Below are 57671 nucleotides of genomic sequence, written 5' to 3' on the forward strand. Positions count from 1 at the left end.
ACGATTAGCCCGCACCGACAACTCACCATACGACAACGACTCGCCACCGAACCGCACCGCAACCCGATCACCAAACCGCGCAGCAGCATCATCGAACCACGCCGACAACGTCGAATCCACACCACGATCGATCTGGCCGGCACTGAAGCGGGACAGCAGGTTTCGTTCTCCATCGACCAAGATGTCAACGTCACCCACCGCTACGGTGGGATCAGCAGTCACCGCACGGAAGGTCCTTACCAGCCGATCACCGAATTCCACAACGGTCGACTCGTCGAACAGATCCGTCGCATACGTCAAAGAGGCGGACATTCCGGCGGGTGCGCCGGCCTCGTCGGTTCGTTCGGTCAGGGTCAACTGGAGGTCGAATTTCGCCAGCGCGAGATCGGCACTTTCGATCGACACTTCGAGGTCGCCCAGTTCGAGCGTTGTCTGTTCGTGGTTCTGGAACGTCAATGCCACCTGGAACAGCGGATGACGAGCCTGCGAACGAACCGGATCGAGAACCTCCACCACACGCTCGAACGGAACATCCGCATGCGCGAACGCCTGTAGATCCACTTCACGCGCCGACGCCAACAGATCCGTGAACGACATCGACGGATCAACCTCGGTACGCAACACCAAAGTGTTGACGAACATACCGATCAGATCGTCGAGCTGCGCCTCACCGCGACCCGCGATCGGTGTACCGATCGCGATGTCGGTCGTTGCGGACAAACGAGAAAGTACGACGGCGAGCGCTGCGTGAACAACCATGAATGGTGTCGAGTTACTGCTGTGCGCAATCGAATTGACAGCTTCGTGCAGGGTGGCGTCGATATCGAACTCGACCTCGGCTCCGCGCCCTGAAGCGACCTCGGGACGAGGACGATCGGCAGGCAGATCCAACTGCTCCGGAAGATCAGCCAACGCATCCGACCAGAACGCAATCTGCTTCGCGATCACGGACCGCGGATCGTCCTCGGACCCGAGAACCTCACGCTGCCACAACGAGTAATCGGCGTACTGCACCGGCAACGGCGCCCAAGCCGGCACCGACGCTCGTGTACGTGCTTCGTAGGCAACCATCACGTCACGGGTCAACGGACCCATCGAGAAACCGTCGGTCGAGATGTGATGCACGACGAACACCAGAACGTATTCGCTGTCGCCGACTTTGAAGAGCTTGGCGCGCAACGGGACTTCGGACGTCACGTCGAAGCCGACTGTCGCCAGCTCGGCGACGCCCGCAGCCAGGCGATCTTCCGTGATCGACACGGGGCTGAGGTCGACGACAACGTCTTGGACGTCGAGGACGTCCTGATAGCCGACGCCGTCGACGTCTGGATACACAGTTCGCAGTGATTCGTGTCGGCCCACGACATCGATCACGGCGGCGTCAAGAGCTGCCACATCGAGGGCGCCCGAAATCCTGATCGCCGCCGGGACGTTGTTCACTGCCGACGCGGGTTCGAACCTGTTCAGGAACCACATGCGCTGCTGCGCCAACGAAAGTGGGATCCGAGCTGGCCGGGGCTGCTGCACCAGTGGGGCGGTGGCGCCCGAACCGGCGTGCAGCTCGAGCCGGACGGCGAGTGACTGCACGGTCGACGCTTCGAAGAGCGCACGAACCGGAACGCTTGTGTCGAGCGCCTCTCCCAGCCGAGCGGCGACACGGGTCGCGATCAACGAGTTGCCGCCGAGTTCGAAGAAATCGTCGTCGCGGCCAACCTGTGCGACTCCGAGAACTTCGGAGAACACCTGCGCGACAGTCTCTTCGACGGTCGTGATCGGCGCCTGGTACACCTTGGACTCGAACACGGGCGAGGGCAGAGCCTTGATGTCCGTCTTGCCCGCGGTGGTCAACGGAATCGAATCGAGTACCAGTACCGAGTCGGGGACCATGTAGCCGGTCAGGAACGTCGACACCGACTCGATGACCTGTGCGGGATCCACCTCGGCGCCGGCCTGCGGCACGACGTATGCAACGAGACGATCTCCGAAGTGATCGTCGGAACGAACGAGAGCAACAGCTTGCGCAACGCCCGCGCAACGGGTCAGCGCGGCCTCGATCTCGCCGAGTTCGATACGGAACCCACGGATCTTGACCTGGAAGTCACTGCGGCCCACGTACTCCACTGCGCCACCGTCGATCCACCGGACCACGTCACCCGTGCGGTACAGCCGCTCTCCCGGCGCCCCGAACGGGTCTGCGACAAAACGACCCGCTGTCAATGCCGGCTGTCCCAGGTATCCACGAGCGACCTGAACACCCGACACGTACAACTCACCTGCGACACCAACCGGAACGGGCTGCAAGCGGCCGTCCAAGATCCGCGCGGCCATTCCCCGAATCGGGCCGCCGATGTTCATACGATCAAACGCGGTCAGCGTATCGCTGATGTTCGAGGCGACTGTCGACTCCGTCGGACCGTACGCATTGAAGAATCCACGCACACCGCCATCCGGAAGCGGCACCGCCCACTTGGCAACGAGAGACCGCGAACTGGCTTCGCCACCGACGACAACCACCCGCAACGCGTCGAGCCCGCTCGGATCCACTGATGCCAGCGCAGCGGGCGTCACGAACGCATGCGTCACGCCCTCCGAGCGCAAGATCTCGGCCAATTCCGCGCCGCCGTACACCGTCGTCGGCGCAATCACCATCGTCGATGCTGCTCCGAATGCCATCAGCAACTCGAGAACAGAAGCATCGAAACTCGGCGAGGCGAAATGCAGCGTTCGAGCATCCGCGGTCAGCGCATAGCGCTCGACCTGCTCGGCGCAGAAGTTCGCCACACCCGCATTGGTGACCACAACGCCCTTGGGCAGACCCGTGGTGCCAGAGGTGTAGATGACGTAAGCAGGCTGCCGCTCGTCGATCGCACTGCGTCGATCCGAATCACTCACCGGCGCGCAAGATTCTGCCGCGCACGCCGCCACTGTCTTCTCGTCGTCGAGAACAACCCACGTCAACGCCGACGGCAATCCTGCCTCGACGTCACTGAGCGCAAGACCCAGCACCGCACCGGAATCGGAGATCATGTGGGCGATACGGTCAACCGGATACGTCGGGTCGACGGGCACGAATGCAGCACCCGTTTTCACCACTGCCCACAGAGCGAGAACCGAATCGGCCGAACGCGGAATCGCGATCGCGACCCGATCCTCCGGCCCGACGCCCTTCGCAATCAGAACACGAGCGAGTCGCGACGACCGCTCGTCGAGTTCGCGGTAGCTGATCGACTGACCGTCGAAGCGAATCGCATCCGCCGACGGATCCAAAGCGGCCGCCGCTGTGAGGATCTCGACCAGGGTTCCCGAGACCGACTGACCTCCATGAACATCGGCCAGCACACCCCGCTCGGCCGCATCGAGAATATCGATGTCACCGACGACAATCGAAGGAACCGACACGACAGTCTCGAGGATACGAACCAGACGCCGAGCAAACCCCTCGACCGTCGAAACGTCGAACAGATCTGCAGCAAACGTGAATTCGGCCGAGAGCCCTTGCTGGATCCCGTCTTCGCCGATCGACTCTGTCACTGCGAGTTCGAGGTCGAACTTGGCAGTGGTCGTGTCGATTTCGGCGGCCTTGATCGCCAGTCCCGGCAGTTCCAATGCCGTTTGCGCGAGATTCTGCAAGGACAGCACAACCTGGAAGAGCGGATGTCTGGCCTGCGACCGGGCGGGAGCCAAGACGTCCACCAACCGCTCGAAGGGCACGTCCGAGTGAGCGAACGCTCCGAGCGCGGAATCACTCGCCGCAGCCAGCAGATCTGTGAATGCCTGGGCCTGGTCGACCTCGGTGCGCAGAACAAGCGTGTTGACGAACATGCCGACGAGATCGTCGAGCGCCTCGTCCCCGCGACCGGCAACGGGAGTGCCCACGGCGATGTCCGAGGTCCCGCTCAGTCGGGCCATCAGAACGGCAAGCGCCGAGTGCAACGCCATGAAGAGCGTCGCGTTGTTCTCCCGTGCCAGCGCGTCCAATCGACGGTGCACATCCCCGGAGATCTCGAACGCGAATCGCTCGCCGCGCATCGACGCCACATCAGGCCGAGACCGGTCCGACGGAAGCTCGATCACGTCCGGTAGGTCTGCCAGAGTCTCGGTCCAGTACGAGATCTGCTGCGAGATCAGTGATTCCGAGTCGTCTTCCGAGCCCAGAACCTCACGCTGCCACAACGAATAGTCGGCGTACTGCACAGTCAACGGCTGCCACGCCGGCGCGATCCCGTCCTTGCGTGCCGAGTAGGCAATCATGACATCGCGAGCCAGGGGCGCCATCGACCAACCGTCAGCGGCGATGTGATGAACCACGATCGCAAGGGTGTGCTCGGTGTCGCTGACCGTCAACAGGCGGACACGGATCGGCACGTCGACGGTGACGTCGATCGCTGAGGATCCGATTGCAGCGACTCGACTTTCGAGCTCGTCCGGATCCGAAACCGACTCCACGGTCAGTCCGCCGAACGCCTCCGAAAGCGACAGAATCGACTGCTTCGGTCCGGAAGCCCCGTCCGGATATACCGTTCGGAGCACTTCATGCCGGTCCAGTACGTCCTCGAGCGCAGTTTCCATCGCGGCAGTATCGAGATGGCCAGTCAGGTGCAGAGCAAAAGTGATGTTGTAAGCAGCTGAATCGGTGTCGAAGCGGTTCAGGAACCACATGCGCTGCTGCGCCAGCGACAACGGAATTTCCGCGGGACGCACCTGTGCGACGAGCGCCTTCTGCCCGCCGCTACCTACGTGCGACTCGATGTGTGCGGCGAGCGCCTCGACGGTGGAAACGTCGAATAGCGTTCGCACCGGCACCGTAGTGTCGAGCGCCCGCCCCAATCGGGAGGTGACCTGAGTAGCCACCAGGGAGTTGCCACCGAGTTCAAAGAAGTCGTCGTCGAGGCCGACTCGTTCCACTCCGAGAACATCCGCAATCACCTGCGCGACAATCTCTTCCACCGGCGTGGTGGGTGCACGAAACTCGCGGACCTCGAAAACAGGCTCCGGCAAAGCCCGGCGATCCAATTTGCCCACCGGGGTCAACGGAACCTCAGCGAGTTCCATGATGACGGACGGAACCATGTAGCTCGGCAGAGCCTCCGCCACGAACGAGGCGAGCACGTCCCGATCGAAACTCGACCCGTCAGCCAGTTCGACGTAGGAAACGAGGGTTGTGACACCCGCCGCGCCTTCGCTTCCGACTGTCACCGCGAAGCGCACAGACTCGTGCGAGGACAGAACTGCGTCGATCTCACCGAGTTCGATACGGAATCCGCGAACCTTGACCTGGAAGTCACTGCGGCCGACGTATTCGAGAACCCCCGCGTCACCGCGCGCGTCTCCGCCGGTCCAGCGCACGACATCGCCGGTCCGGTACATTCGCTCGCCATCCGGCGAATACGGGTTGGCGACAAACCGTTCCGCAGAAAGGCCTCGCCGCTCATGGTAGCCGCGAGCCAATGCAGCGCCCGCAAAGTAGAGCTCTCCCCTGGTACCGACTGGAACAGGATGCAGACGCTCGTCGAGTACCAGTGCCGACATGCCCTCGACGGGACGCCCGATGTCGATCGATCGGCCGATCGCGAGATCGCCGAACGACGAGATGATAGTGGTCTCGGTCGGACCATACCCATTGAAGTAGGCGCGCCCTGGGGCCCATTTCGCCAGCAACTCGGGAGTGGTCACGTCACCGCCGACGGAGACGACTCGCAATTCAGGCAGCTCTGCCGGCTCCATGGTCCCGAGTACTGCGGGAGTGATGATCGCGTGTGTGACCTTCTCGGAATGAAGAAGATCCGACAACTCGTGTCCACCGATAATTGTCGACGGAACGATCACCAAAGTTGCACCCGCGGAAAAGGCGACCATCCATTCGAGTACCGACGGGTCGAAGCTCGGTGAACAGATATGGAGGAAGCGCGAGGACTGTTCTACCCCGTAGCGACGCTGTGCTGCGTCTCTGACGCCACGGAGTCCACCGTGAGTGACGCTGACACCCTTCGGTTTTCCCGTGGAACCGGATGTGTAAATGACATATGCAACGTGAGAACTGTGAATCGGAGCGATTCGGTCCTCGTCCGTGACCGGCGCTGAAGATTGCGCCGACAGTTCTCCGTTCAGCGCCTGGCCGTCAAGGACCAACCATTCTGTGACCGCAGGAAGCTGATCTACGAACTGTCCCGACGTGAGTCCGATCGCGGCCGAAGAATCGGCCAGCATGTGCCGGACACGATCTTCCGGATAACTCGGGTCGACTGGGACGTATGCCGCCCCTGACTTCGCCACCGCCCATACTGCACAGACCATCTCGTACGAGCGAGGAAAGGCGAGAGCAACAATGGTCTCGGGGCCGGCGCCACGTCCGATCAGAACCCGAGCGAGCTTCGACGACTGCTCATCGAGCTCTCGATAGGTGATCGATCGACCCTCGAAGCGCACAGCAACCGAATCCGCCTCAGCCGTGCCGGACAGGAAGATGTCGACGAGACTCTGCCGGGGCATCGTGTCATCCGCGGCTACGACCGTCAGATCGGTGCGCTCGGAGCGTGAGAGCAGGTCGATATCGCCGACGATCGTTTCAGGACGGGTAGCCACGGCATCGAGGATGCGCACGAACCGAGTAGCGAAAGTGTTCACCGTGGCCGGATCGAACAGGTCCGTGGCATAGGTGAAGGTGGCGCTCAAGACGTCCGAGTCTTCGCTGCCTTCAGGATTCTCGGACACCATGAGCTCGAGATCGAATTTGGCGACCGGGACTTCCAATTCAGCTGCAACTGCTTTGACACCTGAGAATTCCAGTTCGCGTCGTCCACTGATCTCCGCAGTGAGCGCAACCTGGAACAGCGGGTGACGAGCCTGCGAACGCGCCGGACTCAGGACTTCGACCAACCGCTCGAACGGCACATCGGCATGCCCGTAGGCAGACAAGCCCGATTCCCTTACCCGAGCGAGCAACTCTTCGAATCGTTCGTTCGGATCGACCTCGGTGCGAAGCACCAGGGTGTTCACGAACATGCCGATCACGTCGTTGAGCGCTTGATCGCCTCGCCCGCCGATCGGGGCACCGATCGCGATGTCGGAGGTACCACTGAGCCGGCTCAACAGCGTTGCATATGCCGCCTGCAACACCATGAACAGCGAGACGCTCCTCGAGCGCGCCAACTCGTTCAACTTGCGCGTCGTGCGTTCGCTGATCTGAAAATGGTGCTTGGCACCGTGATTGGACGCGATGGCAGGACGAGGTCGGTCGGTCGGCAGATCCAACTGATCCGGCAGATCGGCAAGTGCCCGGCGCCAGAAGTTGATCTGGCGAGACGACTCCGAGCGCGGGTCTTCGTCGGATCCCAGTGCTTCGCGCTGCCACAGGGCGTAGTCGGCGTACTGAATCGGCAGCGGCGTCCACGCCGGCGCAGACTTCTCACTTCGCGCCGAGTAGGCGACGAGAAGGTCACGTGCGAGCGGACGGAACGACAGTCCGTCTGCAGCGATGTGATGGAGAACCATCACCAGGACGTAGTCCGTCGGAGACACCTCGAAGAGGGCAACCCGTACCGGGATTTCGAGCGTCACGTCGAAGCCGCGAGACGCCACGTCGAACAGCGCCGCGTCGAGATGCGAATTCCGAATCTTGACCGGATTCAACTCCACCGCGGCCCGGTCGACCGGCAGAACCAGCTGTTGCGCGGTTCCGTCGACATCAGGGTAGATCGTCCGCAAGGACTCGTGTCGCTCGAGAAGATCCATCACCGCGGTATGCAGGGCGGACGGGTCCACCGAACCGGTGAGCCGGACTGTGAACGGAAGATTGTAGGCGGGCGTCGACGGATCGAGACGGTTGATGAACCACATGCGCTGCTGCGCAAGCGAGAGCGGGACGACCTCGGGACGAGGCTTGGCGACCAGCGGGGTGAGCTGCCTGGCGTTGCCCGCCACCGACTCGGCGCGGGCCGCCAGGGTGGCGACCGTGGTGGATTCGAAGAGCTCTCGAACGCCGAGTTGCACTCCCAATGCCGAACCCACTCGCGTCACCAATTGTGTTGCAACCAGAGAGTTTCCACCGAGCTCGAAGAAGTCGTCATCGATACCGACGCGCTCGACACCGAGAACGTCGGCAAACACGTCCGCCACGATGCGTTCGATTTCGGTGCGGGGCTCGCGGTACTGCTTCGCACTCGCGAACACCGGCTCGGGCAACCCGGCACGATCCAATTTGCCACTCGTGTTGAGCGGCAACGCATCGAGCACCATCAACGCGGCCGGAACCATGTACGACGGGAGGCTTCGGCCGGCGAACTCACTGAGCACCGCAGCATCGATGTTTCGGCCTGGACCCGGCACTACGTAGCCGACCAATTGATCACCGGTCGGGGTGACGGTCACCAAAACGACAGCCTGCGAAACGTCGGGGTGCGCCAGAAGGACGGTCTCGATCTCGCCGAGTTCGATGCGCTGCCCGCGGAACTTCACCTGGAAGTCTGTACGCCCGATGTAGTCGAGATTTCCGTCCTCACGGCGACGAACGAGGTCGCCGGTCCGGTACATACGCTCACCGGCCGTGCCGTACGGATTGGCTACGAACCGATCCGAGCTCAGGTCCGGTCGACCAACGTATCCGCGCGCGAGTTGAACGCCGGCGAGATAGAGCTCACCCGGCTGCCCGATGGGGGTCGGGCGAAGTTGTCCGTCCAGTACGTGCGCCTGAGTGTTCCACTGCGGCATACCGATCGGCACGGAAGTAGTATCCGTGGCCACGGCCTCGTAGTACGTGACCGATACCGCGGCTTCGGTCGGACCGTACAGGTTGTGCAGTCCGGCTCCACAGAGTTCGCGGAAGGCGGAAGACGTCTCGGGCGGGAGCGCCTCGCCGATGACAAACACGTGGCGCAACGAATCACAAGATCCGGCAGGTGCATTCGCAGTGAACAGCGTGAGCATGGATGGCACGAAGTCGGTGATCGTGACGCCGAGCTCCGCGATCTTGTTCGCCACGTAGATCGGGTCTCGATGACCGTCCGGAGTCGCGACGACGAGCGTGGCGCCGACCTGCAACGGCATGAAAAATCCCCACAGCGACACGTCGAATGTCGTAGCGGTCTTCTGCAGGTAGATGTCCGACGCCGAAAGCCCGTACTCGGCGTTCATCCACTGAAGCTGATTGTTGATCGCCGCGTGAGTGACCGCGACACCCTTGGGTCGACCGGTCGAACCCGAGGTGTAGATCACGTACGCAGTGTTCGAGAAATGCAAGGGAGACAGGCGATCCGCGTTGACGATCGGTCTGCTGTCGAGCTGCCCATAGTCCAGTGTGTCGATCTCGATGACCCGTGTGCCCGAGGGCAGATCCACGTCGTCCCGCGCAGTGGTCACAACACACGTGGGCTGCGCCGACTCGAGAATGTAGGCGGTGCGGTCGGCTGGGTGGTCGGGATCCACCGGTACCCAGGCTCCGCCGGCCTTGGCAATCGCGTACAGACCGACCATCAAGTCCAAAGACCTGCGGATCGACAGTCCTACAAGCGATTCGGGCCCAACACCCATGGCGATGAGTTGACGAGCCAAACCATTTGCGCGAGAGTCGAATTCGGCGTACGTGAGGCTGGCGCCTTCGAAAACGACAGCGGTGGCATCGGGAGTTCTCTCGACCTGACGCTCGAATGCTTCGGTGATGGTCTGCGAGGCAACGTGGAAGCCGGTGCGGTTCCACAAGGCAACCTTGTTTCGCTCCTCGTCGGTTGCGACAGGAAGATCCCAGACCTTGCGGCTCGTTTCGGCCGAGACGAACTTCTCGAGAAACTCCACGAACCGCGAGTGATTTCGCTGGGCGTCCGCGGGCGCATACAGATTGGGATTCGACTCGAAGTCGATGTGTGTGCGGGTATCGCCGACGCTCTGGTACAGGTTGACACCGAGGTCTTCGATCAAACCCGTGGACAAGATGTGAAGTTCGCCGACGAGGGGCCCGAACGCCAACTCGGTGGAAAACATCATGATGTTGATCCAGGGGCCGAAGAATCCGCCCCGGCCCGGCCCGTCCCCGCCGCGAACCATGTCCTCGTGTCGGTATCGCTGGTGGCGCAGTGCGCCGGACATTTCGTTCCTGACATCGTCCAGAAGCTCCTGGACGGTGGTGTCCGCGGTGACGGTCAGGCGCAGCGGCACGACGTTGGAGACCATGCCTCCGGATCGACGCAGCACGGCTGTTGTTCGACCGGAAACGGGCAGACTCAGCGACACGTCCTCTCGTCCGGTCATCTGAGCGAGGTACGCCGCAAACGCCGCGACGACAGTGCCGGCAACAGTGGTCTTCTCGATGCGCTCGAGGAACCGCCCGAGCAGAGCCTCGACGTGGTTGGACAGCGCTGCACTGTCGATCCGACTGACTGGAGCCGGCGCGGCACTTCGACCCGCGAGGCTCGAGATCTCGTCGAGATTCTCGATCTTGTCTGCCCAGTACTTGCGATCGGTTTCGAAACGACTCGACTGGCGGTACTTGTTGTCCACCTCGTAGACGTTCCGGAGATCGGAGGCCTCACTCGGCTCCGGATCCCGGCCCTCCACGCGCGCCGAGTACAGCTCCGCCACACGAGTGACGAACGTCGACGCACCGAAACCGTCGAGAATTGTGTGGTGGACCCGTGTGTACCAGTAGTAGCGATTCTCGCCGAGCCGCAGGATCGTGGCAGAGATCAAGCGGTCCGTGAGCATGTCGATCGGCCGGCTGCGATCTGCTCGCATCCACCGCATGGCAGCGTCGTGCGAGTCGTCTTCACTACGAAGGTCGACGTAACCGACCGAATCATCGAGTGCGGGGTCGATGATCTGGTAAGGCTGGGCGTCGATCTCGAAGATCCGGACGAAGGCCGACCCGATTTCGCGACCGGCGTCTGCGCAGGCCTGCCGAAGGGCGTCAAGTTCCAGAGCACCACGGAGTTCGACGTACTGAGCGATGTTGACCGGAACGGCGGGATCGAGGTGTTGCGCGAACCACATACCGAGCTGGGCCGCGGAAAGCGGGAATGCGTCGGATCGCTGAACGTCTTCCGGCGAGCTGCCGACCTCCGGCTTGCCGCTCCCCAGTTCTCCGTTACCCAGCGAATTCACGCCCACAGCCTCTCTTCCACACCATTGCGCACCCGTGCGAGCCGAACGTCCGATTCGCAGCAGCTACCGACCTCATCCAACCTCGACGAGCCAGAACCACCCATTGTCTCCGATACATAGGTGACAAGAGAAATCCATACCCCGGTGTATCGACGGTTTTGTTGCAATTCGTTACAAATCGCCCAGCTCATCTACCCCCCGATCGCATTGCCGAAACGCACCGTTCAGACGCGGCGCGCGACACCTCTCCCCCTGGGACAATCAATTGCAACCGACGATCTACACCCCAATCCACATCAGTCACCTCGGACAATTTACAGGGCCGCCGGGTACTGGGTGTCTGAGCTCGAACAAGATTCGACAGTCGCTGATCGAGACTATCGGTACTCGCCGACAGACCGACGAAAGAACGCGCCGACCAGCGGTCGGCGCGTTCTTCGATTTACGGTACGAAGCTTCAGGAAAAGCCCACACCAGTCACACTCTTCAGGTGCTCGCTGCTGACCCCTGGAGCCAGCTCCACAAGCTGCAGCCCGTCCGCGGTGACGTCCAGCACTGCCAGGTCGGTGATGATCCGGTTGACGACGCTCTGACCGGTAAGCGGCAGCGTGCAGGCCTCGACGATCTTGGGATTGCCGTCGCGGTCGGTGTGCTCCATCACGACGATGACGCGGCGGGCACCGTGGACCAGATCCATCGCCCCGCCCATACCCTTCACCATCTTGCCCGGCACCATCCAGTTGGCAAGGTCACCGGTCTTCGACACCTGCATCCCGCCGAGCACCGCGGTGTCGATGTGACCACCGCGGATCATGCCGAAGGAGAGAGCCGAGTCGAAGAACGCGGCGCCTGAATTGACGGTGACGGTTTCTTTACCGGCATTGATGAGGTCGGCATCGACCTGATCATCGGTCGGATACGGTCCGGTACCGAGGATGCCGTTCTCGCTGTGGAGGACCACCTTGACGCCCTCGGGCAGGTAACTGGGGATCAGAGTCGGCAGGCCGATGCCGAGGTTGACGTACTCCCCCGGCCGCATCTCGGCGGCAGCGCGAGCGGCCATCTCGTGGCGAGTCCAACCGATACGGGTTTCCTCTGCACTGGTCACTTGGTGCCTCCTGAGACGGTCCGCTTCTCGATCCGCTTCTCCTGTGGGCCTGTGTGCACGACGCGCGCGACGAACACTCCAGGTAGGTGCACGTGTGCGGGGTCGATGTCGCCCGGCTCGACGAGGTTCTCCACCTGCGCGATGGTGATCCGGCCGGCCATGGCAGCAAGCGGGTTGAAGTTCATCGCCGTCTTGTTGAAGACGAGATTTCCTTCGGTGTCGCCGTAGTCCGCGTGCACGAGCGCGAAGTCAGCGGTGATCGCCTCTTCCAATACATACGTGCGGCCACCGAACACTGCCGTCGCCTTCGGTGGCGACGCCACGGCGATCGAACCGTCCGGGTTGTATCGCCACGGCAAGCCGCCCTCGGCGATCGGGGTGCCGACGCCGGCCGGAGTGTAGAACGCCGGGATGCCGGTACCGCCTGCTCGCAGCCGCTCGGCCAGCGTCCCCTGCGGCGTCAACTCCACTTCGAGCTCACCGGCGAGATACTGGCGCGCGAACTCCTTGTTCTCCCCCACGTACGACGCCGTCACCCTGGCGATCCGGTGCGCGCCGAGCAGAATGCCGAGACCGTAGTCGTCGACACCGCAGTTGTTGGAGAACACCTCGAGATCGGTGGCGTCGCCGTCGGCGATCGCCGCGATCAGTGCGTCGGGAATACCGCACAGCCCGAAGCCGCCCACTGCGAGCCTGGATCCGCTCGCGATGTCGGCAACTGCCTCAGCTGCCGTATTCACGACTTTGCTCATCCGTTAGTTCTCCTTCTGCTGAAAGATTCCGGCTCGGTGAAGAAGCTTCTCGGCGTGACGGAGAACGGGAGCGTCGACCATCTTGCCCTCGAACGCGAACACACCACGTTCAGTAGACACCGCGGCAAGCACTCGTGTGGCCCAGTCGATCTCTTTTTCCGAAGGTGCGAAGGCCCCGCGGATGACCTCGACCTGACTCGGATGGATCGCAACCTTCACGTCGAAGCCGACTGCGACGGCATCAGCGGACTCGACGCCCAGGCCGACGAGGTCCTTGATGTCGAGGTACACGGAATCGACAGCCAACCGGCCGTAGCTCTTCGCGGCCAGGAGAGACGTCGATCGGACGTGCTTGGCAACGTCGCGGTACGAACCGTTCGGGTGCCTGCTCGAGTTGCCGCCGAGACCGGCAACAAGATCCTCGGCTCCCCACATGACACCGATGGCGTTCGCAGCAAGCGCGATGTCGGCCACGGCGAGGGCTCCTCGCGGGGACTCGACGAGCGCAACCACGTCCGCCGGTGCGAGCGAGAGGACGTCCTCGGCCGATTCGCACTTGGACAGCATGAGACGCGAATAGTGTGTGCCGTCCAGCGCGATCAGATCGAGTTCGTGATCAGGCGTACCGACCGGATTGACGCGCACGACCGTCCGCTCCGGATCGAGAGGCGTGTCGATCAGGGCTGCACGTGCGGCTTCCTTGTCGGCCGGAGCCACACCGTCTTCGAGATCGAGGATCACGACGTCGGCAACAGCCGCGGCCTTCGCATAGCGCTCGGGACGATCCGCCGGGCAGAACAACCACGCCGGCCCCGGCGGTGTCCACGTCATGAGGACACCTCTGCCGGACGCAGTTGCACCAGTGTCTTGCGCGTGGCCAGTGCGACGACGTCACCGTGCTGGTTACGCCCGGTGTGCACGAGCGTCACGATGCCTTCACCTGGACGGCTCTTCGACTCGCGCTTGTCCGCGATGAGCGTCTCGGCATACAAGGTGTCGCCGTGAAAGAGCGGCTTCGGGAAGCTGATCTCGGAGAAACCGAGGTTCGCCACGATGGTGCCCTGCGTCAACTGCGCGACGGACAGGCCGACGATGGTCGACAGGGTGAACATCGAATTGACCAGCCGCACACCGAATTGAGTGTCCTCGCTGTACGCGGCATCGAGATGCAACGCCTGCGTGTTCATGGTCAAAGTCGTGAACAGGACGTTGTCAGCCTCGGTCACCGTCCGGCCTGGGCGATGCTCGTAGATCGCGCCGACCTCGAACTCCTCGAACCAGAGCCCGCGCTGAGTGATCTTCTTGGGGTTCGTCACAGCCCTGCCTCACGAGCGATGAGCATCAACTGCACCTCGGTCGTTCCCTCACCAATTTCGAGGATCTTGCTGTCACGGTAGTGGCGCGCGACGGCGTACTCGTTCATGAAGCCGTATCCGCCGTGGATCTGCGTGGCGTCACGGGCGTTGTCCATGGCAGCTTCGGAGGAAATCAGCTTGGCGATAGACGCCTGCTTCTTGAACGGCTTGCCCGACAACATGAGTGCGGCCGCGTCGTAGTACGCGGTACGTGCGACGTGGGCACGAGCCTCCATACGCGCGATCTTGAACGCGATGGCCTGGTTGTGTCCGATGGGGCGACCGAACGCCTCGCGTTCCTTGGCGTACTTGATCGACTCGTCGACGCAGCCCTGGGCGGCACCGACGCTCAACGCGGAAATAGCGATGCGGCCTTCGTCGAGGATGCGCAGGAAGTTCGCGTAGCCGCGGCCGCGCTCACCGAGCAGATTCTCTTCGGGGACACGAACATCGGCGAACGTGAGCGGATGGGTGTCGGATGCGTTCCAACCGACTTTGTTGTACGCCGGTTCGGCCGTGAAGCCGGGCGTCGTGGTCGGCACGAGGATCGTCGAGATCTCCTTCTTGCCGCCGTCCTTGACACCCGTGACCGCGGTGACCGTCACGAGCTTGGTGATGTCGGTGCCCGAGTTGGTGATGAACTGCTTGTTGCCGTTGATGATCCACTCACCGCTGTCGAACTTCGCGGTGGTCTTGGTTCCGCCGGCGTCGCTACCCGCACCGGGTTCGGTCAGGCCGAAGGCAGCCAACGACTTGCCGCTGGTGAGCTGCGGAAGCCACTCCTGCTTCTGTGCCTCGTTACCGAAACGGTAGATCGGCATGGCACCAAGGGACACACCAGCTTCGAGAGTGATCGCGACGCTCTGGTCGACCTTGCCCAGCTCTTCGAGCGCCAGGCAGAGTGCGAAGTAGTCGCCGCCCATTCCGCCGTACTCCTCGGGAAACGGCAGGCCGAACAGTCCCATGTCGGCCATCCCGGCCACTACCTCGTACGGGAAGGTGTGGTTGGCGTCGTGCTCGGCAGCAACCGGTGCCACTACGGTCTTCGCGAAATCTGCAACCGTCTTGGCGAGCTGCTGGTATTCGTCCGGAAGCGCTCCGGTGGCAAGGTAATCGGACATCAGGCGTCTTCCTTCTGCGTCGTGTTCTCGGTCTTTACTTCTGCAGTCTCTTCGTCCGTGACAGGTACCACGCGGGCCAGAACCTGATCCACCATCACCTGATCGCCCTGACGGACAAGCACTTCCACGATCCCGTCGATCGGGGACGTCAAGGAGTGCTCCATCTTCATGGCCTCGACCACGACGAGTGGTTGTCCCGCGCTCACTGCCGCGCCGTTCTCGACGTTGACTGCGATGACGGCACCGGGCATGGGGCTGGCGATTTCGGCGTCACCGGCGTGCTTGTCCTCACCGCGAACGCTGACTTCGGCAACCTCGCGCACGTGCCAGGTTCCGCCGCCTGCCAGCCACAGACCACCATCGGTCTCGGCGACGACAAACGTGCGTCGACGTCCGTCGATCACCACCGCCAGTTCGGATCCCGTCAGGGTCGCGCTGAATGCGCGAGGCTGTGAACCTTCGACCTCGACCTTTGCATCCGCGGGAACGCCGACGATCGCAACGTGCGCCGTTCGGGTGCCGGCGGAGAGCCTGATGGTGGTCGGAGCGGGAGTTCCGACGCGCCACCCACTCGGGACATCCCAGGGATCAACGCATTCCGAGGTTGTCCACCGCGAGAGCCAGCGATACGCCGCGGCAGCAATGAGTACCTCGTCGGAGGCGTCGGCTGCGACAAAGTCTTCGACGCGACGATCGAGCAGACCGGTGTCGAGGTTGCCCGCGATCACATCCGGATCAGCGAGGAGGAACCGTGCGAATTCGATGTTGGTCACGACTCCGAGCACTGCGGTGTCACCGAGTGCGCGATCGAGCTTGCGCAGTGCGCCCGCGCGGTCGGGAGCGTGGGCGATGACCTTGCTGAGCATCGGGTCGTAGTCACTGCCGACGACGGTGCCCGCGAGCAGTCCGGAATCGACGCGCACGCCGGAACCTGACGGCTCGACCAGATCGACGACGCGGCCGCCCGTCGGCAGGAACCCACGGCCCGGATCCTCCGCGTACACACGAGCTTCGATGGCGTGCCCGGTCAGCGTGATGTCACTCTGGGAGAAGGCCAACTTCTCCCCTGCTGCCACACGGACCTGCCATTCGACCAGATCCAGTCCGGTCACCATTTCGGTGACGGGATGCTCGACCTGGAGGCGGGTGTTCATCTCCATGAAGAAGAACTCGTCCGGCTTGTCGGCGGAGACGATGAACTCCACGGTGCCGGCGCCGGTGTAATCGACGCTTCGAGCGGTGTTGCACGCTGCCGCGCCGATCCGGTCACGGGTCACCTGATCGAGCAGCGGCGATGGAGCCTCTTCGATGACCTTCTGATGACGCCGCTGCAGGCTGCATTCGCGCTCACCGAGGTGAACGACGTTGCCGTGCTGGTCGGCGAGAACCTGGACCTCGATGTGCCGGGGCCGCAGGACGAATCGCTCGAGGAACAGGGTGTCGTCGCCGAACGACGACGCGGCCTCACGGCGGGCACTGCGAAGAGCCTCGGCCAGATTGGCCGGATCCTCGACCAGACGCATTCCCTTGCCGCCTCCGCCGGCCGAAGGCTTGACCAACACCGGGTAGCCGATGTCCTCGGCCGCTGCGATCAGTTCTTCGTCGGTCAGATTGGGGCGAGCGATACCCGGGACCACCGGTACGTCGAACGCGGCAACGGCGTTCTTCGCGGTGATCTTGTCACCCATCACCTCGATGGCGTGCTCGGAGGGGCCGAGGAAGGCGATTCCGGCAGCCGCACAGGCAGCCGAGAACGCCGAGTTCTCCGACAGGAAGCCGTAACCGGGGTGAATACCCTGAGCACCGGTGGACTTGGCAGCGTCGATGACCTTGTCGATGACGAGGTAGCTTTCACGCGCCGCGGCCGGTCCGATGTTGACGGCAGTGTCGGCCTCGCGGACGTGGCGAGCATTCGCGTCGGCGTCGCTGTAGACGGCGACGCTGCGAATTCCCAACTCACGCAACGTGCGGATCACGCGAACCGCGATCTCACCGCGGTTGGCCACGAGAACAGTATCGATAGTGCGCAACTCAGTCATTTCGCTCACATCCGGAAGACGCCGTAGGAGACCGGCTCGATCGGCGCGTTCGCGCACACCGAAAGGGCCAGGCCGAGAACAGTTCTGGTATCTGCGGGATCGATGACACCGTCATCCCACAGCCGCGCAGTGGAGTAGTACGGATTGCCCTGAGCCTCGTACTGCTCGCGGATCGGCGCCTTGAAGGATTCTTCGTCCTCGGCCGACCACGGATTACCCGCGCTGTCGAGCTGGTCACTACGAACCGTCGAGAGCACCGACGCGGCCTGCTCGCCGCCCATGACCGAGATGCGCGCGTTCGGCCACATCCACAGGAAGCGAGGTGAATACGCGCGTCCACACATGGAGTAGTTGCCGGCGCCGTACGAGCCGCCGATGACGACTGTCAGCTTGGGGACCCGTGCACACGCGACTGCCGTGACCATCTTGGCGCCGTGCTTGGCGATGCCGCCGGCCTCGTAGTCGCGTCCCACCATGAAGCCTGCGATGTTCTGCAGGAACAGCAGCGGCACACTGCGCTTGTCGCACAGTTCGATGAAATGTGCTCCCTTCATGGCGGATTCGCCGAAGAGCACGCCGTTGTTGGCGATGATGCCGACCGGGTGGCCCTCGATGTGGGCGAAACCGGTGACGAGCGTCTTGCCGTATTCAGCCTTGAACTCCTGGAACGCGCCACCGTCAACGAGCTTGGTGATGACCTCGTGCACGTCGTACGGAGTACGGGGATCAGTCGGAACGACGTCGTACAGCTCGCTCTGATCGGCGACGGGCGGAACCGTGGAGATGACGTCCCACGGGCGCTCGGAGCGGGGGCCGAGCGTGGCAATGATGTTGCGCACGATCCGAAGTGCGTCGCGGTCATCCTCGGCCAAGTGATCGGTGACGCCGGAAACCTTGGAGTGCAGGTCGCCGCCGCCGAGCTCTTCGGCCGTCACGATCTCACCGGTGGCAGCCTTCACGAGCGGCGGTCCGCCGAGGAAGATGGTGCCCTGGTTGCGGACGATCACTGCTTCGTCGCTCATCGCGGGCACGTAGGCGCCTCCCGCGGTGCATGAACCGAGAACTGCGGCGATCTGGGGAATCCCCTTGGCGCTCATGGTCGCCTGGTTGTAGAAGATCCGGCCGAAGTGCTCACGGTCCGGGAAGACCTCGTCCTGGCGCGGCAGGAAGGCGCCGCCGGAGTCGACGAGGTAGATGCAGGGAAGGTTGTTCTGCAGCGCAACTTCCTGCGCGCGCAGGTGCTTCTTCACCGTCATCGGGTAGTAGGTGCCGCCCTTGACCGTCGCGTCGTTGGCAACGATGACGCACTCGCGACCCGACACACGGCCGATACCGGTGATGACGCCGGCGCCCGGGCACTCGTCGTCGTACAGGCCGTTGGCCGCCAGTGGGGACAGCTCAAGGAAGGGGCTGCCCTGGTCGAGCAGCGAGTCGACGCGATCTCGCGGCAGCAACTTCCCTCTGCTCACGTGACGCTCGCGAGAGCGCTCGTTGCCACCCAGCGCTGCTTGCGCCAGTTTCTTCTTCAGTTCGTCCACCAGAACGGTGTGATCGGACCGGTAGCCCGATCCTTGCGTGATTCCACTGGGAGTCATCCCGCCGCCTTCGCCATGAGTTAATGCTCGATAACTGAAACTAGATTAACTATGATTAACTGAGTTGTCCAGAACACAAGCGAAGAAAGATCGAGAGAATGACCTCTGAGCAGGTAGCAGCTCCGACGCGACGCGATCAGATGAAGGCCGACCGTCGACGTCAGCTCTTGGACGCCGCCGCACGGTTGATCGCCGAACGCGGATTCGTGAGTGTGCGACTCGAAGACCTCGGCGCGGCCGTCGGCATCAGCGGCCCGGCCGTGTACCGGCACTTTCCGAACAAGGACGCCGTCCTCGTGGAACTTCTCGTCGGCATCAGCACGCGCCTGCACGAAGGCGGCTCTGCGGCAGCGGAGGCAGCGGACTCACCGAGCGCTGCTCTCGACGCACTGGTGGAGTTCCACCTCGACTTCGCGCTCGGCGAGCCGGACCTGATCCGCATCCAGGACCGCGACCTCGAAAGCCTGCCGGCCGACGCGCGTCGACAGGTACGCCAGACGCAGCGCAAGTACGTCGAGGTCTGGGTCGGGGTGCTCGAGCAACTCGATCCCCAACTCGATCAGGCGGACGCACGAATCAAAGCGCATGCCACCTTCGGTCTGATCAACTCGACCCCTCACAGCGCCAACCCCGCTTCGCCGGCACGCGCGCGTCGAGTCCTGCGGGATATGACGCTCGCCGCACTGCGCACCCACTGAAACCGGACACGGCACAATCGGTGGCAGACTGGTTACACCAGCTAACAGATGAGGGTGCCGAACGTGGAAGACAGCAGTGGGGTCAGCAGGGCCGATTTCGCCGAACTGCGGACCGAGTTCTCCCGCTTCATGATGTTGTACCAATTCGGAATCTCCGAACTGATGACCAAGGTGAACATCCTCAAGGACGAGTTCACTCACATCAATCAGTACAGCCCCATCGAACACGTCACGTCACGGGTCAAGTCACCGGACAGCATCCTGCGAAAGGCTCAACGCCTGAACGTCCCGCTGACGATCGACGACATCTCGAAGAACATCTTCGACATCGCTGGAGTACGTATCACCTGCAGCTTCATTTCCGACACGTACCGAATCGCCGAGATGCTCACCAGCCAGACGGACCTTCGGGTGATCGAGCGCGAGGACTACATCGCCGATCCGAAACCCAACGGCTACAAGAGCTTGCACTTGATCGTCGAGGTCCCGGTTTTCATGAGTGACCGCGTCAGGCACGTACCGATCGAACTTCAGATCCGCACGATCGCGATGGATTTCTGGGCGAGCCTCGAACACAAGATCTACTACAAGTACAACCGCGAGGTTCCCGTCGAACTCCTCGACGAACTCACCGAGGCAGCGGCCGCGGCACACCGCCTGGACGTCAAGATGGAACGACTCAACGACGAGTTCGCCAAAATCAAAGCGCTACCGCATCCTGACGACGAAATCCTCGAGCAGGATCTGCCGGCGCAGTTCCTCGAGGCGCTGCATCTTCAGCGACGGGCGCTCTGAATTCGGTCCCCTGCCCTGAGCGAACGCGCCTTTCGGCGCATCTGAGGCGACGAAAGTGCCGTTCGCTCACAACTGGGGTCGGACAACTAGGGCAAACAAAAAGAAGTGCGCCCTCCCGAACTTCGGGAGGGCGCACTTCTCGAATTGGGTCGGCTTGCTATTTCTTGCCCGTGACGGCGCTGTAGCCGATCGAGAGCACGGCCGCCGCGGCGATGCTGATGATCCAGCGGATCCAGTCGATTCCACCCGTGTCGCCCTTGTCCGAGATCGCTCCCCAGACCCAGTACCCGATAAGCGCTCCGGCGATACCCAGCACGACGGTCACGATCATGCCGTACTGCTGCTTACCTGGCAGTACGAGACGAGCCAGGATTCCGATGACTGCGCCGAAAATGATGGTTCCGATAATTTGCCCCATGACAGCCCCTCTCACACGTCGTGCATGCACGCGGACGGAAGATCACCGCTCAGGGAAACAATAACCACAGTCACACACAACTGTCGCTTGTTGACCGAATTGTTGTCCGAGATGCAACCTCGACGCGTTACATCCACGACATTCGCGAGTTATTTTTTCGCAATCAAGCGGACCTACCGTTCCCATCCATGCCAACTTCCGTAAAACTGCCGAACAGCGAGCTCGCGCGACTCGCCAACAAGCCGCCCTGGTACCGATCACTGTTCGTGCAATTGATCGCCGCTATCGTCATCGGTGTTCTCATCGGCTGGTTGTGGCCGGAATTCGGCGCGAACCTCAAGCCCCTCGCCGACGGGTTCATCAAGCTGATCAAAATGCTGATCGCGCCGATCATCTTCTGCACCGTTGTGATCGGGATCGCCCACGTCGGGGATCTGAAGGCCGTGGGGCGTATCGGCGTCAAAGCACTCATCTACTTCGAAGTCGTGACCACCTTCGCCCTGTTGTTCGGGCTGCTCATCGGAAATCTGATGAAGCCGGGTGCGGGATTCAACATCGATCCGGAGACGCTGGCGAACGGTGCGGACGCCGTGGCCGCCAAGACCGGAAGTGGCGAACTTCCCCACACCGTCGAATTCCTGCTCAATATCATTCCGGTGTCGATAGTTTCGGCCTTCGCCGAGAACGCACTCCTCCAAGTCCTCTTCTTCGCCGTACTGTTCGGGCTCGCATTGGCCAAGGCGGGCGAGAGTGGACCACCGATCGTGTTCGAACTCGTCGATCGTCTGAGCCATCTGTTCTTCACGATTATCGGCTGGATCATGAGACTGGCGCCGTTGGGCGCTTTGGGCGCGATGGCGTACATCGTCGGTCAGTACGGGATCGCTTCGCTCGGAAGTTACGGAAAGCTGATCGCCGCATGCTATCTCGCCGCCGTCCTGTTCATCCTCATCCTGGCCGCGATAGTCAGGTACTTCGCGGGCGTGAACCTGTGGAAGTTCGTCAAGTACATCAAGGACGAACTCTTCCTCGCTTTGGGAACGGCGTCGACCGAAGTAGTTCTGCCCCGAATCATGGTCAAGCTCACCAACGCCGGATGCTCGCGCACTACAACAGGATTGGTGGTGCCTACCGGCTACTCGTTCAATCTCGACGGCGCGACGCTGTACCTGTCGATCTGCATGCTGTTTCTGGCGCAGGCACTCGGCGTGGACCTGACACTCGGTGAACAGATCACTGCCGTCCTGGTTCTGATGCTCACCTCGAAGGGAATGGCCGGCGTGCCGGGATCGTCATTCCTGGCGCTGTCGGCCACCGTGGCCGCAATCGGTCACGGCGCAATTCCAGTTGCCGCAGTCGCTCTCCTACTGGGCGCCGATCGAATCATGGATTCGATGCGGGTGTCGGTGAACCTGCTCGGGAACTGTGTCGCAACCTTCGTGGTCGCCAATTGGGAGGGGCAGCTCGACAAGGAGCGCATGCGCCGAGTGCTCGACGGAGAAGACGTTCCACCGCTCGAGGAAGTCGATCCGATCACGGGGAAAACCGTTCCGGCACCCGAAACCGAAGGCATCCTGACCCGATAGGTAGGTGCCGGCTGCTGTTTGCACATCGGAAATCGGTGCTGAAAAGTCGCGGGGGCAGACTTCACTGGAAAATCCAGACCGACAGCTACAAAAGCAAATATTTGCAGATGGCGGCAACCTTGCCGTCAAGGGTCCGTTGAATCTACAAATATGGCACTTGCGCTGCACCGACTCCACTTCACTGAAAAGCAACTTGCGACATCTAGATATTGCCCGACGGTTGCCGCAGTGGCGATTCACAATTCAGCGAACGGGCAGCATTATATTTGCCGGAATTAGAAGGACTAAAGTCCGGTGTTCGACCGACGAATAGACTCGAGTGGGTAAAAATCAATCAGTTCCGAAAGCCTTATTCTGCATGCATTTATGCCGTGCCAGCTGCACTTATGCTGATAGTTTCCCGCAATAAGCTGTTGCGGGATTGATCATATGGCCCTCGGTTCAAATTGTCCGAATGGTCACCTATTGCTATCGTAACCTTTGCGAAGGACTGGACCCAATTGCCCAGCAAAGGAATACAGTGACCGCATCCATGCAGGATATTGAACACTTGTCCACTAATCGACTTTCGGTGGTTGTTCCGGTATTCAACGAAGAGAACGCGGTTTCCGGCTGCATCGAGCGTCTAGTGACCGAGTCGGAAATCGATGAGATTCTGATTGTCGACAACAACTCGACGGACGGTACTGCATCGATCATCCAGGAGTTCGCCGAGAAGTACGACAAAGTCAGATATGTCTTCGAGGCCCGCCAAGGCGTCGTACACGCCCGGAACGCGGGCTTCGACGCCTCGACCGGCAACATCATCGGTCGTATCGACGCGGACACACGGGTACAACCGGGATGGGCAGATGCGGTCAAGGGTTTCTTCCAACGCAGCACCGCTCATTCAGCAGTTGCCGGACTCACCTACCTCTTCGAATCGCCGTTTGCTCGAATCCACCGCTACGCACTGGACAGGCAGGTGAAGCAGGGGAAGTTCGATTGCGAACGTCAAGTACTCGCTGTCGCCGGAGCGAACATGGCGATCAGAAAAAGCGCATGGTTGTCGGTCCGCGAGCAAGTCAGTGACCGGCCGGACATCCACGAAGATATCGACCTTTCACTGTGCCTTCGGGAGGAAGGGATGACGATCGGTCAGATCGCCGACATGCGAGCAGAAACGTCCGGTCGACGCGGTGAAACCCCTCCGTTGGAGTACCTGAAGTACAACCAAGCATCCGAATCGGTTCTGCACCTTCACAACATCATGAATTGGCGCCTCAAACTGACCATCTGGGGCGACTCGATGCTCCATGCGCTCGTGTGGCCCGTCTACCGCATCTACAACTTCGAGCAGGAGCGCCTGGAGTTCAGGCGCTTGTTCGGCATGTCGAAAGGTCGAATCATGCCAGTTCACCAGTAACCCATCGAATTTCGCTAATCGCCGAAGGTTCGCAGCCACCGAATTTCACGACAGTTTCAACGCCGTGATGCGGTCTTCACTGGAACGCAACAGCACCTTCTCCCCCGCCCACAGCTCGCGCGGCATCACCCAAGGCGTGAACTCGTCGTCCCCGTCCTGGACGACTTGGACCTCCCAACTCCGTTGGCCGGTCCTGACATCTGTTCCGTAGACGTTGCCCTCGTCGATAACGACATCCCCGTGCCAGGCGATCTCTCCGGCGCGCTCGGCGTTCGAGCGCCACAGGACCTCCCCGGTGAGCAGGTCCACGAACTGGACCTCGGGCTCGGAACCGGAGCGGGTCACGGCGATCACGTTGCCGATCACCGCCAACGACTGTGCGGTGTCGAAGACTTCACTGTTGGACCACAATTTCTCGCCCGAAGTCCGGTCGAAACCGCTGTGTCCCAGAATGATCGGAGTCGATCCTCCCGCCGGATCATCTCGGCTGTATCGTCCGCCGTAGTACGAGGACTCCGAAGGCAGTTCGTCCGTCCTGGCGAACTCGCGCCCGTACTGATCGAGCGCGTACTCACTTGTCGGACGGCCATTGCCTTCGCAACCGCCATCCGACACCAATGTCACCCCGTCGGACGATGTGTGCGCGGTCGAACAGGTGGAGTAACCGTGTACCCACCGCTGTTCGCCGGTCTTCACGTCGAATCCCAAGGACTCGTCGAGAGCGATCACGCCCAGGTCGCCGTGAACCGACATCACCGGATCGACGTATCCGGCTTCCCACGATCCACCGACGTCGAACGCTTTGGACCAGTTCGCTTCCGGATCGTCGACGGTTCCGCTGTGCACGCGAACGTCGTTGCTCTCGATATCACCTTCGAGCGCGAGTACGGTGTCGCCCGAGACAACCGCGACGATCGGCGACCACGGTGTCTTGATGTCTCGCCGCTCTCCCGTCTCGATGTCGAACAGCGAGTACGAACCACCGGATACGTACGGCCCGGAGAAACACAGCACCGAACTGCCGAGCAGAGTCTCGGAGCAACCACCGACGTCGACCGCCGACGTGCGCCAACGAACTGTGCCATCTTCGGCGTCCAATCCGACCAATTCTGCGTCGTCCAACGAATACGCCTGACGATCCGGCATACCGATCATCGTGACCACGAGTGATCCGGCGTCGATGAATCCGCCCATGTCCATGTTGAATTCGGTTCCAACAAGTGGGCTCCGGAAGATCGCGAACTCGCGCCCGAGAATCTCGGAGGCCTCGACGCTCCATAGCGGCGACGAGATCGCTGTCGGTTCGGAACTCGTCGACGTGACCACCGTGGCGATGGCGGCAGTGACGGTGACTACGGCTGCGGCGGCCGCGATCCGAAGTCGCGATTTCGGGGAGAATCTGGTGGTCATCGAATCTCCAAGCCTTCGGTCGTCGCGAGAAACTCCAACTGCGCGAACGTCATCGGATCGTTCGGGATCGCAGCCGACGACGAAACCGAGACTTGGGTCCCATTCGGGCGGGTGACGACCACCGACCTGCTCGTTTCCTGCGTCGATTCTGCTTTCGAGCCGTCATTTGTCATGGGCACGGTCGCGTAGTTCCGTTCGTCTCGCTCGATCACGGATCCATCCGGTCGCGTCACGACCTCCAAGGGGTGCCCGTCGTAGGAAGGGTCGTATTTGTTGGGCTCCGTAGGGAGTGGTTGTCCGCCGGTAATTGTCATGTTGAGCGTCGACTCGCTGTCTCCCGTCCGGGTGAGAAGTCTCTGACATGCAGTGGACTTGTCATTCTCCGCCACCGTCAGAGTGCCCGGTCCGGTATCAAGAATCGGAAAACCCGGAGATACAGCGCGCCATCTGATCTCGAGTACCGCGTTGAGACGTTCGATCGTCGCGCGATCGAGTTCAGCCACGTCGCTAGAGTCTCGAGGGATCCCGTGGCACCCGGGCGAAAGGGGTGCCGTACCCGGGGGAACTGGAGTAGTGATTCGCAGCTGTGGCATTTCGACAAGGGTTACAAGGTCGTCGAGAGTCAGTGGCACCACGCCGGAACTCTCGGCGTTCCGACCTCCGTCGTTGTTAGTGTCGTTGACATACGCCTGAATACGGGTCCCGTCGACTCCGTACAACATCGCCGACCGACCAAGGGTGCGTACACCATTGGTTTCGCTCCACGTATCCTGCAGATCCACTACCGACTGGTCAGCCAGCACCCGACGTTCGACGAGCGACCCCGCAACACACGATGGGATCGGATCAGAACTCGAGTGCAGCATCAGGCTGAGCGCGCCGATCTTCCCGTCCCGAATCAGCGTCCCGGACGCAGTGGTGGACGCCAACTCCTCGAGCGAGAAACCCTCGGGCAGCCCATCTGTGTTCGAAGGTGCAGAGATCGGCCCGAACTGCAGCGAATTACCCGGGCTGGCGAACTTCAGCTCGACATCTTTCGGGAGCGCCTGCTTGACCGCTTCCGACATCGCGGCGGCCTTGGCACTCGAGAACCACGGAAAGCGTGGATCGTCGTACGTATCAGATCCGTCGAGAATATAGGAGAAGAACGAATCCTCCTCCGGCGCTTCGACGCTTTCACAACCCGGAATCGTTGTCGGGTACACCGCGCTCGGCGTGACGTACGAGAATTCAGGCACGTCCTCCGCCGGAATCTCGTCCGGTGTAGACGTCATGGTGATCGAAGATGACGCAGCTACAGAGATGTCATCGGACGGCGAGCTGCTCCACCGATCTACCAGCCCGGCAACCACTGTCCCACCGGCGATCAGGGAGACGACCGTCAGCGCGAAGGTCCACTTCTCGGCCCGCTTCGAATCGGTTTGCTCCTTCGACACGTACCCTCGCAGTCACTGTCACGGCTCGCTCCCGATGCGCGTCGCCTCTGGAAGTCCTGTCGCGATCACAGCGATTTTTGTTACCAACCGGATGGTTTCCTATCGCACGAGCGCCGTATGAACACAGAAGGACGGGGTGCCAGTTGCTGTGCAACCGGCACCCCGTCCTGACGACCTGAGTGCTTACACCCTCACAGGCACCTGATTCGGGTCTGGATCGGAATTCGGATCCTGCTCGATCGGAATCCGTCGAATCGCTTCACCCTCGATGTCGACGTTCGGCAGGATCTTGTCGAGCCACGCCGGCAACTTCCACGCCGAATCACCGAGAATCGACATGACCGCAGGGATCACGATCATGCGGATGATGAAGGCGTCGAAGAAGACTGCAGCCGCGAGGCCGAAGCCCATCATCTTGCTTGTCGTCTCCGAGGACAGCATGAATGCGCCGAACACGGAGATCATGATGATGGCCGCCGACGCGACCACGCGAGCACCATGGGTGTAGCCGGATATGATGGCGTCCTTGGCCGACAATCCGTGCACGTATTCCTCGCGCATTCGCGTCACGAGGAACACTTGATAGTCCATCGCCAACCCGAAGACCACACCGATCATGAAGATCGGCAGGAACGAGATGATGGGTTGTGTGTGCTCGATCAGCCCGAAGTCGCCCTCCTGGAAGATGGCCACCGTGGCGCCGAAGGTCGCACAGACGGAAAACAGGAATCCGAGAGTTGCGGTCAGCGGCACCAGGATCGAGCGGAAGACGACCATCATGATGATGAACGCCAGCCCCACAACCACGATGAGATACGGGATGAGCGCGGAACTGAGCTTCGACGACATGTCGGCAACGATCGCGGTTTGCCCCGCTACACCGAGTTCTGCGCCTTCCGATTTCACCGTCGATCCGTAATTCCGGATCTGATTCATCAGCTCGTGGGTTTCGGGGCCGCTCGGTGACATCTGCGGGGTGACCGCGATCAGCGCAGAGTTGGCGCCCGCCATCGGGTTTGCCGCGTCGGGTCCGTTTCCGACCCACATCAACTGATCCGGAGTTGCGACGTTGTCGAGGCCCTTGATGTGCGCGACAGTGCCTTCGGCAATCGCGGTGATGTCGGTGCCGTCAGGCGCGTCGAGCACGACGAACAATTCGCCATTGACGCCTTCACCGAACCCACGTTGCAGCAGGGCAAGTGCCGGCCGCTCTTCGTCCTGAGTGAACGAGAGTCCGAGTTCGAGCTTCGTCATCGGAATAGCCGCGATCACCAGAAGCACCAGCGCAGCACCCGCGATCGGCCACGGGTACTTGGTGACTATCTTGGCCCAGCGATGTCCGTTGGATTCCATCGTCTCGGGCTCGTCACCGTGGCGCAGCCCGGGGATACGAGGCGAGAACGCGAATCGGCCGAAGATACCCAGAACCGCTGGGATCAATGTGATTGCGCCGAGCACAGCGATGATGACGGCAACCGCTGCCGAGATTCCCATCTGCGTGATCATCGGAACCCCGACCACCGCCAGGGCCGCCAGCGCAACCACCACTGTCAGGCCTGCGAATACGACAGACGAACCGGCAGTACCTACTGCGCGTCCGGCGGCGGCTTCTCTGGTTCCGCCCAGGTTGAGCTCACTGCGGTAGCGCGACACGATGAACAACGCGTAGTCGATCGAGACTGCGATGCCGATCATCGTGACGATTCCCGTGACGCCTTCGTTGATGTCGAAGAAGCCCGAGCCGAGGGTGACAGTCAGAGTGGCCAGCGCAATTCCCAGAATTGCAGTGAACAACGGGATGAACGCCGCGATGAGTGCACCGAACGCCACGATCATCACGATGAACGCCACCGCGAAGCCGAGCATCTCCGACAGACCGCCCGCGGCCTGCACCTGCATCATCGAGCCGGTTCCTTCGACTTGCAAGCCGCCGGTGCGGAACTTTGCCATCAAGTCGAGGAACGCGGTCTTGTTGGCCTGCGTCTGATCCTCGATGCGAATCGACTGATTGAGCTGGATCAGCCCGACCTTGCCGTTGTCGCCGAGAACGGCCGACGCCACCGCTGGATTGGCCTCCGCGAGGGTGACCGGATTGACGATCTTCTCGGGATCGACGATGTCCGGCAACGTCTTCGCCTGCGCGATCAACTGATCGATCTGATCGCTGTGCGCGGCAAGCCCGTCGTCTGCCGCGATGAGAATACTGGTCGACGCCTGAGTTTGCTGCTCCGCTGCAGTTGCAAAGTTTTCGTTCATCAACTCGGTCGCACGCTGTGAATCGGTGCCCGGAAGGTTGAATTCTTTGGAGAACGTCGGATTTGTGGCGCTGATAGCGCCCCCCACCACCGCAATCACGATAATCCACGCGGCCACCACAAGATACTTGTGGCGGAAAGCGAACTTCCCCAACCTGTAAAGATACGTAGCCAACGTAGGCCTCTCTCGCCGTGGACTGGTCTGTCCGAAGAACACGGAGTCTTTCGGTGCCAAGGTCATACGGTACGGACCGACCGGCTCGTTGGCACCTGGTATATCTGCGAAAACGGCATATCCGGCGCGCTCTCCGTCTCCTTTTCAGACCGCTCGGTACCGTGGACACGACACGGGCAGGCGCCTCACCAGAGCAGACGTCGCGTAGTACGAAAGGCAATCCCATGAATCACGGCCAGGCCGTCGATCGCGATCTCCTCCTTGCAGGCCAACAGCGACTCGACGCGCGAGGGCCACGATTGACGGGATCACCTTCACACCACGCGGTGGTGGAGGAAGTCGCGAACGAACTGACCGAACTGGGTCTCGAAGTCCGGCGTGATTCACACACTTTCGAACGCTGGGATCTACCGGCAACGTCTGACGGACTTCGCATCGAATTGCCGACGGGACCGATCAGAGTTTCGTCCGCATTCCCCTACTCCGGATTGACCGGGCCACAGGGAATCTCCGCTCCCCTGGTCTACGTCAGCGCGCGACGCCCCAAGTGGTCGGCGGCCAAGGGCGCGATCGCAGTGATCGAGGTCCCGCACATCGATCTCCCCCGCAAGCTACTGGTCAGCGAGTGGGGCCCGATCGCCACCGACGAGACACTTCGAAATCCGGTTCTCTCCGCAACACTTCTGGGCCCGAAGCTCGACAAGGCCCGCAAGGCCGGTGTCCTCGGCGTGATCGCGGTGTGGCGTGACATCGCTCCGGACAACGCACTGGGACAATATCTTCCGTTCACGCAGCCATATCCCGACATCCCCGCCGTCTGGGTGGCCGGCGACGAGGGCGCGAAGGTTGTCGCTGCAGCTCGCTCCGGTCAGCTGGCGACTCTGGTACTGGATGCGACTCTGCATCCGGACACCCGGACCGACACGGTGTGGGCGGTGTCCCCCGGAACCTCACCCGAAGAGACGATTCTGCTCATCACTCACAGCGACGGAACCAACGGTGTCGAGGAGAACGGCCATCTGGGAATGTTGGCGTTGGCGCGGCACGCCGTGGCGCAGCCGCATCGACGGTCGTACGTTTTTGTCCTGACGACTGGCCACCTTCGTATTCCAGCGGTGTCCAAGCACGGACAGGCAACGTCCACCTGGCTCGAAGCACACCCCGAGATGTGGAAGGGCGAAGACGGTCAGGCGCGCGCAGTAGCGGGGATCGCAATCGAACACCTCGGCGCACTGGGTGATACCGAGAACACCTCGATCGGCAGCTATTCGTTGGAGACCACTCCGGAACCGGAACTGCTCTACGCGACGAGTCGGGAAGTACACGACATCGTTGCACCGCTGTGGCGCGACATCGGGGCGGGCGATCGCCGAATCGTGGCGCCGGGACCGGTCATTCATTTCGGTGAGGGTGAACCATTGTTCGAGCGGAAGATCCCGGCGGTCGCCTTGGTGACGGCGCCGCAGTACCTGCTCGCTCTGCGCGAAGCCGACGCCGTCACGCACGTCGACCTGGACGCGATGATCAAGCAGATCGAAAGCTTTCGGGATCTGCTCGACGCCTTCGACGCAACCGACACCGCGGCTTTCGGTCCGGTGGTCTCGCGCTCGGTGTTCGCGAAGTTCTCGGCGCTACTTCAGTTGATGCAGATTTTGTCGAAAGCCAAGAAATAGTGCTGTGCGCCTTTATTAACCGCGGGCGGTTAATAAAGGCGCACAGCACTTGGGGTTACTTGTCGTGAATGATCACGCCCCGGATGTTCTTGCCGTCACGTAGATCCTGGTAGCCCTTGTTGACGTCTTCGAGGCTGTAGGTGTTGGTGATCAGTTCGTCGAGCTTGAGCTGACCGGCATCGTAGAGACGCAGCAGTCGCACGATGTCGTACTGCGGATTCATGGACCCGAACAGCGTGCCCTTGATCGTCTTCTGATTCAGCGTCAGGTCGGTACCCGACACGTGAACGGTCAGCTTGGCGGGGTCGGCGAGTCCCGTGATCACCACGGTGCCACCCTTGCCGATCACTGCCGTCGCTGCACTGACCACGTCCTCGTCGACGGTGCCGACAAGGATGAGCGCAGCGTCGGCACCCTGTCCCCACGTCAGCTCGTTGACCTTGGCAGCGGCGCTCTCGGCGTCTGCAAAGGCATGCGTGGCACCGAACTTCAGTGCGGTCTCACGCTTGAGAGCTACCGGATCGACCACAACGACGTACTTGCAGCCGGCCGAAACCGCACCCTGAACGGCATTGATGCCGAGGCCACCGATGCCGTAGATCACCGCGGTGTCACCGGCGCGGAGGTTGCCTGCGTTGACGGCAGTTCCCCAACCCGACGGCACGCCGCAGCCGACGACCACTGCCGTCTCCAATGGAAGCCAGTCGTCGATCTTGACTACCGAGTGCTGAGAAATGGTGGCGCGCTCGGAGAACGTTCCCAACATGCACATTCCGCCGAAATCCATTCCGTTGCCGTGGAAACGGAAGGAACCGTCGGGCATCGAGCCTTCGAGGATGGTGGCCCCCATGTCGCAGAGGTTCTGGCGACCGGTCGAGCAGTAGCGACAGGTGCCGCAGTTGGGGATGAAGCTACACACGACATGGTCGCCCGGCTTGACCTTCGTGACGCCTGGGCCGACCTCTTCGATGATGCCCGAGCCTTCGTGTCCGCCGACGATCGGGTAACGCGGCGGGAGATCACCGTCGGTCAGGTGCAGATCCGAATGGCACAGTCCGGCAGCGGTGTACTTGATCAGTACCTCACCCACACCCGGGCCGTCGAGGTCGAGTTCCATGATCTCGAAAGGCTTTCCGGGCTCGAGCAGTACAGCAGCTTTGGTCTTCACTGGTGATCTCCTTGATTGTCGGACGAGAGAATGAGCGATGGGGTCGGTCAGAGAGCGATGTTGACGGCCTTGGTCTGGGTGTAGAGATCGATAGCCGAAGCGCCGAGCTCGCGGCCCCAGCCGGACTGCTTGTATCCACCGAAGGGCATTGCAGTGTCGAAGCCGTTGTACTGGTTGATCCACACCGAACCGGCCTTCAAGCGCTTCGCCGTGCGGTGAGCCTTGGAAATGTCCCGGGTCCAGATGCCGGCGGCCAAGCCGTAGATGGAATCGTTTGCGGCAGTGATCGGTCCGTCGTCCGCGTTGAACGGCAGCGCCGCCACGACGGGTCCGAAGATCTCCTCCTGAACGATGGAGAATTCGGGCTTGACGTCAACGAAGACGGTCGGCTCGACGAAGTAGCCCTGATCGCCCCAGCGGTTGCCGCCCGTCAGTGCACGTGCGCCGTCGGCGATTCCCTCACGCAGGTAGCCGGTCACCTTGTCGAACTGCTCCTGCGAGACCAGCGGTCCGAGCTGGGTGGTTGGATCGAGGCCGGGTCCGATCTTGACCTGGCTCGCTGCGTGCGCGACGGCCTCGGTGAACTTCTCGAAGATGGTGTCCTCGACGTACAGCCGAGTACCCGCAACGCAGCACTGTCCGTGGTTGAACAGCCACGCGTTGAGCGAACCCTCCACCGCGGAATCGAAATCGGCGTCGGCGAACACGATATTGGGGCTCTTGCCACCGAGCTCGAGCGTAACCTTCTTCAGATTGCCCTTGGCGGCGTCGACGATCTTCTTACCCACCTCGGTGGAACCGGTGAACGCGACCTTGTCCACGTCGTCGTGGCCGGACAGTGCAGCACCTGCATCGCCGAAGCCGGGAACGATGTTGACGACACCGGGCGGGAAGCCGGCTTCTTCGAAGACCTCCGCGAGAAGCAGTGCGGTGAGCGGGGTCTGCTCGGCAGGCTTGAGGATCACCGTGTTTCCGGCTGCGAGAGCGGGGGCGAGCTTCCACGACGACATCAGCAGCGGGAAGTTCCACGGCACGATCAGTCCGCAGACGCCGATCGCCTCACGCAGGGTGTAGGCGTGGAACTCGCCGCCCGGAGAGAAGGGCATCGACACGTTGACGGTGCTGCCTTCGATCTTGGTGGCCCAACCCGCGTAGTAGCGGAAAACGTCTGCGGCCCAAGCTACGTCGACGGCGGTGGCGATGGCAACGGACTTGCCGTTGTCGAGAGCTTCGAGCTGACCGAATTCCTCGGCACGAGCACTGAGAATGTCGCCGACGCGCCAGATCATCCGCTCGCGCTCGTTTGCCTTCATACGTGACCAGGGGCCGTCCTCGAAAGCCGTTCGAGCGGCACGTACCGCGCGGTCGATGTCTTCGGCCTGACCGTGTGCCACGTCTGCGAGCTTCTGTCCGTCAGCCGGGTTGTACGTCGCGAAGGTCTGACCCGAAGCGGCGTCGACGAATTCGCCGCCGATGTAGAGCTTCTTCGGTCCGTTCAGGAAACCCTGTACCGCGGAACTGATGGTGTGTTCGGCTACTGCCGTCATCGGAAACTCCCCTGAAGTAGTGAGGTGCGAATGTGATGCACGCCATACTTCCGCGCTTCCAGGGGTGCTAACTGTCCGAACTTTGTACAACTGAAGTCGGACAGCAAACTACACAGTGATGTCGAGCGCCCGCATCCGTGTGTAGAGAGTGCTTCGGCTGATTCCGAGTTGCGCCGACGCGTGAACCTTGTTGCCGCCGCAGTCTTTCAACGCTCCGATGATCGCCTGGCGCTCGGCTTTCTCCCGCCCTGCCAACCGAGACACCTTGGTCGTGGTGCGATAGTCCTCGGGCAGATCAGCGACGTCGATGCGATTGCTCGAGCGTTCATCCGAGGCGCGATTCAACACGACGCGCAATTCGGCCAGGTTGCCCGGCCAGTTGGCCGCCGCGAGTGCTTCGGCGGCACTGGCGGTCAACCTCAGTTCTGGCGAGATCCCCTCCAACATGGCTTGTGCCAACTCGGCGATCTCAGCCTGTCGCTCGCGCAGTGGGGTGATGACAACCCTGGAGGCGCATCGTGAGAGCAGCGCGGCGATGGTCGGCGGAAGATCAACTGCTGCTCCGCTGGTCAGTACGATTTTCGGCCCCTCGGCGCTGGCGTCGATCAGGTCTGCGACCAGCGGCAACACCGAGTCAGGAAGGAGTTGTACCTGTTCGATCACGACCACGCCCGAACGCTTACGGGCCGCTCGCACGAGATCGGTGACCCACTGCTCACGGCCGTCGAACGCGATTCGCGTGGCATCGAGCCAACTCGCATCGACACTGCCGACTACGTCCGATGCTGCCGAGGTTCGGCCGGATCCCGCTTCACCCGAGATCGCCACGGCGGCAGAGGTTGCCCGCGCCCGCATCAGGTCGCGCCGCAGTCGTTCGCCCGGAGACGGTGCCCGCTCGTGCGTTCTGCGGATCGGTGCCCGTTCCCGTTGGAGTGGTTCGACCAGGAAGAGCGCACCACCGTCAGCCCCGGAAATCCGGTCGGCTTGAACTCGCGCCAGCGCGCCGGACGCCAATTCGACTGTCACCAATCGTGATTGGTCCGGATTCAGGTCGGCAATCAAGGAACGGAGCGATACATGGTCTGCGGTGTCGAGCAGATCCAAAGCGGTTCGGTTGCTCAGCAGGATGTCGTCGCCGATGGCCGCGACGGCAATGTGGCGCTGATGTGAAACTCGCTGGAATGCGTCGACCAGCCGCTGCTCCGATGCTTTCGAGCCTTCGAGCAGCCGTTTCTCGATGTCCGCTGCAGCACGCGCAAGGAAGGGCGCGAACAGTGGGTTGGCCTGCGAGACAACGCCGGTCATGTCGAGAATGCCTTCGACACGACGTGTGACGGGATGCAGGATCGGCTGTCCGTAGCAGCTCAAACCCTTGAGGCTGTCGAGGAAATGCTCGTCACCGTGGATCACCACGCTTCGTCCGACCTCGAGGGGCGTACCGAGCGCGTTGGTGCCGGCGTGCTCTTCACCGAAGCGTGAACCGTTGACGACACCCAACCGCTCGATCGTTCGCTCGACGCGACTGTCGGAGTACACCGAAGCGACCACGCGGCATTCGCGATCAGCAAGCAGCACGCAGAAACCGGTGCCCGCGATCTGTTGCGAAACTTCGTCGAGCACGGGTGCGGCGGCCCGGAGCAGACGAGACTCACCGTCCTGCTCCTCGGTGTCCACGGCGATGGCCGACGACGGGTCGAGGCCACTGAGTCGAGAACGCTTCCAGGAGAGCGCGATCTCAGGGCGTACCGGCTCACGCTCCCCTGGGTTCGCGGACATACTCTCAGGCCTGACCGATCAATTCGATCGCCTGTTCTCGCATCGCGATCTTGCGGACCTTGCCCGTGACTGTCATCGGGAACTCGTCGACGACATGGACGTACCGCGGAATCTTGTAGTGCGCGAGCTTGCCGGTGCAGAACGCGCGGACCGAATCGGCGTCGAGATCATCTGCACCTTCGCGCATCTGGACCCACACCATCAATTCCTCGCCGTACTTTGCGTCGGGTACACCGATGACCTGCGCATCGAGAATGTCGGGGTGGGTGTAGAGGAACTCCTCGATCTCACGCGGATAGACGTTCTCGCCACCGCGGATGACCATGTCCTTGATGCGTCCCGTGATGGCGACGTATCCGGCCTCGTCCATGACTCCGATGTCTCCGGTGTGCATCCACCGGGCAGCGTCGATCGCCTCGGCGGTCTTCTCCGGGTTCTCCCAGTATCCGAGCATGACCGAGTAACCACGCGTGCACAGTTCACCCGGCTCGCCACGGGGCACCGTCAATCCGGTTGCCGGATCGACGATCTTGATCTCGAGATGCGGCCCTACCCGTCCGACCGTTTCGGTGCGCTGCTCGATCGAATCGTCCGAGCGGGTCTGCAACGACACCGGCGAGGTCTCCGTCATGCCGTAGCAGATGGACACCTCCGACATGCCCATGCGATCGATGACCTGCTTCATCACCTCGACCGGGCAGGGCGAGCCCGCCATGATGCCGGTGCGAAGGGACGACAGATCGAAGCTGTCGAAGTCCGGCAACGCCAACTCCGCGATGAACATCGTCGGAACGCCGTAGAGGGACGTGCACTTTTCGGCCTGAACGGCTTCGAGCGAAGCACGCGGATCGAAAGCCGGACCCGGAATGACCATGGCAGCACCGTGACTGGTGCACGCAAGGTTGCCCATCACCATGCCGAAGCAGTGGTAGAACGGCACCGGGATGCACACCCGATCGACCTCGCTGTAGTGGCACAACTCGCCGACGAAATAGCCGTTGTTGAGGATGTTGTGGTGACTGAGCGTCGCGCCCTTCGGGAAACCGGTAGTACCCGAGGTGTATTGGATGTTGATCGCATCGTCGGCCGACAACGCGGCCTGGGCTGCGGCGAGCGGAGCCGGATCACTTGCCTGCGCCGCCAAGCCGTCTGCAAGCACCGCGTCCCACTCGGGTGAACCGAGCAGGAGCACCGACGTCAGATCCGGGCACTGCGGCCGCACCGTCTCGATCATCGACGCGTAGTCCGAGGTCTTGAAGCTGGCCGCAGACACCAGCGTCGAGATCCCGGCCTGCTCGAGCACGTACTGCAACTCGTGCGAGCGGTACGCCGGATTGATGTTGACCAGGATCGCGCCGATCTTTGCCGTCGCGTATTGCGTGAACGTCCATTCCGGACAGTTGGGAGCCCAGATCCCTACCCGATCACCCTTCCCCACACCACGGGAAAGTAGTCCGGCAGCGAGCCCGTTCACCTGCTCGGCGAACTCCCGGTACGTCCATCGTCGACCGCTGGCGTGGTCGATCAACGCATCGCGGTCGCCGTGTGCGGCAACCGTGCGATCGAGGTTGTCTCCGATGGTGTCGCCCAGCATCGGACCGTCCCATACTCCGGACGTATAGCTGGGCAGCGGCGTACTCATGTGTTCTGTCCTCTCCGGTTACCTGTTCAGGCACCTATGAGAGGGGCCGCCGCAGCGGACCCTCTCATCTACGAATTTACTCGATTCGGTGTGATGCACGACATACTTCCCGGTGCGGGGTGGCCGTAACTGTTCAGAGTCCGGACACCCCACCCGCCTGCTGTGCGCCTTTATTAACCGCCGGCGGTTAATAAAGGCGCACAGTGGTTACAGCGCGTGGTCCTTGGTCTCGACGAGTGCCCAGGTGCAGATCAGGCTCAACACGCCCAGGATCGCCAGCATGACTCCGATGGCCATGCTCCCGTAGGCCGAGGCCAGCGGTGCGGCGATCAGCGGCGGCACTGCCCCACCGAGCACTCCGGCGAGGTTGTAGCCGAGGCCGGCACCGGTGTAGCGGTAGCGGGTCTGGAACATTTCCGGAAGCAGCGCACCGCAGGGGCCGTAGGCGATTCCGAAGATCATGAGCGTGCCGAACATCCCGATGATGAACGCGATCGGCGATCCCGTGTCGAGGAGCGGGAACAGCACCAGCGCCCAGACGACGGCCAGACCACACGAGATCATGATGACCTTGCGGCGCCCGATGCGGTCCGAGTACAGAGCGGAAACGACGATCGCCGCACCGAAGACAACCGCGGAAGCGATACCGACCGACAGGACGAACGGACGGGAGAAGCCGAGGGTCTTTGTTCCGTAGCTCGTCAGGAAAGCCGTGCCCATGTAGAAGAACGCGAACAGGCAAGCCAGGGCGCCTGCCGAGAGCAGGATCTCCTTGGTCTGGAACCGCCAAGCATCCAGGAACGGGAGGGTGCGAGGTGCTTCGTTCTTCTGCTCCGCGACGCGCTCTGCCTGCTCCGCCTTGAAGACGGGAGTCTCCTCGATAGCGAGCCGCATGTAGAGGCCGATGCCGACCAACACGATGGAGAACAGGAACGGGATACGCCAGCCGTAATCGAGGAAAGCCTGGTTGGTGTCGCCGAGAACTGCGCCGGTGATGAGGAAGGTACTGCTCGAGAGAACGAAGGCGATTGCAGGGCCGAGCTGCGGGAACATCGCATACAGACCACGTTTGCCCGGTGGAGCGTATTCCGCCGTGAGCAGAGTTGCGCCGGCCCATTCACCACCGACCGCGAAACCTTGGCCGAATCGCAAGAGCACCAAGATGATCGGGGCCGCGACACCGATGGTTGCAGCACCCGGCAGCAAGCCGATCAGGAGCGTCGAGATACCCATGAGCAGGAGCGTCGAGATCAGCGTCTTCTTGCGACCGATGCGATCACCGAAGTGTCCGAACAACATTGCGCCGACGGGCCGGGCGATGAATGCGACTGCGAAAGTCGCAAACGATGCGACAGTTCCCGCAGTGGCACCGAGCGCGGGGAAGAACACCGTCGGAAAGACAAGTGCCGCAGCGGTTCCGTAGATGAAGAAGTCGTAGAACTCGATAGTCGTGCCGATACAACTCGCGATTGCGACGCGCCGCACACTGGTGGTGTTCTGCGGGGGCTGCGTCGCACCTGCGGCACTCGCACCCCCGGCGCCGGCGGCACTGGTGCCGCCTGTGGGAGAGACTGTGGTCACTCGATTCCTCCGTGGTCCCGTGGTGTCGCCCTGTGGGCATCACCGTCGATAGGAGGAAAGGTAGTGATGTGGCTCACCCCCGCACTACCCCCGAAAGGGGGTAGGAGTGATCTCGGTCACCACTTGTATGCAATGGTAACGAGTTTCACGACCCTCGACATGCCGCAGGCCGTCCGATTCGTTCTCACGAATCGGACGGCCCTCGAGAAACGGCGTCACGGTGCAACGCTACGGATCAAGCCTTACCGGCAGCCCCGAACAGTTCCTGACGGATCTCGCCCCACACCGTGGCGTAGGAGTCGATGATCGGTTCGGAAATCCACTTGGACTCCCCGGCTTGCACTTTCGCGAGAGCATCCGAGAAGAGATCCTGGTAACGAGACAACCGCGGAACGAATGCCGACAGATCGTCGAACAGGTTTGCAGCCCGGCGATCCAACTCTGCAAGGGAATCCGAATCTGCGTCGTCGATGAGCGCGGCGAACTCCTCGTCCAAGGGAAGGAACGCCTCGTACACCTCAGCGATGGAGTCCTCGTCGATCGAGACGCGCTCGGCGTCCAACTGATCTTCGAGTTCTGCCAAACCTTTCTCGGTCAGGCTGATGGCGTTTTCCGCTTCGACCGCTTTGCCCTGCGCGACAAGTGCGTCGTACGCAGCTTGACCGGAAGCCGAGCTGACGCCCAGGTGCTCGGCCAGGACGACCGCTCCGACCCGCTCCTTGAGACGTACTGCTTGGAGCAGTGCCAACTCGTCCACATTGCCAGCGAAGGCCATCGATTTCTCCTACTCACGTGCCGCCTCTGCGGCTCCAGCATCACAGCGGACACCCGTGGGTTTCCGCAGCCCGACAAAGGGCTCGACAGAATCAGATCACACCCCGATCGATCGTTGTGAAGTCACCGCGACAAGTCGACCGTCACGCGACGGTATCGGCCTGATCGGGGATCACGCTGCCGTCTGCGCGAGTCACGGCACCTTTTGCCCCGGCCGCGTCGGTGTAAGCATCGGTCGAGCAGTGATAGGGAGCGTCCGCCCGGGACTTCGGTTCGATGAACATGGGGTTGACCAGCCATTTCCCGTCACTGTTGTCGTAGGCATTGCACATCAGTTCGGGATTGTTGCGGTTGATCACCAGGCGCGCACCGGTCGCATCTCCGAGGAACGTCACGTCGGTGACAGAATCACCGGCAGCAAATACCTGACGTCGATCGGCGGCCAACTGCTCGAACGCCGTAGGCCCTTGAACCCCGTAGACAACCTCGTTGACCTGGCACCGCTTGCCGTCGATGTACGGAATGACCGAGTCGTCGCCGTCCGCAACGCCACCACACCCACGCAGGCGCCCGGTGAGAACCCCGCCCTCGACGATGGGCCGAACTCCCATCACATGATCGGCGTCCAATCCCAGCTGTTCCGCCCAGACTCGAACGACCGGTTCGGCCGACGCGGAAATGATCCGCACGTCGAATCCATGAGCGCCGAGGGATTTCATCAAATCTTCGATTTGCGCGTAGTACCGCACCGAGCCGTCGACTTCCGTCGTACCGACGGTCTGATCGGATCCTTCTGCAGCAGCGAGATTCTCGGCACGCGCTGCGCGGGCGTACTCGGTGATCTCGTCCTCGGTGTGCCCTGCCATCAACTGCACGGCCCACGCGTATGCGGCTTTTGTCCGGCGGTGATCGTAACCGTCGAATGCGGCCTGCCCGTCGCGAGTCTTCTCTTCGAGTACCGCAACGATCTCGTCCGCGCAGTCCGAGTCGGTGCTGGTTGCCAACGGTTGCCCCGGCGCGGTCTCGGAGCCGCACGCGGCGGAAAGTGCGGCAGCGCCGGCTGGCGTCATGAAGCGGCTGGTGGTTGCCCAGTCCACTCCGGCAGGCTGTAACACCTTGTTGTTCTTGATCATCCAGAATGCGGTGGCGCTTCCGATGTCGTTCTTGACAACTGTGTTGTCCCAGTCGAAGAGCGCCAACGGAGCTCCGTCATCGACATCACCTGCAGCTCCACACGTTCCGAACTCCGTCATCATGGCATCCAACGTCACACGGTTGTCGCCGTACCACGCAAGACTGGGATCCAACACCGCGCAGGATGAACCACTCTGCGCCACATCTTCTTTCGGGGCGCTCTCGGCCGAACTACATGCAGTTGCACTCAACAGGACACTACCTACCGCCAACGCGCACAGGGCGCGAGAATGCAGCGAACGGAACATCGATTCCCTCGTTTTCGTCGTGATTCGGGTACGACGGCATACCCGAGTGTCGATCGACCCGGGTATGCCGTGCAGTTGTCAATTAATCGAGCGTCAGCACTTCTCCCGACGCAACGGCGTCGGCGCGAGAGGTGTCCTTGAGGTCGACGCCGGAGCGGCCCAACTGGCGCGCTCCCGTCACCAATCCCAGGACGACACGAGCAGCCTGCTCGTATCCGAGTCCCTCGGGTGGGTGGACATTGGAAATGCAGTTTCGATCCGCGTCGGTACGACCGACGCGGGGAAGGTGAGTCAGATAGATCCCGACACTGTCCGCAACGGAGAGCCCTGGACGTTCGCCGATCAGGACGATCGCCGTCTGCACTCCCATCGCGGCAGCGATGTGATCACCCAGTGCCACACGGGCATTCGTGGCGATCACGGGCGGCGCGATCGAGTACCGCTCCCCCAACACCGTGACCAACGCGGACAATAGTTGCTCGCCGTGGTCCATCAGTGCTCGCGGGGAGAGTCCGTCGGCGAGGATGAACCCGATTTCCTTGTCGGAGCTCTTGATCGCGCTCAGGTCAGCCGGCTGGCGCCCCAGGTCGGGTCTCCGGAGATACTCACTGCGGGTGGAGACGCTGCTCGCCACCACCACCGGCGCCCCGATGCCCACCCCTTCGACCCGACTGGCAAGCGTCTCGGAGTCGAGTGGCTCGTGGACCGCGTCGCGGGCTGCGGCGTGAGCTGCCTTGAATTCGAGAACCCGCTTGGTGGGCAACGAATCTCCGGCACGCCCCAGCCCGATACGCGATTGTGTGGTCTTGCGCAGTGGACCCCAGAAATCGAGGATCGGTGCCTGATCTTCGGTCATGAGTTCACCGTCAAAGCCCGCAACGGCGACATTTCGGCATCGATCGGAAGAACCCGACCGTTTGCGTCGGTCATCCCCAAGTTGTGGAGCCAGGTCTCGAACTCCGGGGCGGGCTGCAAACCGAGAACCTTACGCACATACAGCGCGTCGTGGAACGCCAGACTTTGATAGCCGAGCATCACGTCGTCGGCGCCGGGCACCGCGATCACGAACGCCGCGCCGGCGACGCCCAGCAAGGTGAGCAGGTTGTCCATGTCGTCTTGATCGGCTTCGGCGTGGTTGGTGTAGCAGACGTCCACTCCCATCGGCAGCCCGAGGAGTTTTCCGCAGAAGTGATCCTCCAAGCCCGCGCGAATGATCTGCTTGCCGTCGTAGAGATACTCGGGACCGATGAAGCCGACCACCGTGTTGACCAGCAGCGGTTCGAGATCACGTGCCACTGCGTATGCCCTGGTCTCGAGTGTCTGCTGATCGACCGGGGCTCCGCCGGTGCCGTAGTGGGCACCTGAGCTGAGGGCGGACCCCTGCCCCGTCTCCAAGTACATGACGTTGTTGCCGACCGTTCCGCGGTTCAAGGAGCGCCCGGCCTCGTTGCCCTCACGCAGGAGCGGAATGTTCACTCCGAAACCGGAATTGGCGCCTTCGGTACCGGCAATCGATTGGAAGACAAGATCGACCGGCACCCCCGATTCGATCAGTCCGATCGTGGTGGTCACGTGCGAGAGCACGCACGACTGAGTCGGGATCTCGAATCGCTGACGGATGTCGTCGAGCAGGTGGAGCAGATCCGAGGTGGCCTGGGGTGAGTCCGTCGCCGGGTTGATACCGATGACGGCGTCGCCACATCCCATCAGGAGACCGTCCAATGTGGCCGCCGCGATGCCGCGTGGATCGTCTGTCGGGTGGTTTGGTTGGAGTCGGGTGCTCAGCCGGCCGGGCAGTCCGATGGTCGTACGGAACCCCGCGGTCACGGTGATGGCCTTCGCGACGGCGATCAGGTCCTGATTGCGCATGATCTTGCTGACCGCCGCAACCATCTCGGGGGTGAGCCCGGGACTTACGGCGGACAACCGTGCGGAAGCTTCCGGCGCCGACGCGGTCTCGAGCAACCAGTCTCGTAGTCCGCCGACAGTCAGGTGCGCCACCGGCGCAAAGGCCAGGCGATCGTGGCTGTCGATGATGAGCCTGGTTACCTCGTCGTCCTCGTACGGAACCACCAGATCTTCGAGGAACACCGTCAACGGAAGATCAGCCAGAACCCATTGAGCAGCAGCACGTTCGGCGTCGGAGCTTGCCGCACAACCGGCTAGTTCGTCACCCGACCGCAGTGGTGTCGCTTTTGCCATCAGATCGACGAGACCGTCGAACGAGTAGTTGGTTCCGGATACCTGCTGGTGATACTTGGCCATCCCGCGACTCATCCCAATTCTTCTTCCGCCTGTGCAAGTACAGCAAACTCCTCGTCCGGCGAGTTGGCAACAAGGTGGTGGCGACTGTAGAGACCGAAGTACGCCATGAGAACTCCGAAGGCAACCAACGTCAGCAATGCCGCAACGGGATCGACCAGGAAGGTGGCCACCACCGACACTGCCGCGATCACGAGCGCAAACGAGGTGGTGGCGATACCGCCGGGCGTGCGGTACGGGCGCGGCATGTTCGGCTCACGCTTACGAAGAACGATGTGACTCACCATCATCAGGACGTAGCTTACTGCCGCGCCGAACACCGCCATGTTGAGCAACATTGCACCTTCACCGGTGAGTGAGAGCGCGAAGCCGATGATTCCGGGTACGACGAGCGCGAGAGTGGGGGCCTTGCGCTTGTTGGTCACCGACAGGTTCTTCGGCAGGTAGCCGGCGCGGGAGAGCGCAAACGTCTGGCGTGAGTAGGCGTACATGATCGAGAAGAAGCTCGCGACCAGACCGGCAAGTCCGATGTAGTTGACGGCCTTTGCCGCTCCGCTGTCCCCCAGAGCCTCGACGAGCGGATTTCCGGAGGTGGACAGGGCGTCTGCGCCGAGCGCACCGGTGGCGAGGAAGAGAACCGTTGCGCCTGTGACGATCAGGATCAACATGCTGATGATGATGCCGCGGGGGACGTTCTTCTCCGGCTCACGTGCTTCCTCGGCGGCCAGCGGTACACCTTCGACCGCAAGGAAGAACCAGATCGCGAAGGGCACGGCGGCCCAGATTCCGAGCAGACCGAATGGCAGGAACGACGACGATCCGACTGCGCTGGTGTCGACGGCGATATCGGTGAGGTTGGACGAATCGAAAAGGCCGACAGCCGAAACCGCGAACACGACCAGGCCGACGAGTGCAATGGCGGTGATGATGAACATCGCCTTGAGTGCCTCACCGGCGCCGGTGAGGTGAATGCCGATGAAGATCGCGTACACCGCGAGGTACACCCACCAGCCGTCGGTGATCCCGAACAGGTTCAGGGACTCGACGTACGCACCGATGAAGGTCGCGATCGCTGCGGGTGCTATCGAGTACTCGATGAGAATTGCTGTGCCGGTGGCAAATCCGCCCCAGGGCCCCATGGCCCGTCTGGCAAACGTGTATCCACCACCAGCGGCAGGAAGTGCCGACGACATCTCGGCCATACCGAGCACCATCGCCAGGTACATACCCGCGATGACAACCGCCGCGATGAGAAGGCCACCGAAACCACCTTCAGCCAGACCGTTGTTCCAGCCGGCGTAGTCACCGGAAATCACATAGCTGACACCCAACCCCGCAAGCAGCACCCACCCTGCTGTTCCCTTTCGGAGTGTTCGTTTCTCCAGATACGAATTGTCTTCCGCATGGAAGTCTGCGCCGTCGTGGTGTGCACCCGCGGCACCGGCGTTTTTGCCGGTTGCGTGGTCGGAAAGAGACATGTCCATCCTCTGAATCGGTCAAGAATGAGACGACGCACGGTGGATGCGTCGCGTGAAATGAACGGTATGTGGGCGATGTACGGAGAAGGTCGCCTGGAGATGACCGTGCTGTTAACTGGCTGTCATGTGAGCGGCCCCGAGTCTGTTCAGATCTTCTTCAGGCTGCCGTTCTCAGGATCGGGCGGCCGCGCCCGGCACCGGGCAGGCGTCGACGGCCTCGGCGACCACCTGGGGAACCGTCGGGGGCAAAGGACGCACGCCCGCTTCCCAATCAGCGCCCACGAGAATGCTCGACGCGCCGAGTGCTTCGTTTTCGTCCGGTGTGAATGCCCTTGCTCGACTGAGGAATCTGAATCCTTCAGGAGACTCCAGGCTGAATCCACTGCCGCGGCCGGGCACGACGTCCAGTACCAACTGGGTGTGCTTCCAGGCTTCGAACTGTGATCCGGAAATCCAGACCTGTACAGCGTCGGTTCCGGTGGGAAGGTCTTCGGGAGTCTCTCCGACAGCAAGTCGGAGATCGACGATTCCGAGTAGTACGTCACGGTCCCCGACGATGAATTCGCCTGAGGGATAACACATCGGGGCCGAGCCGTCGCAGCATCCGCCGGATTGATGCATCATCAGTTCGCCGTGAGTCCCGCTGAGGCGGCGCAGGAGGTCAGCCGCCCCAGCGGTGGTCACCAACCGGGGTGGAACGGCGCCGGTATCGGGTGTGTCCGTGGCGCTCATTCCAACCTCCGTGTGTTTGTGCAGGTTTCGCGTGTTGCAGTCTTGCTCACCGGCACCCGCAGCGAGGGGCTCACGGGTGCCGGTGGGTAGATCAGAAGAAGCCCTGAGCCTTCTGGGCGTAGCTGACCAGGAGGTTCTTGGTCTGCTGGTAGTGCGAGAGCATCATCAGGTGGTTCTCGCGGCCGATGCCGGACTGCTTGTATCCACCGAAAGCGGCGTGTGCCGGGTACTGGTGGTACGTGTTGGTCCAGACGCGACCGGCTTGGATGTCGCGGCCTGCGCGGTAAGCAACTCCGCCGTCGCGGGACCAGACACCGGCGCCCAAACCGTAGAGCGTGTCGTTGGCGATTTCGATGGCCTCGTCGTAGTCCTTGAACGAGGTGACCGAGACGACGGGTCCGAAGATCTCTTCCTGGAAGATGCGCATCTTGTTGTTGCCGGTGAACACCGTCGGCTGGACGTAGTAGCCGCCGGACAGGTCTCCGCCGAGTTCGGCTCGCTCACCACCGGTGATGACCTTGGCGCCTTCGGCCTTGCCGATCTCGATGTACGAGAGGATCTTCTCGAGCTGATCGTTGCTGGCCTGGGCACCGATCATGGTGTCGGTGTCGAGCGGATCCCCTTGGCGCACAGCCTTGGTGCGGATGGCTGCCATCGCGAGGAACTCGTCGAAGATGTCTTCCTGGATCAGCGAACGTGACGGGCAGGTGCAGACCTCGCCCTGGTTGAGGGCGAACATCGTGAAGCCCTCGAGTGCCTTGTCCTGGTAGTCGTCGTTTGAGGCGAGAACGTCGGAGAAGAAGATGTTGGGGCTCTTGCCACCGAGTTCGAGGGTGACGGGGATAAGGTTCTGCGACGCGTACTGCATGATCAGGCGACCGGTGGTGGTCTCACCGGTGAACGCGATCTTCTTGATACGCGGGCTGGACGCGAGCGGCTTTCCGGCCTCGACGCCGAAGCCGTTGACGATGTTGAGAACACCGGCAGGCAGCAGGTCACCGATGATGCCGATGAGGTGCAGGATCGAGACTGGCGTCTGCTCGGCAGGCTTGAGCACGATGGCATTGCCGGCAGCGAGGGCGGGGGCAAGCTTCCACACGGCCATGAGGATCGGGAAGTTCCACGGAATGATCTGGCCGACTACGCCGAGCGGCTCGTGGAAGTGGTACGCCACGGTGTCGGAGTTGATCTCCGAGAGCGAACCTTCCTGTGCGCGAATAGCTCCCGCGAAGTATCGGAAGTGATCGATGGCGAGCGGAATGTCGGCGTTGAGGGTCTCGCGGATCGGCTTGCCGTTGTCCCACGACTCGGCGAGTGCGATGGATTCGAGGTTCTCCTCCATACGATCAGCGATCTTGTTCAAGATGATCGCGCGCTCGGCGACCGAGGTCTTGCCCCAGGCCGGAGCTGCTGCGTGCGCTGCGTCGAGAGCGAGTTCGATGTCTTCTGCGGTGGAACGAGCCACATCACAGAAATTCTGTCCGGTCACCGGTGTCGGGTTCTCGAAGTACTGACCCTTGACCGGAGCAACCCATTCGTTGCCGATCCAGTTGTCGTATCGAGACTGGAAGGACATGATCGCGTCGGCGGTACCTGGGCGGGCGTACACGGTCATTGCAAGCTCCTATGTAAACGTGATCTTCCTGGGCGCACCCACCAAATCGGTGACTGCAATCCCACCCCCCGGTGGGGTGTGATTCACAACACTAGGAGTTGCAACGTTGCAAGTACGTTGCGTGCGAGAAACGCAGATGATTCTCAGATGCCCAATTGGCGGTCGAGGAGATCAATTCTAGCCTGGACCTGCGAATACAGCGGAGATTGAGGATCCAACGTGGACAGGTAGGCCTCCCACACGACGGAGTCTTCGCGGCCGTGCACCGACGTGGTCCACCGGGCCAGAAGGTTGGCGTCACCTCCACGCAGCAGAGCTGCCTGGACCCTGGTGCGTAGTTCTTCCCGCACCTCTTCGATTCCCGGGGAGGCAGAGCCCGCCAGCACCGGGCCCGAATACAGTTTCATCGCCGTCGCTGCGTCGCCTCGGTCCAACGCTGCCCGCACATCGCCGACATCTGTCGTGAACTCCGTGATGATCCGATAGGGGCGCGAAGCCAGCCGGTCGGCGCCGAAAACCTTACGAAGCCGCGACATTTCCGCGCGAATGGTCACTGCGTCGAGTTCGCCCTCGTCGAGCAGCACCGCAAGGTGGTCGGAGCTGAGACCCTCCGGGTGTTCGGAAAGCAGAAGGAGAATCTCGGCGTGACGCTGCGAAATCGGGATGCGGTCACCGCCGCGAACCAGCGTCGGCCGGCCGGCACCGAATGTTTCGAGGCGCGGAGCCGTGGCACTGAGTGGGATGGGCGAGTTCAAGAGATGGAATCGCAATTCCGATTCGGCGGCCGCGACAGTTGCACGGATCAGTGACAGCACTTCGGGAACCGCAACCCTGGGACCACCGGTGATGTCGATGGCACCAAGGATTTGCCCAGTGGTGGGATCGTGGACGGGTGCGGCCGAACAACTCCAGTCGTGCACGGTTCGGTTGAAATGCTCGGATCCGAAAATCTGTACGGAGTGATCGAGAGCAAGCGCCGTTCCCGGCGCATTGGTGCCGACACGATCTTCGCTCCAATCGGCGCCTTCGACGAAGTTCATGGACAACGCCTTGTCCTTGGCCGAGTTGTCACCCTCCACCCAGAGCAGTCGACCGTGTGCGTCACTGATCGCGATCAGTAGTCCGGTCTCGGCAGCATCTTCCACCAGGAGTTTCCGAATCACCGGACGGATCAGTGACATGGGATGCGCGGAGCGATATTTTTCGAGCTCCAACCCTTCGAGCATCTCAGGGTTGCCGACCACATCGGGATTTACCCCCTTGTTGCGGCTACGCATCCAGGACTCGAGTACGACCGAGCGGACATGGGAGTCGTCGGTCAGCCCCTGGCCGGGCACGCCGCGAGCATCGATGAACGACTGATGGGCAGACGAAAGTCGCCGCGCGAGTAACGCGACGTCATCGCCTGGCCTGACCGCCACCCACGGGTTGCCGGGCACAGCCTGTTCACGTGCCATATTTTGCGTTCCTCCGCTCCGTGGACCACTGTAACGCCGATCACAGCCCATAGGCGAGAACGACCATTCGGTATGACTGCCGACCCAGCCTGCTGCCCCTCGCGGTCACTCGTCGCCGAGCAGAATGGCGCTTGCTCGTTCCGCGACCATCACCGCGGTCGCATGCGGGCCGCGGGTCGGGATCGTCGGCAGGATTGACGTGTCAACAATACTGAGTCCTTGCGCGCCGATCACACGGCACCGACCGTCGACGACTGCGAACGGGTCCGCCTCGGCACCCATCACGCAACTACCGGACATATGCAGCGACGTTCCCAGGCGGGATTCGACCCACTCATCGGTGTACTCCACGACGGGGCGATCGATCAACCCCGTCTCGGCGATCGACTCGAGAAGATTCTCGGCGATCTGCATCCCTTCCCGAATGGCAGCTCGATCGTGCGCCGACGCGACGTAGTTGTACCGAATACGCGGCGCCCCAGCGGGATCCCGCGATGCCAGTTCGATGCTTCCCCGGCTGTGCGGCGCCATGAGGACCACTCCGACGCCGTGGTCCATGCGAGGCACACCGGGAACCAGTTCGGTGAAAGATGCGGTGTACGGACGAATTTCGATCTCAGCGAGGTTGAGGGCTGTCTCCAGCACCGGAGTCTGCGATCGAATCGTGCGGGGCTTCGAAAAATGGTACGGCAGCAGCACTTCCGGGTGGTCGACGAAGTTCTGTCCGACGCCCGGTCGATCGAGAACGACGGAAACTCCCTGCCCTACAAGTTGTTCCGCTGGACCAACACCGGAATTGAGGAGAATGTGCGGTGTCGCCACCGCACCCGAACACACGACCACATGGTCGGCACGAATGCGTCGGACATTGCCGTCGCCGAGAACGTCGACGCCGATCGCACGGGTACCCGAGAACGCGATACGAATGACGTTCACTCCGGATTCCACCCGCAGATTCGGCCGGTGCAACGCCGGCATCAGATACCCGATCGCCGTACTGATCCGACGATGATCCGACACGTTCAGTGGCACTCGGCCCACCCCGAACGAGTCCGGCGCATTCTTGTCGACGTCGTCGGGAAAGCCTGCTCCGAGCGCTGCCGCATGAAACTCGCCGCTCAGTGGATGCAGTTGGTCCCACGCTCGACGCTCGACCGGGATCGGTCCGGCGGTCCCGTGGAACTCGCTCTCGAAATCACGATCCGTTTCGGACTTCTTGAAGTACGGCAAGACGTCGTCGTATCGCCATGAACTCGGCCAATGCTCGAAATCAGCACGGGTCGCGCGGGTGAAGTACGCACCGTTGACGGCTCCGGATCCACCGAGTGTCCGCCCCCGCGCAATTGTGGACGCCCGACGCGGCGTCAGTTCGACCGGATAGGTCCACGTGTATTCGCTCGCAGGTCCGACCGGCAGTCGGTACGGATCACCCAGGACGTCCGGGAGTTCGAGCGCCGATCGATATCCGCTTCCCGATTCGAGGAGCATCACCGTGGCGGATGGATCTTCACTGAGCCTGGCTGCGACCACGCAACCACACGTGCCACCACCGACAACCAGGAAATCTGCGTAGTCGGCTTCTGTCACTTGGTGATTCGAGGTTTCAGCGCCGCCCAGTCGCGGGCGTCGAATGCGCCACGCCAGAGTCCGGCTCCATACGCGATGTCGTCGGCTCGTTTGAAGAAGACGTACCGAACCGGTCCCAGCCCGCCTGGCTCACGGTGGCGATACCAGTCCACCAAACCTTCGGTGACTGCTGCAGCGACGGCCAGCCGCCGAATTCGCCTGGAGGCGATCACCGCCAGGAGCGTCACGGGCCAGTAGTGACGACACATTGCCGAGGCGAGTTGCCAGAATCCGCCGACAACTCCCTGCGCGGTGAGGATCGCCGCGATCCGGGTGGGTTGACTCAGGCCGGTGAACATCTTTCGCAGCCGGTAAACGGTAAACAGCAAAGCGCCGAGTGCGCCGGCAAGACCGGAACGGGTCAGTGTTGCGGCGGCGATGCACGCGAAGAGCGTCGAGAACGACATCGCCATCGGCGGAACCGAACCCTCGTGTCTTGCAGCCAACGGCGCCGCACCCGTGCCGTAGAACGCTCTCCTGGCGAACCACTTGTCGAACTGAACTCGATGATCGTGGGCGACATGCGCAACCGGTTCGTACCTCAGTCGCCAACCCGCAGCCTGCAGTCGCCAGCAGAAATCGACGTCCTCGGCTACTTCGAGACCCTCGTCGAAACCGTTGCATTCGAGTGCCACGTCGCGCCGGACGATCACGGCGGCGCTGGGGACATAGGCGACCGGACTGCCCGACTTCACCGCAGCTTCCTTGCGTCCGAGGTCGAGAGACGATCGCATGTTCTCGTACCGCGCCAGCGCCGTCCCGTACGGATCGAGGGCGACGATGCGGGGTGCAACAAGGGCAACCCCCGGATCGCTGAAGTGGCCCAACATCAACTCGAGCCAACCGGCACGCGGTATGACGTCGGAGTCCAGGAAAGCTACGAAACGTGTTTGGGCCGAACGCAATCCCGAGTTTCTCGCTGCCGAGGGTCCGCGGGCACTCTCGTGCCGGACCACTGTGATGGTGCCGGTGCCCGGGCAGGCGCGACGGGGCTCCACCGGCACTTCCGAACCGTCGTCGACAACGATGACGGTCAGATCCTTGAGGACGGGCAATAGGCGTTCGACGCCGGCCTGGTTGTCCTTGACCGGAATCACGACCGTGACATCGGCAGCGGACGGCGTCGACATCGGACGAGGATTCGCGACACCTGAATCGAGAAGGTGTCGCGCAACCGCAGCGCTCTGCTGATCGACCACCTCGAGGAAGCCGTCACCGATCATCGCCGCAGCCGTCGGCGCCAGCTTGAGCATCCGCGTCGGAGATCCGCCGATGAGTACCCGGCCACCCGAGTACGTGCGCACCTTGGGGTCCAACCGAATGCCGAAGCCGTCGGGGAGTCTTGCTGGTCGCATCAGATGATCGTAAGGGACGTAGCCCGTCGTGCTGCAACTCGTCGCAGCCTCGAAAGCCGTCGCAGGTGGACCGTCCGCCCCCACTCGGTCGTGGTCGTCACCGAAGCCTCCCATCTGGACCAGGCTCCCACCGGGCCAGTCCATCCGTCACGCGTCCTACCAACTCACCGAAGATGTATGCGCCGTCTTCGGCGGTAGCCCCGACTGGATTGCCGAGAACGCCGTTTTGCGACACAGCGACCATACCGCCCGAACGCATTCCTGGCATCAGGTCCGCGATAGGAGACAAATTTCCTGTCTCAGCAAGGCTCATGTGCACCAAATCGGGCGAAAGGTGCAGCAATAGGCTCGTTTCAGTGTGTCCGGCATGGGCGTCGGCACCCGGAACAGCGCACGGCACCCAAGCAGCATCACGCCCCTCATACCGCAGAAGTGCCACCGCTTTGGCCAATGCGGGACCATTTCCGCCGTGGCCGTTGACGAACAGCACCCGCTTCGTCCATCGGAACGCCGACCTTCCGTATTCGACGACGACGGTTTCCATGGCCTCGGCACCGATCGAAATCGTGCCGGCAAACCCTTCGTGTTCGCCGCTCGCCCCGTATTCGATGGCCGGGGCCATGACGACGTCGGGCAGAGCCTGTGCGACTGCTCTCGCGATCCGAGTGTCGGTATCGAGAGGCAGGTGCGGTCCGTGTTGTTCGAAAGAACCGACCGGGACCACGACGGTGAGCGCAGTGCCCTCGAGCGCAGGACTCGGGATGGCAGCAAGGTCACGCGGAGAACTCATCCCCCGATCGTATTGGTGCGGGCCCCTCCCACCGCAACACTGCATGCGGATACACCGGGGCATTGTTGTGCCCCGGCGTATTCGTCAGTTGTCGCGGTTCACGCCGCTGTCGGTGGGCTGTTCCCGCCGATCGGCTGTTGATACGGATCGATCGACATCGGTGGATAGAACACCGATTTGCGATCCGGACCGATCTCCACCCGCCACTCCGTGTGTGCAGTGTCCGGTGATGATGACCGCACAACAAGATCAGATTGTCGAGATCTGTTGGGCCACCATCGTTCCAGTGAACAATATGATGGGCATCGCACCACCCCGACGGTGTCCCGCACCCCGGAAACGCACACCCGCCATCACGAACCGTCAACGCCCGCCGCTGCGGAACCGTCGCCGTTCTCGCTTCCTTGCCGCAGTCGAGCGGAACACCATTCTCGTCCAGGAGGATCCGGGTGACGGTGCAGTCGCACGCCAACATCCGGGCAGTATCGATACTGATCGGGCCCACCCAATCCGTCCACGCAAATCCCAGCTCCTCGGTGGACGGCAACAGGTCTTTCAGAACTTTAAGGTCTGTCATATCTTTCGCCGACGCAGTCACCGTGATGTGCGGTTTCACCCCGCCCTCGATCGGACCCAACCCCGCCCGCTCGTACCGCCGCAACAGTTCGCAAAACCCGTCCGCCCGCCGTAGCGCCGGCGTGCGGGTGTCCTTCACCCCGTCCTTCTCCGGCGTCGGCGCAGACAGACTCGACAACAACGTGATCAGACGCGCCCCGTTCACAGCATCCAAATCACCCTTCACAGTGACCCGCCCGTACAAGCCTTTCGAGGCGTAGAACTCGTTACGTTCGGAATCCTCGCCGACCGGAACGCCGTCCTCACGCTTGCCGTACTGCTTCTCGATCCGCCGGATCGCTGCCCGCACCGCATCACAATCGGCGATGTTCTTCGACGCCAACCCCAACAAGATCCCGCGGGCTTTGTCCACATCCGCCGAGGTCATGTTCTTCGGTGGATGCTGACAGAATGACGCCACCTGACGGGCTTTCAACGCATCCACGTCACCGCGATGGAATGCATCCGCGACAACAGGTTCGAGCATCAACAACCGCGCCAACCCGACCAGCAGACTGCACTCACCGATCGCCAGATTCGTCGACCCGTGCAACCACTGAGCGATCGCCCGAAAACCCTTCCCGCCAAGAACGTCCCGGGAAAACATCTCCACGATCAGCAACACCATCCGCGACTGCAACTCGTGCCGGGCGCGCACCAGATCCAGAACCTCACCCTTGAGGCCCACGCCATCCAGTTGCCACGCTTCCCGACTGTCCATGCTCAAAACATACTTTCGAGAACCAGGGACAAAACGGACGACTATATCGCCAACGCGGCCCGATGCCCCTCGATGACGGCCGCGTGCGAACGCCTCGGAGACAAGGCGTCACCGATGCGAAATTTCTCGAAACAGCTTCCCTGCAAGGTGTTCCACAACTCGTCGACAGGTTCCTGCTGTGTCGCGAAGACCACCCAGTCGACTGCAACTTCCTCGGTCACACCCGTCGGAAGGTGAACCAAGCTCACGAGCGGCGAGGCCCCAGCGCTCACCGAAGTCACCATCAGATCTGTCCGTTGACCGATCGACTTCTCGAACGCTCGGCGGTTCCACCCCTCGAAATCCAGGGTGATGCTCAGGTCCTGCGCGACCACCATGCCGTTGGTCGCGATCGTGACGGCACAGCCTCGATCAGCGAGGAACTCCGCCACCGACGTACCTTGATGGAATCCCAGTTCGTCGTAGACGAGCACCGTTCCACTCGGCAGAATCTTGCCGTCGAGAACGTCTCGAACACCCACCACACGCTCTGATCTACCCGCCCACGCTGGGCGTAAAGGCCGCGCTCCGGTTGCAATCACGACCACCTCGGGCGCGCGCTCCTCCACGATCGCGAGATCAGCTCCAGCATCCAACTCGATCGTCACACCACTTCGGCGACACTCAGATTCGAGATTCCGGACGAGGTCGGCGAGCTCACGGCGAGCCGGTACCACCGAGGCGGTAAGAATCTGTCCCCCAAGTCTTCGTTCACGCTCGAACAGCGTCACCGCATGACCTCGCTGGGCCGCTGTAGCCGCAGCTTGCAGGCCGGCGGGGCCGCCACCGACCACCACCACCGTGCGGCCCCGTCGCCGCGGCATCGGCAGCGGTACCGATTCCCGACCAGCGCGCGGATTTGCGGTGCACCCCAACCAACGTCCCAGACCCATCCGCCCGACGCATTCCTGGTTGCAGGACAGGCAGGTTCGCACCTGTACCGATTGACCAGCACGCGCTTTGTTCACAAAATCCGGATCGGCGATCTGCCCGCGAACTACGCCCACCAGATCGCATACACCGTCCTCGAGTGCAGCTTCGGCTTGCTCCGGCGTCTTGAAACGGCCGACTCCGACGACTGGAAGATCGATGACCTCCCTGATCGCAGACGGGACGAAGTTGGCGTAGCCGGTGGGTACAGCCATCGATGCTTCGACCAGATGCAGTGTTTCCGTGGCCATTCCGACGGTCGTGTTGATGTAGTCGACGTGACCGTCAGCTTCGATGAGTTGGGCGGTGGTTACCGCGTCGGACAGTTCGATGCCACCCCGCGTTCCTTCGTATCCACTCAGGCGCACACCGAGCACACGATCCGGGCCGATGGCCTTACGCAGTACCCCGAGCACTTCGAGAAGGAAACGCGCACGATTCGCCACGCCCCCGCCGTAGCGATCAGTGCGCAGGTTGGTCGAGGGTGCGAGAAACGCGCGCACGATGGACGACTGCGACGCCTGCAATTCCACCCCGTCGAAGCCACCGGCAACGCAGTTGCGCGCAACAAGGGCGAACCCTGCGAGAATCTCGGCAATGTCCGCGTCGTCGACAGCCTTGGGCACCTCGCGGAACAACGGATCCGCAACGGCGCTCGGCGCCAACAGCGGCGATCGCGAATAGGTTCCAGCGCCCTGACCCCCATTGTGGTTGATCTGCGCGAGAATCGACGAACCATGCGCATGAACGGCGTCGGTGATCCGCCGGTATCCCTCGATCGCTTCCGGCCGATAGCCCGCAATCATCTTCTCGTACGGTCGATCCGAAGGATGCGTCGAGTGCTCCTCGGTGATGATCAGACCCGCACCGCCGCGTGCCCGCGCCTCGTAGTAACTCGCGTGCTGCTCCGTCGGCAACCCGTTCTCCGCGTAATTGGTCAGGTGTGCGGAGAACACGACCCGATTGCGGAGTGTCAGGTTGCCCAGGCGCAGTGGCGCGAAGAGGCGCGGGTACGGCGTCATCAGACCTTGGAGTTTCCTTGATCGAGCGCGATATGACTTGCCGTGACGGTGCGGGAACCGTCACCGGCGAGCCACAGGACGGTATCGGCGATCTCGTCAGGTTCGGCGAAAGCGATGTCCGAGAGGATCGGAGTGAAGTTGGGAAGGTACTGCGGAAACTTTGCAAATACCTCGAGAGCGCCCTGGTCGACCCCCATCGGCGTATTCACTCCGTAAGGATGGATCGAATTGACCCTGATCTTGTACTCCCCCAGTTCCTTTGCTGCGGCCTGCGTCAGGCCGACGAGACCGAACTTGGCGCTCGCGTAGTGCGCCTGTCCGGGCAGCGCCTTGAGTCCGGCCACCGAACTGACCACGATGATCGATCCACCGCGCCCACCCTCGATGATCGCCGGCACCGAGGCCTTGAGGGTTTTCCAGACTCCGGTCAGGTTGATGTCGATCAGGGTTTCCCACTGCTCGTCCGACATTTCCCAGAATCGATTCCAGTTGCAGACCCCGGCGTTGGCGACCACGATGTCGAGTCGTCCGAACTGTTCGACGCCGTCCTTGACCACCGCGGTGAGCGCTGCGCCGTCACGGACATCGACCTCGCGGGCGAGGATCTTCCCGCCCTCCGCTTCCACCAGACGTATCGTCTCGGCAAAGTCCTCGGAAGTTGCTGCGTCGTAGGAATTGTCCGACGCCACCGACGCGCATACGTCGACCGCGATGATCGCTGCTCCCTCGCGCGCCATCTTGACCGCGTGCGCACGTCCTTGACCGCGCGCTGCGCCGGTGATGAAAGCAACGCGACCTTCGAGCGAACGAACTGAACCCTGTGTCATGAGATAGCCCTCTCTGCAGAATTGAAACTCGTTCTAGTAGTAAACCCTGCAAAGCGCCCTTCGCGGATGGATTCGAGAACAGTTCTCGGGGCAACCGAGTCGCCCACCTGAATGTCGGCCTCTTCCTTCAGCGTTTCGTTCGGCAGACGAGGCGAGCAGTCGATCACCACTTCGCACTCGAGCTGTGACCGCTCGCCGGTATGGACGTGTTCGACGCAGACGGCCCCTCGAGTGATTTCGGTGACACGTGACGCGAGCACCCTGGTGACCCCGGCCTGCTGGATGCGCGTGTTGGCGCCGACCAGATCCCCACTCGCACCGAGCCTCGAACCGACGATGCTGTCGGGAGTCACAATCGAGACGGAGATGCCATGGGCCGCGAGTGCTTCTGCGAGCGCCACCGCGATCGGTCCACCGAGGGGATCGATCAGCGCGACCGGACCCGGCCCCACGGTGCTCAACTTCTCGAAGGCTTCCGACGCATCCAACCATCGAACCGAATCGTCGACCGGATACGTCGGCGGCCTCGCAGCACTACCGGTGGCAACGACAACAAACTCGCCCCGGCTGCGTGCGTCACCCAGGTCTTGGGCGTCGAGCGCCGCCCCGGTCCGCATCGTCACGCCGCTACGACGGCATTCGTCCTCCAACCACTGCGCGAGGAGTGCGAACCGGCTACGGCCGTCACCTCGCGCAAAAGTTCGGATCATGCCGCCGAACTGCGATGAACTCTCGACGAGTGTGACCGAGTGCCCCGCCACCGCCGAGATCCGTGCGGCTTCCATCCCAGCGGGGCCACCCCCCACGACCAGCACGGCTCCCGGTGTCGAAATCTGCTCTCGCTCATCGGGGTCCACCGTCTCGAAACCCGCGCTCGGATTCCCGACGCACGTCACGACAGGATTGCGAGGATCACGCACGAGGCACGTCTGATTGCAGAGCACACACGGCCGGGGACGATCGCCGCGCGCGGCATTCACGACCAGGTCCGGGTCTGCGATCTGGGCCCGGGTCATCTCGACGAACTCACCTACTTCCAGCGCCGCGTGAGCGTCGGCGATGTCCACGACGCTCCCCTGCACGACAACAGGAATCGACAGAGCGGCCTTGATCTCACGGCACAGATCGAGGTTGAAGTTCGGCGGGCAGTGAAAATCGGGGCGGTACCGGTCAGACGAATAGAGTCCGCCACGAACGACGACAAGGAGATCGAGGAACGGAGACACTTCACATGCGATACCGATGGCAAGATCGGGCGTCAGGCCCGCCCATGGAGCTTCCTCGTCACAGGACAACCGCAGGGAGACAACGTGATCCGACCCGACTTCCTCGCGCACTGCCGAGATGACCTCGCGAACAAGAG

Annotated in this window: 36 protein-coding genes and 1 pseudogene (1 of these 37 running past the window's edge); 5 read left to right on the plus strand and 32 right to left on the minus strand. The window is 62.1% G+C overall.

The genetic code is table 11. The features are described 5' to 3' along the window. From ATN37_RS30115 to ATN37_RS30150, 8 genes are all read right to left on the minus strand, one after another. Positions 1–11088 (minus strand): non-ribosomal peptide synthetase (locus ATN37_RS30115; RefSeq protein WP_308125241.1); only part of this gene is annotated, 11088 nt, incomplete at its 3' end. Between the two features lie 457 nt (positions 11089–11545). Continuing rightward, positions 11546–12151: a 3-oxoacid CoA-transferase subunit B gene (locus tag ATN37_RS30120; RefSeq protein WP_039973146.1), complete on the minus strand. Its 606-nt coding sequence runs from the start codon at positions 12149–12151 to the stop codon at positions 11546–11548. Between the two features lie 41 nt (positions 12152–12192). Next, complete coding sequence (locus ATN37_RS30125; RefSeq protein ID WP_007730192.1) at positions 12193–12948, minus strand: CoA transferase subunit A; 756 nt, start codon at positions 12946–12948, stop codon at positions 12193–12195. Positions 12949–12951: 3 nt separating this feature from the next. Continuing rightward, on the minus strand, positions 12952–13779 hold the full coding sequence (locus ATN37_RS30130; RefSeq protein ID WP_003942031.1) for a CoA ester lyase: 828 nt from the start codon (positions 13777–13779) through the stop codon (positions 12952–12954). Then, positions 13776–14264 carry a MaoC family dehydratase gene (locus ATN37_RS30135; RefSeq protein WP_003942078.1) on the minus strand — a complete coding sequence of 163 codons (489 nt, stop codon included), beginning with the start codon at positions 14262–14264 and terminating at the stop codon, positions 13776–13778. The genes ATN37_RS30130 and ATN37_RS30135 overlap by 4 nt, the downstream gene beginning before the upstream one ends. Next, positions 14261–15424: an acyl-CoA dehydrogenase family protein gene (locus ATN37_RS30140; protein ID WP_007730190.1), complete on the minus strand. Its 1164-nt coding sequence runs from the start codon at positions 15422–15424 to the stop codon at positions 14261–14263. Before ATN37_RS30140 ends, ATN37_RS30135 begins: the two co-directional genes overlap by 4 nt. Continuing rightward, complete coding sequence (locus tag ATN37_RS30145) at positions 15424–17463, minus strand: acetyl/propionyl/methylcrotonyl-CoA carboxylase subunit alpha (RefSeq protein ID WP_218696038.1); 2040 nt, start codon at positions 17461–17463, stop codon at positions 15424–15426. Before ATN37_RS30145 ends, ATN37_RS30140 begins: the two co-directional genes overlap by 1 nt. A gap of 5 nt (positions 17464–17468) precedes the next feature. Further along, positions 17469–19058, minus strand: coding sequence for a carboxyl transferase domain-containing protein (locus ATN37_RS30150; RefSeq protein WP_042453308.1), 1590 nt, complete (start codon positions 19056–19058; stop codon positions 17469–17471). Between the two features lie 98 nt (positions 19059–19156). On the opposite strand from ATN37_RS30150, the gene ATN37_RS30155 reads away from it, so the two are divergent. Next, positions 19157–19756, plus strand: a complete 600-nt coding sequence (locus ATN37_RS30155; protein WP_003941968.1) for a TetR/AcrR family transcriptional regulator — start codon at positions 19157–19159, stop codon at positions 19754–19756. Between the two features lie 48 nt (positions 19757–19804). Then, positions 19805–20551, plus strand: coding sequence for a GTP pyrophosphokinase family protein (locus ATN37_RS30160; protein ID WP_024487832.1), 747 nt, complete (start codon positions 19805–19807; stop codon positions 20549–20551). A gap of 157 nt (positions 20552–20708) precedes the next feature. On the opposite strand, the gene ATN37_RS30165 is transcribed toward ATN37_RS30160, so the two are convergent. After that, complete coding sequence (locus tag ATN37_RS30165) at positions 20709–20969, minus strand: GlsB/YeaQ/YmgE family stress response membrane protein (protein WP_003942027.1); 261 nt, start codon at positions 20967–20969, stop codon at positions 20709–20711. A 188-nt stretch (positions 20970–21157) separates the two neighbouring features. On the opposite strand from ATN37_RS30165, the gene dctA reads away from it, so the two are divergent. Next, positions 21158–22555, plus strand: a complete 1398-nt coding sequence (dctA, locus tag ATN37_RS30170; protein ID WP_021343541.1) for a C4-dicarboxylate transporter DctA — start codon at positions 21158–21160, stop codon at positions 22553–22555. A gap of 550 nt (positions 22556–23105) precedes the next feature. Next, on the plus strand, positions 23106–23960 hold the full coding sequence (locus ATN37_RS30175; RefSeq protein WP_256933577.1) for a glycosyltransferase family 2 protein: 855 nt from the start codon (positions 23106–23108) through the stop codon (positions 23958–23960). A gap of 45 nt (positions 23961–24005) precedes the next feature. On the opposite strand, the gene ATN37_RS30180 is transcribed toward ATN37_RS30175, so the two are convergent. The 3 genes from ATN37_RS30180 to ATN37_RS30190 form a co-directional block, all read right to left on the minus strand. After that, positions 24006–25370: a PQQ-binding-like beta-propeller repeat protein gene (locus ATN37_RS30180; RefSeq protein WP_218696039.1), complete on the minus strand. Its 1365-nt coding sequence runs from the start codon at positions 25368–25370 to the stop codon at positions 24006–24008. Further along, a complete protein-coding gene (locus ATN37_RS30185) occupies positions 25367–26806 on the minus strand; it encodes a hypothetical protein (RefSeq protein ID WP_165639659.1) in 1440 nt (479 codons plus the stop codon). The genes ATN37_RS30180 and ATN37_RS30185 overlap by 4 nt, the downstream gene beginning before the upstream one ends. Positions 26807–26989: 183 nt before the next feature. Continuing rightward, positions 26990–29236, minus strand: coding sequence for an MMPL family transporter (locus ATN37_RS30190; protein ID WP_165639698.1), 2247 nt, complete (start codon positions 29234–29236; stop codon positions 26990–26992). Positions 29237–29460: 224 nt separating this feature from the next. Here ATN37_RS30190 and ATN37_RS30195 point away from each other — a divergent pair, with 224 nt between their 5' ends. Further along, positions 29461–30909: a hypothetical protein gene (locus ATN37_RS30195; RefSeq protein ID WP_165639660.1), complete on the plus strand. Its 1449-nt coding sequence runs from the start codon at positions 29461–29463 to the stop codon at positions 30907–30909. A gap of 55 nt (positions 30910–30964) precedes the next feature. On the opposite strand, the gene ATN37_RS30200 is transcribed toward ATN37_RS30195, so the two are convergent. The 20 genes and pseudogenes from ATN37_RS30200 to ATN37_RS30295 all read right to left on the minus strand — a co-directional run. Beyond that, positions 30965–32077 carry an NDMA-dependent alcohol dehydrogenase gene (locus tag ATN37_RS30200; RefSeq protein ID WP_003942086.1) on the minus strand — a complete coding sequence of 371 codons (1113 nt, stop codon included), beginning with the start codon at positions 32075–32077 and terminating at the stop codon, positions 30965–30967. 47 nt (positions 32078–32124) lie between these two features. After that, on the minus strand, positions 32125–33624 hold the full coding sequence (locus ATN37_RS30205; RefSeq protein WP_019744236.1) for an aldehyde dehydrogenase family protein: 1500 nt from the start codon (positions 33622–33624) through the stop codon (positions 32125–32127). A gap of 108 nt (positions 33625–33732) precedes the next feature. Then, positions 33733–35400: a sigma-54-dependent Fis family transcriptional regulator gene (locus ATN37_RS30210; RefSeq protein WP_192712128.1), complete on the minus strand. Its 1668-nt coding sequence runs from the start codon at positions 35398–35400 to the stop codon at positions 33733–33735. Positions 35401–35404: 4 nt separating this feature from the next. After that, a complete protein-coding gene (locus tag ATN37_RS30215) occupies positions 35405–37042 on the minus strand; it encodes an AMP-binding protein (protein ID WP_003941942.1) in 1638 nt (545 codons plus the stop codon). 207 nt (positions 37043–37249) lie between these two features. Beyond that, entirely contained in the window at positions 37250–38527 is a 1278-nt protein-coding gene (locus ATN37_RS30220; protein WP_085998903.1) for an MFS transporter, read from the minus strand. Between the two features lie 331 nt (positions 38528–38858). After that, positions 38859–39398 (minus strand): hypothetical protein, encoded by a 540-nt coding sequence (locus ATN37_RS30225; protein WP_054827683.1) that lies wholly within the window; start codon positions 39396–39398, stop codon positions 38859–38861. A 142-nt stretch (positions 39399–39540) separates the two neighbouring features. Next, positions 39541–40839, minus strand: a complete 1299-nt coding sequence (locus ATN37_RS30230; RefSeq protein WP_218696040.1) for an HAD-IB family phosphatase — start codon at positions 40837–40839, stop codon at positions 39541–39543. Positions 40840–40921: 82 nt separating this feature from the next. Then, entirely contained in the window at positions 40922–41695 is a 774-nt protein-coding gene (gene eutC, locus ATN37_RS30235; protein ID WP_058227511.1) for an ethanolamine ammonia-lyase subunit EutC, read from the minus strand. Further along, a complete protein-coding gene (locus tag ATN37_RS30240; protein WP_007730162.1) occupies positions 41692–43116 on the minus strand; it encodes an ethanolamine ammonia-lyase subunit EutB in 1425 nt (474 codons plus the stop codon). Before ATN37_RS30240 ends, eutC begins: the two co-directional genes overlap by 4 nt. Next, a complete protein-coding gene (gene eat, locus ATN37_RS30245) occupies positions 43113–44585 on the minus strand; it encodes an ethanolamine permease (protein ID WP_003941913.1) in 1473 nt (490 codons plus the stop codon). Before eat ends, ATN37_RS30240 begins: the two co-directional genes overlap by 4 nt. A 165-nt stretch (positions 44586–44750) precedes the next feature. Beyond that, positions 44751–45311, minus strand: coding sequence for a DUF779 domain-containing protein (locus tag ATN37_RS30250; protein WP_003942021.1), 561 nt, complete (start codon positions 45309–45311; stop codon positions 44751–44753). 91 nt (positions 45312–45402) lie between these two features. Then, positions 45403–46926 (minus strand): aldehyde dehydrogenase, encoded by a 1524-nt coding sequence (adh, locus tag ATN37_RS30255; RefSeq protein ID WP_007730158.1) that lies wholly within the window; start codon positions 46924–46926, stop codon positions 45403–45405. 143 nt (positions 46927–47069) lie between these two features. Beyond that, positions 47070–48383, minus strand: a complete 1314-nt coding sequence (locus ATN37_RS30260; protein WP_007730155.1) for a helix-turn-helix domain-containing protein — start codon at positions 48381–48383, stop codon at positions 47070–47072. Positions 48384–48488: 105 nt separating this feature from the next. Continuing rightward, positions 48489–49970 (minus strand): mycofactocin system GMC family oxidoreductase MftG, encoded by a 1482-nt coding sequence (mftG, locus tag ATN37_RS30265; protein WP_218696041.1) that lies wholly within the window; start codon positions 49968–49970, stop codon positions 48489–48491. Next, the gene (gene mftF / locus ATN37_RS30270; protein WP_214514515.1) at positions 49967–51364 is read right to left on the minus strand and encodes a mycofactocin biosynthesis glycosyltransferase MftF; all 1398 of its coding nucleotides are present in this window, start codon (positions 51362–51364) and stop codon (positions 49967–49969) included. Before mftF ends, mftG begins: the two co-directional genes overlap by 4 nt. Before the next feature lie 97 nt (positions 51365–51461). After that, positions 51462–52154 carry a mycofactocin biosynthesis peptidyl-dipeptidase MftE gene (gene mftE / locus ATN37_RS30275; protein WP_214514516.1) on the minus strand — a complete coding sequence of 231 codons (693 nt, stop codon included), beginning with the start codon at positions 52152–52154 and terminating at the stop codon, positions 51462–51464. Positions 52155–52252: 98 nt separating this feature from the next. After that, a pseudogene (locus tag ATN37_RS30280) lies at positions 52253–53490 on the minus strand (DUF222 domain-containing protein). Positions 53491–53531: 41 nt separating this feature from the next. Continuing rightward, positions 53532–55481 (minus strand): mycofactocin system FadH/OYE family oxidoreductase 2, encoded by a 1950-nt coding sequence (locus ATN37_RS30285; RefSeq protein ID WP_192712125.1) that lies wholly within the window; start codon positions 55479–55481, stop codon positions 53532–53534. Continuing rightward, the gene (locus tag ATN37_RS30290) at positions 55481–56308 is read right to left on the minus strand and encodes a mycofactocin-coupled SDR family oxidoreductase (RefSeq protein WP_003941966.1); all 828 of its coding nucleotides are present in this window, start codon (positions 56306–56308) and stop codon (positions 55481–55483) included. Before ATN37_RS30290 ends, ATN37_RS30285 begins: the two co-directional genes overlap by 1 nt. Beyond that, on the minus strand, positions 56305–57671 hold the 3' portion of the coding sequence (locus ATN37_RS30295; protein ID WP_218696042.1) for a mycofactocin system FadH/OYE family oxidoreductase 1. 565 nt of this gene lie beyond the right edge of the window; 1367 of the gene's 1932 nt are visible here — the last part of the coding sequence; the start codon falls outside the window, past its right edge — the gene reads right to left on this strand; the stop codon is at positions 56305–56307. The genes ATN37_RS30290 and ATN37_RS30295 overlap by 4 nt, the downstream gene beginning before the upstream one ends.

It is taken from the genome of Rhodococcus sp. MH15 (assembly GCF_019266045.1).
Taxonomy (GTDB): domain Bacteria; phylum Actinomycetota; class Actinomycetes; order Mycobacteriales; family Mycobacteriaceae; genus Rhodococcus_F; species Rhodococcus_F qingshengii.

What these genes read in the sequence shown, in the direction of transcription:
- ATN37_RS30155 (WP_003941968.1), top strand. Translation starts at nt 19,157, where the DNA reads ATGACCTCTGAGCAGGTAGCAGCTCCGACGCGACGCGATCAGATGAAG.
- mftF (WP_214514515.1), bottom strand. Translation starts at nt 51,364, where the DNA reads ATGCGACCAGCAAGACTCCCCGACGGCTTCGGCATTCGGTTGGACCCC.
- eat (WP_003941913.1), bottom strand. Translation starts at nt 44,585, where the DNA reads ATGGACATGTCTCTTTCCGACCACGCAACCGGCAAAAACGCCGGTGCC.
- ATN37_RS30125 (WP_007730192.1), bottom strand. Translation starts at nt 12,948, where the DNA reads ATGAGCAAAGTCGTGAATACGGCAGCTGAGGCAGTTGCCGACATCGCG.
- ATN37_RS30160 (WP_024487832.1), top strand. Translation starts at nt 19,805, where the DNA reads ATGAGGGTGCCGAACGTGGAAGACAGCAGTGGGGTCAGCAGGGCCGAT.
- mftE (WP_214514516.1), bottom strand. Translation starts at nt 52,154, where the DNA reads ATGAGTTCTCCGCGTGACCTTGCTGCCATCCCGAGTCCTGCGCTCGAG.
- ATN37_RS30285 (WP_192712125.1), bottom strand. Translation starts at nt 55,481, where the DNA reads ATGACGCCGTACCCGCGCCTCTTCGCGCCACTGCGCCTGGGCAACCTG.
- ATN37_RS30215 (WP_003941942.1), bottom strand. Translation starts at nt 37,042, where the DNA reads ATGAGTACGCCGCTGCCCAGCTATACGTCCGGAGTATGGGACGGTCCG.
- ATN37_RS30180 (WP_218696039.1), bottom strand. Translation starts at nt 25,370, where the DNA reads ATGACCACCAGATTCTCCCCGAAATCGCGACTTCGGATCGCGGCCGCC.
- ATN37_RS30240 (WP_007730162.1), bottom strand. Translation starts at nt 43,116, where the DNA reads ATGAGTCGCGGGATGGCCAAGTATCACCAGCAGGTATCCGGAACCAAC.
- ATN37_RS30225 (WP_054827683.1), bottom strand. Translation starts at nt 39,398, where the DNA reads ATGGCCTTCGCTGGCAATGTGGACGAGTTGGCACTGCTCCAAGCAGTA.
- ATN37_RS30145 (WP_218696038.1), bottom strand. Translation starts at nt 17,463, where the DNA reads ATGACTGAGTTGCGCACTATCGATACTGTTCTCGTGGCCAACCGCGGT.
- ATN37_RS30140 (WP_007730190.1), bottom strand. Translation starts at nt 15,424, where the DNA reads ATGTCCGATTACCTTGCCACCGGAGCGCTTCCGGACGAATACCAGCAG.
- ATN37_RS30250 (WP_003942021.1), bottom strand. Translation starts at nt 45,311, where the DNA reads ATGAGCGCCACGGACACACCCGATACCGGCGCCGTTCCACCCCGGTTG.
- ATN37_RS30290 (WP_003941966.1), bottom strand. Translation starts at nt 56,308, where the DNA reads ATGACACAGGGTTCAGTTCGTTCGCTCGAAGGTCGCGTTGCTTTCATC.
- ATN37_RS30205 (WP_019744236.1), bottom strand. Translation starts at nt 33,624, where the DNA reads ATGACGGCAGTAGCCGAACACACCATCAGTTCCGCGGTACAGGGTTTC.
- ATN37_RS30210 (WP_192712128.1), bottom strand. Translation starts at nt 35,400, where the DNA reads ATGTCCGCGAACCCAGGGGAGCGTGAGCCGGTACGCCCTGAGATCGCG.
- dctA (WP_021343541.1), top strand. Translation starts at nt 21,158, where the DNA reads ATGCCAACTTCCGTAAAACTGCCGAACAGCGAGCTCGCGCGACTCGCC.
- ATN37_RS30150 (WP_042453308.1), bottom strand. Translation starts at nt 19,058, where the DNA reads ATGACTCCCAGTGGAATCACGCAAGGATCGGGCTACCGGTCCGATCAC.
- ATN37_RS30260 (WP_007730155.1), bottom strand. Translation starts at nt 48,383, where the DNA reads ATGGCACGTGAACAGGCTGTGCCCGGCAACCCGTGGGTGGCGGTCAGG.
- ATN37_RS30120 (WP_039973146.1), bottom strand. Translation starts at nt 12,151, where the DNA reads ATGGCCGCTCGCGCTGCCGCCGAGATGCGGCCGGGGGAGTACGTCAAC.
- eutC (WP_058227511.1), bottom strand. Translation starts at nt 41,695, where the DNA reads ATGACCGAAGATCAGGCACCGATCCTCGATTTCTGGGGTCCACTGCGC.
- ATN37_RS30230 (WP_218696040.1), bottom strand. Translation starts at nt 40,839, where the DNA reads ATGTTCCGTTCGCTGCATTCTCGCGCCCTGTGCGCGTTGGCGGTAGGT.
- ATN37_RS30195 (WP_165639660.1), top strand. Translation starts at nt 29,461, where the DNA reads ATGAATCACGGCCAGGCCGTCGATCGCGATCTCCTCCTTGCAGGCCAA.
- adh (WP_007730158.1), bottom strand. Translation starts at nt 46,926, where the DNA reads ATGACCGTGTACGCCCGCCCAGGTACCGCCGACGCGATCATGTCCTTC.
- ATN37_RS30165 (WP_003942027.1), bottom strand. Translation starts at nt 20,969, where the DNA reads ATGGGGCAAATTATCGGAACCATCATTTTCGGCGCAGTCATCGGAATC.
- ATN37_RS30130 (WP_003942031.1), bottom strand. Translation starts at nt 13,779, where the DNA reads ATGACGTGGACACCGCCGGGGCCGGCGTGGTTGTTCTGCCCGGCGGAT.